The organism is Nocardia uniformis NBRC 13702, assembly GCF_001613345.1.
Classification (GTDB): domain Bacteria; phylum Actinomycetota; class Actinomycetes; order Mycobacteriales; family Mycobacteriaceae; genus Nocardia; species Nocardia uniformis.
Genome location: NZ_BDCE01000057.1, coordinates 171452 through 229122, shown reverse-complemented (window position 1 = coordinate 229122; position 57671 = coordinate 171452). Strand labels below are relative to the sequence as shown.

The 57671-nt window shown below is 64.8% G+C and carries 47 protein-coding genes and 2 pseudogenes (2 of these 49 running past the window's edge); 27 read left to right on the top strand and 22 right to left on the bottom strand.

Features of this window, described 5'->3' with window-relative positions; all coding sequences use genetic code 11:
* Nucleotides 1-43: the 3' end of a helix-turn-helix domain-containing protein gene (locus tag NU1_RS21170; RefSeq protein ID WP_157552694.1), read on the top strand. 887 nt of this gene lie to the left of the window's left edge; only the last 43 of its 930 coding nucleotides appear in the window; its start codon lies off the left edge, out of view; the stop codon is at nt 41-43.
* A gap of 352 nt (nt 44-395) precedes the next feature.
* Nucleotides 396-1970 carry a hypothetical protein gene (locus NU1_RS21165; protein WP_067523525.1) on the top strand — a complete coding sequence of 525 codons (1575 nt, stop codon included), beginning with the start codon at nt 396-398 and terminating at the stop codon, nt 1968-1970.
* Nucleotides 1971-2171: 201 nt separating this feature from the next.
* Here the strand turns inward: NU1_RS21165 and NU1_RS21160 are convergent, their stop codons facing one another.
* The 3 genes from NU1_RS21160 to mobF form a co-directional block, all read right to left on the bottom strand.
* The gene (locus tag NU1_RS21160; protein ID WP_067523524.1) at nt 2172-3308 is read right to left on the bottom strand and encodes an FAD-binding protein; all 1137 of its coding nucleotides are present in this window, start codon (nt 3306-3308) and stop codon (nt 2172-2174) included.
* A 36-nt stretch (nt 3309-3344) separates the two neighbouring features.
* Complete coding sequence (locus tag NU1_RS21155) at nt 3345-4040, bottom strand: class I SAM-dependent methyltransferase (RefSeq protein ID WP_067523570.1); 696 nt, start codon at nt 4038-4040, stop codon at nt 3345-3347.
* Nucleotides 4041-4876: 836 nt separating this feature from the next.
* The gene (gene mobF / locus NU1_RS21145) at nt 4877-10522 is read right to left on the bottom strand and encodes a MobF family relaxase (RefSeq protein WP_084521661.1); all 5646 of its coding nucleotides are present in this window, start codon (nt 10520-10522) and stop codon (nt 4877-4879) included.
* Nucleotides 10523-10963: 441 nt separating this feature from the next.
* On the opposite strand from mobF, the gene NU1_RS21140 reads away from it, so the two are divergent.
* Entirely contained in the window at nt 10964-11320 is a 357-nt protein-coding gene (locus NU1_RS21140) for a hypothetical protein (protein WP_067523521.1), read from the top strand.
* Between the two features lie 97 nt (nt 11321-11417).
* Here the strand turns inward: NU1_RS21140 and NU1_RS21135 are convergent, their stop codons facing one another.
* From NU1_RS21135 to NU1_RS21115, 5 genes are all read right to left on the bottom strand, one after another.
* A complete protein-coding gene (locus NU1_RS21135) occupies nt 11418-12410 on the bottom strand; it encodes an alpha/beta fold hydrolase (RefSeq protein WP_157552688.1) in 993 nt (330 codons plus the stop codon).
* Between the two features lie 132 nt (nt 12411-12542).
* The gene (locus NU1_RS21130; protein ID WP_157552685.1) at nt 12543-13190 is read right to left on the bottom strand and encodes a hypothetical protein; all 648 of its coding nucleotides are present in this window, start codon (nt 13188-13190) and stop codon (nt 12543-12545) included.
* Nucleotides 13191-13494: 304 nt separating this feature from the next.
* Complete coding sequence (locus NU1_RS21125) at nt 13495-14115, bottom strand: hypothetical protein (RefSeq protein WP_067523518.1); 621 nt, start codon at nt 14113-14115, stop codon at nt 13495-13497.
* 185 nt (nt 14116-14300) lie between these two features.
* Nucleotides 14301-16631 (bottom strand): TPR repeat domain-containing protein, encoded by a 2331-nt coding sequence (locus NU1_RS21120; RefSeq protein ID WP_157552682.1) that lies wholly within the window; start codon nt 16629-16631, stop codon nt 14301-14303.
* A gap of 197 nt (nt 16632-16828) precedes the next feature.
* Nucleotides 16829-17176, bottom strand: a complete 348-nt coding sequence (locus tag NU1_RS21115; protein ID WP_157552678.1) for a type VII secretion target — start codon at nt 17174-17176, stop codon at nt 16829-16831.
* 185 nt (nt 17177-17361) lie between these two features.
* Here NU1_RS21115 and NU1_RS21110 point away from each other — a divergent pair, with 185 nt between their 5' ends.
* Together NU1_RS21110 and NU1_RS21105 are read left to right on the top strand one after the other, a co-directional pair.
* Nucleotides 17362-19233: a hypothetical protein gene (locus tag NU1_RS21110; protein WP_157552675.1), complete on the top strand. Its 1872-nt coding sequence runs from the start codon at nt 17362-17364 to the stop codon at nt 19231-19233.
* Nucleotides 19230-20021, top strand: a complete 792-nt coding sequence (locus NU1_RS21105; RefSeq protein WP_067523514.1) for an ESX secretion-associated protein EspG — start codon at nt 19230-19232, stop codon at nt 20019-20021. Before NU1_RS21110 ends, NU1_RS21105 begins: the two co-directional genes overlap by 4 nt.
* Before the next feature lie 126 nt (nt 20022-20147).
* Here the strand turns inward: NU1_RS21105 and NU1_RS21100 are convergent, their stop codons facing one another.
* From NU1_RS21100 to NU1_RS21070, 9 genes and pseudogenes are all read right to left on the bottom strand, one after another.
* Nucleotides 20148-20492 carry an Imm8 family immunity protein gene (locus NU1_RS21100; protein ID WP_067523513.1) on the bottom strand — a complete coding sequence of 115 codons (345 nt, stop codon included), beginning with the start codon at nt 20490-20492 and terminating at the stop codon, nt 20148-20150.
* Between the two features lie 526 nt (nt 20493-21018).
* Nucleotides 21019-21357, bottom strand: coding sequence for a hypothetical protein (locus NU1_RS41600; RefSeq protein WP_157552672.1), 339 nt, complete (start codon nt 21355-21357; stop codon nt 21019-21021).
* Between the two features lies 1 nt (nt 21358).
* Nucleotides 21359-23602 (bottom strand): polymorphic toxin type 30 domain-containing protein, encoded by a 2244-nt coding sequence (locus NU1_RS42820; protein WP_067523512.1) that lies wholly within the window; start codon nt 23600-23602, stop codon nt 21359-21361.
* Nucleotides 23599-23898 carry a hypothetical protein gene (locus tag NU1_RS21090; RefSeq protein ID WP_067523511.1) on the bottom strand — a complete coding sequence of 100 codons (300 nt, stop codon included), beginning with the start codon at nt 23896-23898 and terminating at the stop codon, nt 23599-23601. Before NU1_RS21090 ends, NU1_RS42820 begins: the two co-directional genes overlap by 4 nt.
* A 71-nt stretch (nt 23899-23969) precedes the next feature.
* On the bottom strand, nt 23970-24569 hold the full coding sequence (locus tag NU1_RS21085; protein WP_245720225.1) for an MspA family porin: 600 nt from the start codon (nt 24567-24569) through the stop codon (nt 23970-23972).
* 360 nt (nt 24570-24929) lie between these two features.
* Nucleotides 24930-25123 (bottom strand): annotated as a pseudogene (locus NU1_RS44310) (hypothetical protein); the annotation flags it as partial.
* Between the two features lie 134 nt (nt 25124-25257).
* On the bottom strand, nt 25258-26277 hold the full coding sequence (locus NU1_RS21080) for an aminoglycoside phosphotransferase family protein (protein ID WP_084521657.1): 1020 nt from the start codon (nt 26275-26277) through the stop codon (nt 25258-25260).
* Entirely contained in the window at nt 26187-27317 is a 1131-nt protein-coding gene (locus NU1_RS21075; protein WP_067523508.1) for an aminotransferase class V-fold PLP-dependent enzyme, read from the bottom strand. Before NU1_RS21075 ends, NU1_RS21080 begins: the two co-directional genes overlap by 91 nt.
* Nucleotides 27314-29725: an ATP-binding protein gene (locus NU1_RS21070; protein ID WP_281221258.1), complete on the bottom strand. Its 2412-nt coding sequence runs from the start codon at nt 29723-29725 to the stop codon at nt 27314-27316. Before NU1_RS21070 ends, NU1_RS21075 begins: the two co-directional genes overlap by 4 nt.
* 485 nt (nt 29726-30210) lie before the next feature.
* Here NU1_RS21070 and NU1_RS21065 point away from each other — a divergent pair, with 485 nt between their 5' ends.
* Nucleotides 30211-31077 (top strand): alpha/beta fold hydrolase, encoded by an 867-nt coding sequence (locus NU1_RS21065; protein WP_067523506.1) that lies wholly within the window; start codon nt 30211-30213, stop codon nt 31075-31077.
* Nucleotides 31078-31203: 126 nt separating this feature from the next.
* Here the strand turns inward: NU1_RS21065 and NU1_RS21060 are convergent, their stop codons facing one another.
* The 5 genes from NU1_RS21060 to NU1_RS21030 form a co-directional block, all read right to left on the bottom strand.
* Nucleotides 31204-31716, bottom strand: coding sequence for an SHOCT domain-containing protein (locus NU1_RS21060; RefSeq protein ID WP_067523505.1), 513 nt, complete (start codon nt 31714-31716; stop codon nt 31204-31206).
* 237 nt (nt 31717-31953) lie between these two features.
* Nucleotides 31954-32361, bottom strand: a complete 408-nt coding sequence (locus NU1_RS21055; RefSeq protein ID WP_245720230.1) for an ATP-binding protein — start codon at nt 32359-32361, stop codon at nt 31954-31956.
* 353 nt (nt 32362-32714) lie between these two features.
* Complete coding sequence (locus NU1_RS21050; RefSeq protein ID WP_067523504.1) at nt 32715-33302, bottom strand: RNA polymerase sigma factor; 588 nt, start codon at nt 33300-33302, stop codon at nt 32715-32717.
* Nucleotides 33303-33986: 684 nt separating this feature from the next.
* Nucleotides 33987-34346 carry a DUF397 domain-containing protein gene (locus tag NU1_RS21035; protein WP_067523501.1) on the bottom strand — a complete coding sequence of 120 codons (360 nt, stop codon included), beginning with the start codon at nt 34344-34346 and terminating at the stop codon, nt 33987-33989.
* Nucleotides 34343-35212, bottom strand: coding sequence for a helix-turn-helix domain-containing protein (locus tag NU1_RS21030; RefSeq protein WP_067523500.1), 870 nt, complete (start codon nt 35210-35212; stop codon nt 34343-34345). The genes NU1_RS21035 and NU1_RS21030 overlap by 4 nt, the downstream gene beginning before the upstream one ends.
* A 174-nt stretch (nt 35213-35386) precedes the next feature.
* On the opposite strand from NU1_RS21030, the gene NU1_RS21025 reads away from it, so the two are divergent.
* From NU1_RS21025 to NU1_RS20930, 21 genes and pseudogenes are all read left to right on the top strand, one after another.
* On the top strand, nt 35387-35662 hold the full coding sequence (locus tag NU1_RS21025; RefSeq protein WP_067523499.1) for a hypothetical protein: 276 nt from the start codon (nt 35387-35389) through the stop codon (nt 35660-35662).
* A 50-nt stretch (nt 35663-35712) separates the two neighbouring features.
* A complete protein-coding gene (locus NU1_RS21020) occupies nt 35713-36147 on the top strand; it encodes a DUF4254 domain-containing protein (protein WP_067523498.1) in 435 nt (144 codons plus the stop codon).
* A 768-nt stretch (nt 36148-36915) separates the two neighbouring features.
* Nucleotides 36916-37665, top strand: a pseudogene (locus NU1_RS44305) (cutinase family protein); the annotation flags it as partial.
* Nucleotides 37666-37698: 33 nt separating this feature from the next.
* Entirely contained in the window at nt 37699-38340 is a 642-nt protein-coding gene (locus NU1_RS43370) for a hypothetical protein (protein ID WP_245720224.1), read from the top strand.
* Nucleotides 38341-38381: 41 nt separating this feature from the next.
* Complete coding sequence (locus NU1_RS21010; protein ID WP_157552669.1) at nt 38382-38957, top strand: DUF6668 family protein; 576 nt, start codon at nt 38382-38384, stop codon at nt 38955-38957.
* Entirely contained in the window at nt 38954-39241 is a 288-nt protein-coding gene (locus NU1_RS21005) for a hypothetical protein (protein WP_067523495.1), read from the top strand. Before NU1_RS21010 ends, NU1_RS21005 begins: the two co-directional genes overlap by 4 nt.
* Nucleotides 39242-39257: 16 nt before the next feature.
* Nucleotides 39258-39521, top strand: a complete 264-nt coding sequence (locus NU1_RS21000) for a hypothetical protein (RefSeq protein ID WP_157552666.1) — start codon at nt 39258-39260, stop codon at nt 39519-39521.
* Between the two features lie 2 nt (nt 39522-39523).
* Nucleotides 39524-40150, top strand: coding sequence for a DUF8175 domain-containg protein (locus tag NU1_RS20995; RefSeq protein WP_245720223.1), 627 nt, complete (start codon nt 39524-39526; stop codon nt 40148-40150).
* Entirely contained in the window at nt 40150-40974 is an 825-nt protein-coding gene (locus NU1_RS20990; RefSeq protein ID WP_067523493.1) for a DUF8175 domain-containg protein, read from the top strand. The genes NU1_RS20995 and NU1_RS20990 overlap by 1 nt, the downstream gene beginning before the upstream one ends.
* A complete protein-coding gene (locus tag NU1_RS20985; protein ID WP_157552663.1) occupies nt 40968-42464 on the top strand; it encodes a hypothetical protein in 1497 nt (498 codons plus the stop codon). The genes NU1_RS20990 and NU1_RS20985 overlap by 7 nt, the downstream gene beginning before the upstream one ends.
* A gap of 60 nt (nt 42465-42524) precedes the next feature.
* Nucleotides 42525-44021, top strand: coding sequence for an SCO6880 family protein (locus tag NU1_RS20980; protein ID WP_067523491.1), 1497 nt, complete (start codon nt 42525-42527; stop codon nt 44019-44021).
* A 198-nt stretch (nt 44022-44219) separates the two neighbouring features.
* A complete protein-coding gene (locus NU1_RS20975) occupies nt 44220-45695 on the top strand; it encodes a putative type IV secretion/conjugal transfer ATPase (RefSeq protein WP_157552660.1) in 1476 nt (491 codons plus the stop codon).
* Between the two features lie 20 nt (nt 45696-45715).
* Nucleotides 45716-46747 (top strand): C40 family peptidase, encoded by a 1032-nt coding sequence (locus NU1_RS20970; protein WP_245720222.1) that lies wholly within the window; start codon nt 45716-45718, stop codon nt 46745-46747.
* A 48-nt stretch (nt 46748-46795) separates the two neighbouring features.
* Complete coding sequence (locus NU1_RS20965) at nt 46796-47935, top strand: hypothetical protein (RefSeq protein WP_067523489.1); 1140 nt, start codon at nt 46796-46798, stop codon at nt 47933-47935.
* 108 nt (nt 47936-48043) lie between these two features.
* Entirely contained in the window at nt 48044-49042 is a 999-nt protein-coding gene (locus NU1_RS20960) for a hypothetical protein (protein WP_067523488.1), read from the top strand.
* A 117-nt stretch (nt 49043-49159) separates the two neighbouring features.
* Nucleotides 49160-49948, top strand: a complete 789-nt coding sequence (locus tag NU1_RS20955) for a hypothetical protein (RefSeq protein ID WP_067523487.1) — start codon at nt 49160-49162, stop codon at nt 49946-49948.
* Nucleotides 49945-50661, top strand: coding sequence for a hypothetical protein (locus tag NU1_RS20950; protein ID WP_067523486.1), 717 nt, complete (start codon nt 49945-49947; stop codon nt 50659-50661). Before NU1_RS20955 ends, NU1_RS20950 begins: the two co-directional genes overlap by 4 nt.
* Nucleotides 50658-52466, top strand: coding sequence for a type IV secretory system conjugative DNA transfer family protein (locus tag NU1_RS20945; RefSeq protein WP_067523485.1), 1809 nt, complete (start codon nt 50658-50660; stop codon nt 52464-52466). Before NU1_RS20950 ends, NU1_RS20945 begins: the two co-directional genes overlap by 4 nt.
* Complete coding sequence (locus NU1_RS20940; RefSeq protein ID WP_067523484.1) at nt 52463-52864, top strand: DUF4913 domain-containing protein; 402 nt, start codon at nt 52463-52465, stop codon at nt 52862-52864. The genes NU1_RS20945 and NU1_RS20940 overlap by 4 nt, the downstream gene beginning before the upstream one ends.
* Nucleotides 52865-53032: 168 nt before the next feature.
* A complete protein-coding gene (locus NU1_RS20935; RefSeq protein WP_067523483.1) occupies nt 53033-53644 on the top strand; it encodes a hypothetical protein in 612 nt (203 codons plus the stop codon).
* 140 nt (nt 53645-53784) lie between these two features.
* Nucleotides 53785-57671, top strand: the 5' portion of a protein-coding gene (locus NU1_RS20930; protein WP_067523482.1) for a helicase-like domain-containing protein. It continues 2230 nt past the right edge of the window; the window shows 3887 of its 6117 coding nt (coding positions 1-3887); the start codon lies at nt 53785-53787; its stop codon lies off the right edge, out of view.

Genomic DNA, 57671 nt, shown 5'->3' with positions numbered 1-57671 from the left:
CTTCTATATCGGCAAGCCGCTGAACGAGCCTCCCCCGGACTGAAGTCCGGCGAAGGCGGTGGCCGTCCGGTGGCATCGCGGGGACCGGTAAGGCCAGGCGTATCCTCAACTTTAAGACCCCCGTACACCAGCATCGCAACACCGAGCGCGCAAGCAACGCACCCGATTCCTGAACTGGGGCAACACAATCGAGTCGCGGTGCTCGACGACGACCGCTCCCGGCTCCACCCGCTATCGCCGGGCTCCTGATCGCTGTGAAACATGCTGACGCAAACGGGATTTCGTCGCCGGTCTGCCCAACGCACGGCGAGGCCCGCTCTCAGAGACCTCGCTGTTTGCGCATGTCGGGCACAATGGTCCCGCCCGCGAACCCACACCGTCCCGGAGTAGTCGTAATGTCCCGTGTAAGCCCCTGGTGGACCGGCCAGATCGGCCAGGCCAACGCCATCAACGACATCGACGGCCAGCTCGCCGCCGAGCGGGCCGCGCGCCACCGCGAAGCCAGCCGCCTCGCCTCCGAACAAGCCAAGGTCGCGCAGCACCTCGAACAGGTCGGCTCCCGGATCGACTCGGTCACCGACCAGATCAGCACCGTCCTCGAATGGACCGAACTACGCTTCCAACTGCTCGAATTCGACGAATACCAGGCGCGCAAGGAGATCCGCAAAGCATTCAGGACTCTCGCCCAGAACGGTCCGGCCGTCGTGGCCGAGGTCGACGACGTCCCCGGCTACTGGATGCCGCCGGCCGCACTGGCGGTCCTACCGCTGATCCTGCGCGAGCGCCACCCCGCCGCCGTCCCGGCTCGCCGCCGCGGCGCGAACCCTTTCGAGGACGTGCGGTTCGGGCTCGAGTCCGCCCGCCAGCGCGACGCGGTCCGCGCCGAGCTATTCAACCTCGCCGTGGGCGTGTGCTTCGACCAGCCCGCGTTCATCGATGCTGCCGTGCCGCGGCTGCTATCCGAACCGGTCGGCCTCGGCCAGACCGCAGCAGGCCACGTGGCCCACGGCTGGCGGACCCTGTGGAAGCACGCGGCCCTCGGCCGCTTCGGCCCGGCCGCCGCCGAGCAGCTGTCCGGCCGTCTCGCCGCTCTCTTCGACCCCGCCGCCGTCGGCGAGGAGGAACTCCAGGCCTGGGACCGGGCGATCGAGGTGTTCGGTTCCGACGGTAAAACCGCACCGACGAAGGCCGAGACCTTCACAGCGCTACGCGCCCACTTCGCGGTTGAACCCGATCACACCGAAGCCCTCGCGGCGTTGGACGACACGAGCTGGCGCACCTACCTCCAGGAGCTCATCGAAGAGCCCAGCCCCGCTGAACGGCCGCTGGTGCGGGCTATGGAGGACCTGCACTTGCCTGCCGAGCAGGCGCGGCTCTCCGCGCCGAGCTGGGGCCAGGCCGCCGGGACGCTCGTGACACTGGTCCGCAGTGACCTGTTCGACCCCGATACCCCGATCCCGCTGCGCCGCCTCGCTTTCCAACTAAGTGCTCCGCTGCTGCGCTCGCGTCTCGCCGGGGTGCTCGTCGCACCCGCACCAGTCGTCACCGCCATCACGTACCGCACCGCGACCGTCGAGGTCACGAGCGAAGGCCACGACACGGAACAGCTCGCCGCCGTCGAACGCGCCATCGCGGTGGGCTATGCCGACTCCCCTTCCAAGACCGTCGGCACCATCGTGTTCACGGGCCTCACGGCCCTCGCCCTCGTCATGGTCGTCTTCGGCCAGTGGTTCGTGGCGGTCCTGTTCGCACTCGGCGCGCTCATCCCCGTGGGGAAGTACCGCAGCGACCGCAATACCGCCCAGTATGAGGCGGCCCGCCGTGACCAGCAGCTGGCCGAGTTCCGTTCGGCACTCGCACAGGCCCGCGCGGCCAACGCCGCCCAGCAGCGCCGCCTGGCCGAGCAATACCAGGCCGACCGCGAGGCCCTCGCCCACTTGATCGCGTCGCTGCCCGCCGATCGGGGCTGACGCCGAAGCCGACATCCCCAGGGCCCGATACGGATTGATTGGACGATACGGCATCGGGTAGAGCATGAGGCTTCCTACGATCGGCCCCGTGGATGACATCAACGAACCGGGGTGCCCAGCACCCCCTCTCCGCGGACCCCCCGACAGCCGTGCTGGCCAAACGGTCGCCCACTCCGCACGCGGCGAACGCGGTGCTATGTGTCAGGTGGCTTGAGCGACATCCGAAACGGGCTTCGGCGGATACGGAACGCCGCCTATAGCCTGAGCTCGGTCGTATAGCTGCTCGTTGGCCGCAGACATATGGGCAACCGTGTGACAACCGGGGGATGCGGTACGCAGGACGGCGAAAAGCGCCGCGTCCGATGGCGCGCGCAGCATCGGTACATGGCCAGGTCGGAAGCGTTTGATGAGTATGACGCCGCTGAGGCCGATGTCGGCGGGTGTGGTGTGGGCCAGCGTGTGTTCGATGAACGTGGCGGCCTGGGCGGCGGGAAGGATGATCTGGCCCCATGGATGGGGTTGCTCCCACTCTCCGAGCTCGACAAGTTTCTCCACGTCCGGCCGCATACGGTCGGCAAACTCGACGAACGAAAGCTCTTCGACATCGGAGGGTGAGAGCCCACTGGGCGGGCTACTCGCGTCGTACATCACGGCCTTGAGCTCGAAGCCGGACGACTTGACCTGGCCGGAGACGTGGTCTGCGCTGATGAGGCCCTGCTCGGCGATGAGCTCGGCTACCGAGGCGCAATGCAGGCTGAACGAGAGCACCCGCTCCGGCGCTGTGATCAGGCGAAGGGTAGCCGTCGTGATGACGCCGTGACGGCCCATCCCGGCCCGCAGCGAATCGAAGAGGGGGCGACGGTGGGTGGGCGAGCAGGTGACGATCTCCGCCTCGGGCGTGACCGCCTCGAGCTCGATGACGTTTGCTGCCTGAGTGCCGTGAATGTGGGAGGCGCCGCCGATGCCAGCGGCCGAGAGCGTCCCACCCACGGTCAGGTCGAGGTAGTCGGTCAAGACCGGCGGTACGCGTGCGTACGGCAGCGTCGCGTCCAACACCTCACGCCAGGTTGCCCCCGCGTCCACGGTGACACTGTCCTCGCTCACCCGATGCACGGTGATCATGCCGCGCATGTCGAGGGCGATGCCGTCGGTCAAGGACTCGCCCCGTGAGGAATGGCCGCAGCCCCGCACAACCACGTCCGCGGCCTCTCCGGTTGCAGCGTCCCGGATGACGGCGGCGATCTCCGCGGCGGAATTCGGGCGGACCACCAACTGGGGGGTGCGGCAGGTCATTCCGCCGAAATCACGCATCGCACCACGAAGGTCCGCGTCCGCCATAGCCAGACTTTAGCGGGACCCTATGCGAAAAGGCCGCTACTGACTGTCCCCGTCGTAAGGGGAACATCGGGAATAGACGTACAGCTGAGTCTCGGGTTCGGCCTGGGCAATGGCAGGCGTGTTGTCGACAACCCTCATATCGAGAATGGCGAAGCCAGCTTGTTCCACTACTCGACAGAGTGCGTCGCGTTGGTAGCCACTGACCCGAACGTCGGTATCCAGGAATTTCACCGGTGTGTCGTCGAGGTCCGCCTCGACCATGCTGATCAACAGGTATCCGCCTGGCTGGATGGCCTTGTGCAGGACGGAAAGCGCTCGGAGTATGTCGGTTCTGGGCAGCATGAGCAGTGAGAAGAACGCGACGGCACCGTCGAAGCCGCTCTCGGTGAGGTCCAGGACGTCACAGTTGTGGATGATGGCCTCGGGAACCGCAGCGGAGGCGGCAGAGACCATCGCAGGTGAGATGTCGATGCCCACCACCTGAATTCCGGCGTCAACGAGCTGACGGGCGGTAGGAACGCCGGTTCCGCAACCGACGTCCAAGACTCGCGCGCCAGAGTCGAGGCGCTCAGCGAGCCACATGCCAGCGCGAACCTGTTCGGGCCTGTCCCGGTAGGCCGTCTCGTAGCGCTGCACGAGTTGATCGAAGACAGGCGCCTGCGACGCCCGCTGTCGCGCGGTGGTCGGTGCCCGTCCCGGATCCAGAGATGGATCTGGCTGGCGTTCTACCATGTGCACCACGCCCCCTCGTTTCGACCAGACCCCGAGGGTACCGCTCACTCCATCCAACTCGGCGGGCTATGGACTGACGGCCTTGCTGTCTCGAAACCTGAACTGGGGCTTGGAAGATAGACTTGGACGAGACTCCTGCGCAGTCGCACAGGATCGGTCCAGGACGGTTGGGGTGATGTGACCGCAGCGCTATTGGCCGCTGCCGCAGGCATTCTCGGGATCGTGGTCGGCAGACTGTGGGACAGCCGATCAGAGGCTGCTCGGTGGCGACGAGATCAGAAGACCGCGAGCTACCAACGGTTCGCCGAGCAGTTCGAAGCGATGTACGAAGCGATTCGGACTATTGCGCTCACCGACGTGAGCGCTGAGGCACTCCCATCGGTGATTCAAAACGCTCGCACCAGCAACTTCGTACCCTGGGACAGCGCGCTCGCGGCGGTTTGGCTGCATGGGTCGGGGGATGTCGTCACCACGGCGACGCTGGTGGACCGCGCGATCCTCGAACTATTCCACGATGCACCAGAGCGGTTGTTCACCGTTGACGAGTGGAACCATGCGCGACGACCGGCTCGAGAGTCGTTCGAACGGTTCATCGGAGCCGCGCGCGCAGAACTCGACCTACCGTCGGTGCCGATCACGCTGTTTCCAGAGACGCCCGCACCGCTACCAGCGCGGCCACGATGGAGATTGGGTTGGCTCCGCGGATCGTGACCAGTTGCGTTGCGGCCGGATAACACCGCGCCAATTGCGCCCCCATCCGGCAAGCTCTCTTCCCCGACGTGAGCAGTTTTTTTACCGGGACTCAGCAAATGGGCGGGTCACCACCTGAATGCACGTCAGAGTTCTATTCCCTCTGATACAGCTGCGCCAGTAGCGCTTTCAGGCCCTACGGCATTGTCCGGCCGGATTGCGCGGTCTTCCCGGATTTCCCGTACGTCGTCCTCCGCTGCCCGCTGGTCGGCAGGAAGATCGCAGCGGCGTTGGAGTTCTGCGTGGCCGGCTGCGAGGACGTGACGCCGCCGCTCGATATCGGCTGCGAGGCGGTGTCTGTGTAGCTGTTGATCGAAATCCGGGGTGCTGGTGCGGGTCCAACGGAACAGCGCCGCGTCCGTCGCGGTAGCCAGAGCGAGCTGGGTGGTGAGGTCGCGGATTCGCTGGTCGAGCTCGCTGTCGGTGAAGTGCCGAAGCTCTTGATCCGGGTTCGGCTCGACGTGTCCAGGTGTCGGCGCCGTGTCGTGGATGGCGGGGCTGGTGGTGCCGACAGTGTGGAATTCGCTTCGAGCCGGAAGGTCCAACGGGGTGGTGGGTTCGACGCCGAATCGCTGGAGCTGGGCAAGTTTCCATTGGTAGCGGAAGCGGGCTTGGTTGAGTTCTGCCAGGTCGAGATCATCTGCGGTGAGGCGCGCGGTTTCGACGGTCTCGGCGGTGACGACTCCGGTGAGTCCGGCGGCTTCGAGTAGGTCGTGGAAGGCGTTGTCGGAGAGAGTTTTCGCTCGGTTGGCGGCCTCGGCCGCGGAGTCGGCGCATATCGTTGCCATGTACAGATCGAGAACATCACTGTCGGTCGGTGGGGGCGCACGGAGGTCGGCAATCTGCTCAGCGAACCTTGTCCGTGCGGCGGGGTCGGGGATAGCCGCGAGCAGCGCGTCGAGATCAACCAGGTCAGTGTCGCGGTCTTTGTCCTGGATGCGGGTGGTGAGTTCGTCGATGCGGGTGCGGTAGGCGGCAGCTTCCCGGTCGGCGGCGATCCAGTCGGCATGTGCCTCGCGGGCAGCGAGCAGGTAGGGGCGTTGTTCGTCGCGGCGGGCGCGCAGCTGGTCGAGATAGGCTTGCATGGCTTGGAGGTGGCGACCTGCGCCGCAGTGGTAGGCAATAAACAGATCGCGGTAAGTGCGGGCGTAATCGTCGTGCTCGGCACGCAACACCGTGGCGCGTTCGTCGGAGGGGAGCTCACGGTGGTCAAGGATGGTGGCTGGGTCCACCGGCAATTCCCAACTCGTGTCGTCCTCGTCGGAGAACTCGCTGTCGAGCGATCGCTCTGCGTCGACGGCGGGTGAATCACCCGGTGGAGCAAGTGCTTCCAGCGAGGCGAGATAGTCCGCATCGGTGTCGATCGGAAGGTGCGGGGCGCGTGGATCGGGGGCGTCGAGAGGGTGGGCGCCGCGATATTCGATATCGGGTGGGCAGCCCTGGCGCGCAGCGTATTCCTCGTCCTCGTCGGGGTGTGTTGGTTCCTCTTCCGGCAGTTCCGCAGCGGCGCGGTGGAGGTTGAGGTGGTGGCGGGTGATGGCGGTGATTCGCCATGCCAGCGCGGTGACGTAGTGGTCGGGGCGAGGCCGGTCGGCGGGATCGCTGGCATCCAGGAGAAGCTCACTGGCGGTGGACAATAGGCTGCGGGGCGTCCAGCGGGTCGGGTCGGCGGATTCGACCGCGGCAACCAGGCGGGGCCATGTGGGATCGGCCTGTGCCAACGCGGTGAGATCTGGGCCGAGGATGTCTTCGACGTCGGTGATCCACGACGGGCGCAGCGGATCGGTGTGGCGGTAGTCGGTGTCGAGAACGCCGAGATCGAGATCTCCCGCCAGCCGCCACCACAGTGCGGCGGTGGGTTGTTCGTCGGGTAGCGGTCCACGTTCGGCGGCACTGTGTAGGAGTGCGGGAACGTCGATTCCGGAGCGGTGAGCGAGGTCGAGCCGGTTGGCCAGTACGGGCCAGAAGGGGTCCTCGGCAACGCGGGGATCGATGTCGTCGACGGCGGGAAGCCATTTGCCGAGAGTGTCGGTGAGCTCGCCTGCCAGTGCGGTGACGCGTTCGTCGAGGACGCGTTGGTGGCGGCCGGTGATGCCGAAGTCTGGCAGTCTCGGCCCGGTCGGTCGGTGGTCCGCGTCGTCGATGCGGCGGGCGGCCCGCCACACCGCCAGATCCCCTACCACGCTGGGATTGCCCGTAAAAGATTGTGTCTGGAGAGGCCGGGACCAGGCGGGTGCGGTGGCCGCCGTCCATGCCTCAGATTGGTGCCCGACGTGCGTGGCGAGATCGGAAACCAACCGGGCGCGCGCGGTCAGGTAGGGACCGAATTCGGGGTCGTCGCGTAAGGCATCGGGGATGCCGGTCAGCCACGGCAGCGGCCCTGATCCGCTGGAGTGGGTGCCTGTGCGGTCCAGCCGCCAGTCCAGCACCGCAGCAGGGTCGCGGACCCCGTCGAAGTCACGTTCGGCGACCGCCGCGGCCAATCGTTCGAGCGGGTCACAGGGATGCCCGTCCTCGCCGGCAGAGATGGCGATGATGGCCAGATGTTGCCGTAACGCGGGCCACCCGCCGTAGTCGGTGAGGCCGGGAAACAGCTGCGATGCTTCGCTGTCGATGCGGCACATCACCTCAGGGCCGGCGAGGTGTTCGGCCGCCGCCCCGAGGGCGTGTGTGTAGGCGTCGGCGGCGTGTGCGAGCCGTGTTGCAGGAGCGAACGTTTCGCGGTGACTGGTCGTCGCTGACCTTTGTGTGGTGTCGCGGGACAGGACCTCGGTGAGGATGTCGACCACTGTCGGCGGATGCAAGGCACGTTCGCTGAGCAGGTTGTGTGCGAGATCGACGGCGGTCTGCGCGTAGATGTCGTTGCGGCGGCGACCACGTGAGATCGCCACGTACAGCTGGGCGCGGGTTTCCGATCCGGTGAGCACGCTGTGCCCGACGTCGGCGGTGATGCCTTGGGCGGAGTCGATGGTGGTAGCCCACCCCAACGTCACCTCCTTGAGCACGTAATCACGTGGCAGCAGAACGTGACGGCCGCAGTCGAGGTGCGCCGCGACTATGCTGCCGTCCGAGCGCGCCTCGATCACCTGCCACCGGTATCCATTTCGGACATAGTCGGTACCGCTGATCCGCAACAACGGATTGTTGCGGCGGGTACAAATCACGTCCCCCGCAGACGCTTTCAACCCGTCCGACAGCTCAACTTCCGGCTCGATCTCCGTCGTCATGGCGGCGAGCCGATCGGCCCGTGCCCGCTGGTTCAAAACCGCCACGATCTCGCGCGTAGGGGCCAGCATCACCGCGTCCAATCCGGCGGCACGATCGGCGGCCCACGCCGTGTAGGCGGCGTCGATCACCGTGTCCAAGGTGCCAATGTGGAGGCGATTGCGGTCGGCGTAGAACGCGATCACCGACGGATCACCCTCGCGTACAGCCAGTGTCGCAGCGGCCTCCGCGGGGTCGGTGAATCGCATTACCCGGCTGAGAGTGACCGCACCCGCGATGTCCGCGATATCGCGCAGCACCCCACCCGCAGTGATCGACGCCAACTGACGATCGTCACCGATCGCACGCACCACCGCGCCGCGCCGCAGCAGAAAATCCACGACCAGATCCAGCTGTCGTGTCGAGGCTTTCGCGGCCTCGTCGATGATCACCAGAGTGCCCGCGCCGATCGCGTGCACCCACGCAGGAACATGCACGCGCCCAGAGGTTTCGGGAGTGAGATGGGTCAGGATGTAGGCGAGTTTGTCGATGGTGACCACGGGAACACCGGCGGCGATCTCGCCTTCCAACACCGCGGCCGACGCGGCGGTCGGCGCGAGCCCGAGAACGGTGCCGCCCTCCCCCATCCACGCCCGCACCAGCACCCGCATCGCCACCGTCTTGCCAGTACCGGCCGGAGCGATCGCCACCTGCAAACGCCGCCCGGACGTAGCGAACTCACGCACCAACGCCACCTGCCCGGCATTGAGTTCACGACCATCGTTGTTGGCCGCGAACTCCAGCAACGCGACATCCACCGCGACATCGGCAACCGTGCGACCTCCGGTCGTCTGCGCGGCGGCGACCAGCCGATGTTCGGCGGCCAGCACCACCGCCGAGGTGTACTGCTGCGACTCCGCGACCGTGTACACGCTGGTTCCGTCCGCGCGCCGCAACAGCCGCGGCTCGTCGAATCGGTCGGGTTGGGTACGGGCGATCGACCGTGACGGCGAGAGCGCCGCCTCCATAACGGCCGCTGCCGCCTGCTCCCATTCGTCGGCGGTGACCTGGCCGCGGATCTGCCGTTCGACTTCTGATCGCACGTGTGTGACCTGCCATACCGAACGCTTACGTGACACCACATCTATGACCCGATCCGCCGCACCCGCAACCCATTCCGGGCTCACCCGGACCCGCTGCACCGGGCGGGGATGGCAGGCGTTCCAAATCATCTCCGCCACTGCGGCCTCACCGCCGAGTAGCTCCACCGCCTCCTGCCACCAGATGGCGCGTTGGTCCGCCAGGGAGCGGAGTTGGTGCTTGGCGGGGCGTGTGTCGAGGGTGGCACGTTCGGACAGCTTCAGCATCTCTACCGTGGTCGGCTCACGCCCCCACTCGGTGTGGAAGTGGCGAGCGAGTTCAGCGAGGCGCGCCTCGATCGCGGCGTCACGGCGAGACCACAACTCCCGCAGCGCCTCCGCGACACCTACGATCTCGCGGATCGGCCGCTTGTCCGGATCGCCGTCACCGCGATCAGCGAATTCCGGCCCGGCAAAGGCGTTCACGTAATGCTCGGAGCGGGTGTTGTAAATCTCCGAAGCGGTGACCAGCACCCGGTACAGCATCCGAGCATCCAGCGCCCGCCACAGCCCGCCCTCGCGCGTGCGGACCTTGGTCGAGATCACCACGTGCGTGTGCAGATCCGGGTCACCGGCGCGGCTGTCGCGATGCTCGAACGCGGTCGCGACCAACCCGCGCGTATCCACCTGCGCGACCCCGTTCGCCCCCAACCGGGTGTAGGCGGCATGCGCTTCCAGGAACGCCAGCGCATCCGAAACCGCCATGCGGTGCGCCCGCTCGATCTTCTCCGCGATCGCTCGTGGCGCGATCGCCCACAGCACCGAAATCGACTTCACGGGAGAGAAACAGACATCGAAACCCGCGACGGCGGTCGTCGCGTTGCGTGAGTTACGGGCGACCCAGCCCGACAGCTCGCGATCGTTCAGCGGCGGACGATCGAACTCCGCGCAGAACAGTTCGCGCGCGACCCGTGTCCGGATCTCCGCTCGAACCTCATCAGGAATCGGAGCGTTCCAACGCTCCCCCTGGTCCAGGTTGTAGTCGGTGAACTCTTCGGCGCACCGACGCCGAAACTCACTGGCCTCGGTGAAGATTCGGAACGGCTGCCCCAGCTGCGACTCCGCCAACGCCGCACGTCGCGCGTCCTTCGGTTTCGCGCCAGCGTCCAGCTGCTCGGCATACACGCGGTCCTCGATCGCCTCCGCGTCCGGGTGCCGCCCCAGCCCGAACAACGCCCGCATCTGTGGCTCGGTGACCGCATCCCCCGCAGCGATCGAGTCGAACTCCGACAGACCCGAACCCATCCAGACACCAGGCGACTCACCCTTGACTGAGTAATAATCGGCCAAGGAATTACGCCCACGCTCGCTGACGTCGTGAGCCGCTGTCTGCCGTAGGTAGTATTCGAACCCGTCACCGGCAGACAGTTTGTGAACTGTCGCCGTCATTTCCCCACATTAGACGCGTGGAGGCATTGTCGGCCAAAAACGGAGAGCCACTCTCAGGCCGCTATTCTATTGCTCTCATTCCATTCTAAGATTTCCTATCGAGCTCGTGCACACCGGGACAATTTCAGCGGCAGACTCCCCGCTCAGAACAGGCTTGTCGCCGTTCGGGCGATAGCACCCAATTCGTTACCCTGAATGCAAGAGGTCTGAGATGACGAAATCGAAGCACAGGGGTGGACGAGGGCGGACTGGACACGAACGGGCAGAAATCAAGATGGCATGTACTCGAATGGGCGATCATGGCGAGATAAGCAGAACAGTAATAGCCTGGTAGCTCATTCCACCGCCGGACGGTCGAAAAATCTCGGCCGCATACTCGATCCGCGGTTTCACCAGACCGAAAGGACGAAATCAATACCTTCGAGGAAGGGAGACGACACCATGGCATCAAAGAAGTCCGTCGTATCGGCCCGGCAGCGAGCCCACCAAGCGCTCGCCGCGCACCGTCAGGAACGCATTGCGCGGGAGAAGGCCAATGAGGCCGATCTTGTCGCCTTCCTGCTGCTCGAACAGCAGATCGGCGAGGCCGGCCAGACCTATCGTCACACGATCTCCGCACTACGACACCAGCAGGGAGTCCACCTGCGGCAGTGGCGCGACCGCGGGGAGCGGCTCTCGGCCATCGCCGATCTCACCGGCAGGTCCGTCGCCGAACTCGGCCGCGTCATCAAGTCGGCCACAGCGCCGAACCGAACCCAACAGCCGAACAGTGCCGCGCCTCTGGATCTCTCACGATGAACGTCGACGGTGGCCGCTGCTGCCGCAGCATCGCAGTGGGACCCGTCCCGCCGTGAAGTGGGCGACGATGCCCGGTGCAAGCGCTTCGCTCGGTGATCTAGTCCGCCTTCCGAACCGTGGAGCTGTCTTCGCGGATCGATCGCAGAATGGTGGCCGCGTGATCGACGAACAGCAAATGACCGGCGCCCGCCACTTCCTCGAACGTGGCATCGGGGATCGACCTGGCCAGCCGTCGACCGTCTTCCACCGGTACGTTTCCGTCGGCGTCACCGTGCCACACATCCACGGGCACAGTGATGTTGGCGGGGTCGAACCCCCACGGCCGCGCGAACAACAGTTGGAAATCCAGCGCCACCCCCCGACTGCCCGTGGCGAACGCGGTATTGATGTTCTCGCCGAGCTGATCGCGCAGCCGATCATCCCCGGCGATCCGCGCACGATCGGTCGCAGACATCCGCGCGATCATGGCGTCCAATCCGCGCGGCTTGCGCACGATCTGCGCCATCCGTGCCGCCGCCGGACGCGCCAGCCATGGAAACCGCCGCAAGATGAGTAGCCCGCCAGCGGGTTTCACTCCACCAGCACCTTTCATCGCTGCTGGATCGTCGAACGGGGCCACCGAGCTCACCACCACCGCTTTGCTGACACGGTCCGGTAACCGGTACGCGCTCGCCAGCGCGAACGGACCACCCGCGGACGCGCCGAGCACCGCGAACCGGTCCACTTGGAACCGGTCGGCTACCGCCGCCGCGGTGTCGGCGAAGTCGACAATCCGCTCGCGCGCAGACAGTGTCGACATTCCCATCCCGGGGCGATCGATCGCGATCAGCCGTACACCCACCTCCGCCGCCGGCGCGTCGGCGAAAGCAACACCCTCCACGTGCGAGCCTGGCGCGCCGTGAAATGCCAGCACCGGATAACCGTCCCGGTCACCGCACTCCATCCCGCCCACCGTCGCACCCTGCCACGTCATCGTCCATGGTGTCGGAGTCATCACGCCTCGAAGATTAGAAGCCAGCGAACCTCGAGCACTCCGAAATGACTGACGCTGTCCTGTTTTAGGCACTTCCCGCACACCAATTGCGGCCAACCGGCCTACCTGCACGAACGACCAGAACCTACTCCAGGCTGACGGATCGCGCGGCGCTGAGATTCCACGAGTGCGATGCAGTTCCCGGTGGAAACATCTACCCGGCCGTGTGATTCCACCGAGCTGCACGGCTCACTGAGCGGGCAATCTGGTGACGATCTGTCGGGCCGCGGTGGCCCAATGATCATCTGTCGGTCTAGTGACCGACGCAGACGTGTGTTGGTCGATGCGGGCAGCGGCGAATTCGTCGACCGTGACATCGACCTTGTAGGCGTCGGTGAATATCTGTATCCCCCAGCCACTGTCGTCAGCGAACACTTCCGGGGCTATGCCCGGGATCGAATGCTTGCCGGGAGCCGAATGCAGGGCAATGACGATATCGAGGGGAAGCTCTTGGTGTGGGCGAGGGCGGACATCGATCTGCACCAGGTCCGAGAGCCTGGCGTCGAGCGTGCTGCGATATTCGCAGCTGCGAGTATCGGTGCCATCGGGCAGCGTGGCCGTGACGTTGTGTCCGTCCTCGACATTCACCCCGACCAACGACTCAACCTCCGACACAGTGAGAAGACACTCGTCGTTCGCCACATCCACCACCGTCGGCGACGGATCGGTACCCGATGGCGTCTCGGCGACTGCCGAGGTCGGATTCGGCTCGCCCGGTGCGGCATCGCTGTCGGCCGAACTGCCGCAGGCACTGCTGCCCAGCAGCATCGCAGCCACCGATGCGGCCACGACCATCCGACGGATACCTGCGCGGACCGCGCCCCTGCGCACCGTCATTGGCTGCCCTCCACCACTCCGCTCATCGTCACCAGGGTGGTTCTGCGGCAATGCGGGAGTTCTCCGCCCGGAACGTCCGCTCCTCGTAACTCATTTCGCCCGCCCAACTGGGGTCGACACCTTGCCCGCTGCCTGTGCCGGGCGATGAAGTCTCTGGCTCCGGCGTGGTCGTGGGTTCGTCCAGTGGCGTATTCAACATCGCCCGGAGCTCGGGTGGGAGATTCAGCGAACTCATCGTCTTTCCCGCTCATCTTGAAACTGTGGGCTGGACATGATTATTCGAGGGGATATGGTGCTCATGGGATCAGACCGCTGGGGCTGGCCAGCCCGGGTATGCGGGCTGGGGCGCCGGCGGGGCTTGGAGAAGTATCGGATCTCCCCGCTCGGGTGCGTTGGGGTACAGGCTCAGCGCCCACGCGTCGCACCGTGCTCGTGCCGCGGGGTCCTCACCGGTCCCGAATGTGACGGTCCAGCCGTCGAACACGTTGTAAGTCGGTGCCTGCCAATGTAAGCGATCCGGGGCTGGGGCATACGGAGTCGCCGTATCGGGTGCTTCGGATGTGGTACTGGTGCGGGTGAACTCGGCAGCTATGGAGTCCCCGCGGTTCATGGCCCCGATCCACCGGTTGTCCCCGGGGCTGGTGCTGGCGGATTCGTTGATCAGGGTGCAGTACTCGGCACGGAAACCGTCTGAGGTGGGGTCAATCTGCTGAACGTGGGTGAGCAAGGTGCCGACGACCGTCCGGCGGACCTCACCCGCTTCGTAGCGTTTGGCTCTGTTCGGGTCCGCCAGAGCGGCTGCGTATCCGGGATAGCTGTGGTCGAGCCCGACGTAGAGGGCGATGAGGTCGGCTTCGTCGGTGGCGCGGACCAGCGTCGCTTCGCTGGAGTAAAGGTCGATGCCGGGTTCGGCTGACCACACCATGGTGGCGTCGCAGACCTGCAGTGGTGGGCGGTATGTTCCCGAACCATCCGGTGCGCACGGGCTTACCGGGGCGGGTGAGGGATTCGAGCGGTTGGTACTGCCGTCGCCGCATCCGGTCACTGATACTGCGACCGTTAGGATCGCGGCCGCCACTGTGGTTGCGGTTCGCAGGCCCATGTTTATTTTCATTTCCGCGTGGGGAGAACCCATGTGTTGCCGTCCCTCTTCGGTGCGTCGGTGCCCTCGATCCCTTCGGCGATCACGTCGCTGTACTTCTCCCTTTGGAATTGATTGGTAGCAGCGGCCAAGTAGGACTCGGCGTTCGCATCGTTCAACCCCGCTGCCGTGAGCGCATCGGTCAGCAACGTCGTCGACGACGTTAGTTGCTGGCCAGGCATGACCTTAAGTCGGTCTTGGTAGTCGGTATAGGACACTAGGACCTTCTCGCCCTGCAGTTCCTGGGTGAGTGTCGGGTCCAGGGTGTTGACGTCGATCGTGCCTTGCTGAACGAGCGATTGCAGGAACGCGTAATTGCGGTGTGAATCGGTGCCGTCGGTGGTTGGGTTGTACACGGTGTTGACGTTGCCGATGCCCTCGAAGTATTTCGCTTCGTGAGGTTGCTGCTCTCCTCCCGCCAGCGTGTCGACGATTTCGGCTTGCGGAAATGCCGTCAGCGCCATGGCGGCGGCTGCTCCGGGGCTGATTCCACCAAGACCGATCTGTGCAGCGGTATAGGCGGCGTTCAGCTTGGTTGCCCGGTCGCCCTTGTCGGTCTCACGCTCAGCCAGCTCGGTATCGATACCTTGTTCGACAGCCCACGTGAGTCGGCTGGCGTACTCGCCCATCAATTTCGGGCTCACCTCCTGCCCTGACGTATCCATCGAGGCATACATCTCGTTGATGCGCATGGACTCCGACAGCAATGCCCCGTTGATGATGGTGCTGGCCGTGTCGTCGCCGTCGAGCACCGACAGCAACCGCACCGCTTCGACGGGCCCACCAAGATCGCCGAACCCGGCGTTGTTCGCGTAGTCGTCGGGCAGGCCGACCAGATTGCCGGCGTAGGGGGCTAACGCTTCCGCCATCTCCTGTGTGAGCTTCGGATTGATCTGCCCCAGGGATTGGTCCTCACCGCTGCGGACACCGGTGTCGAGCCACTTCTTGTACTCGTCGCCGGAAAGTATCTGCGAGAGCGCGTAGGCCGATTCCCCGGCGCGCAGATTCGCCACCGAAGGGTCTTGACCGTCCAGGACTTTCGCGTCTTCGGGGATCCACCCGAACATGCCCTCCCCGAACCGGGTGCCGTCATCCTGCCATTCGTGCGTCATCAGCGGCGTCATCACGTTCTCACGCTGATAGCCAACGCCGAGGAGTTCCTCAGCGGAGATCCCTAGATCGCCATTGCCGGGGATCTCGTCGGTGCCCTTTCCTGTGAGCAGTGCGTAATTGGAGTCCTCGTTGCGGGATCCGACATCGAGGTACTGAGTGATGGTGTCGTCTCCGAGGGAGGTGATTTCGCCGTGGTCGGCGAGGCCTGCCAGATTCGCGCCTTGGCGGGTCAGCTCAACTCCCAATTTGGTACCCGGGTCGTAACCGATGCTGGAGTTGGAGAGCAGATTGCCGAACTGCTTCACGTCGGTGACCCACTCGGCCTTACCGCCTTCTTGGTAGTCCGCACCAAGCCCAGGGGTTGTTGCATCGGGGAGGTTGTCGCCGCGGAAGGACGGCCGCGTCTGGATGAGTTCCTGAATTTCGGGATCGAGCTTGTCCATCCCGCCGCGGTCGAGAATATTGCCATCCTTGTCCCGGGTGACGATCTTCTCCTGGGACAGGGTCAGGATCCCATTGGCGAGATAGTTTTGCAGGGCGTGCGCCTCGGGGGAACCGTCCGCTTCCAGTTGCTCGGACAGTCCGAGGAGCCCGTCCTTGCCCGCGTAGCCGTAGAACGCTTGCAGGTAGGCCAGCTCGCCGGGCGGCAGGTCCACGGTCTTGCCGTCTTCGAGATCCTGCAGCTGGTCCGGGGTGAGTCCAGTCTTGGCCAGCCGCTCGGTGATCCGCGCGATCTCTTCGTTGGTGGCGGTCCCGTCGGCGATGGCCTTGCCATCCTGTTCGGCCGCGCCGGGGGTGAGTTCGGTCGTCGAGGCCGGAGACAGTTGTTCGATGGCGTTGAGGGTGTTACGGATATCGGTGGAGGTCGCCGCGTCCTCGATACCGAGGTCGCGGGCCAGCCGTTGCAGCAGCACCGTATTGTTCTTCGCGTCCTCGCCTCGGCTGGTCTGCAACTGAGTGAGTTGGTCCCGGTAGGACTGGCTGAGCTCCGAATCGTCGGTGATCGCCGCGAACGCCTTGGGATAGTTGTAGCGATCGGTGACCGACCAGTCCTCGGCGACATCGAATCCGTCACCGCGCACGGCCGTCACATTGGTTATCGCGTTCGACACCATTCCGCCGAGCGAGTTCTGGCGGGCGCGGCTGACAGTGGCGAGGTTGGTCCACTGGTCGGCGAGCAGACCCATCTGCGCGCGTTCGCGATCGGAGCGGTAGTCCGCGCCCTGGCGGCCTTCGCCGGACCAGTTCATGCCATCGATGGTGCGGTCCATGGCGGCGGCCGAATCCGACAAGCCCTGGGCGATCTGGTCTGCTTTCGTGGCGATCGAGGCAAGGTCGACATTCCAACTCATGACCTGGCTCACCGATGGCACCGAGGGCTCACTCATGCGGGCTTCTCCCCGCTGTTGAAGTCACCGAGCGCGTAGAACCACGCCGCCGCGTCGGTATCGGTCGTGGTGTAGGTGTCCGCCGATACCCGCAGCAGGCTCGCGAACTGTGTATACCGGTCGGCGACGGTCTTCATCGCGGCGGTCCGGACCGACTCGATGCGGTCGAGTTCCGGCGCGGTCTGCGAGCCCTGCATCAATGCAGACCGGGTCAACCCGCCCAGTGGGCCATCAGTCGATTCGATCGTCGGTAACGTATTGATCGTCTCGACCAGACCATCGAAGGTTGTCGCTGCTTGACGCAGTTCCTCTGCCGATACCTTCATCATCGCCCCCTTGCTCATACGTCGCGGCGACAATATCAGAAACACGTGTCCACCTCGCTCGCCGACTCATCGGACCCAGCGATGGATCCGCTGGTGGCACACTGTTTTTGCGCGGAACCGGCGACGAGGTCGTGCACTCGACAGCATCATTCTGGTCGCAGAACCGGGCGTGGATCTCCCTGCCAGCGGTCGACTCTCGGGCCATGCTGGCCGACGCCACGGATCGTCCGGTGTCGGCGGCGGTGATACCGTCGGACCGCATCGCGACGGTGGCGCGCAGTGGGGATCGGGGTAGGGCGGAGACAGTGGTGGCCGGCGAAGAAACTCCCTCGTTCGGCGATGTCCAGGGCGAGATCGCCCAAGGCACTGTGCAATTCGATCCGGCTGCGGCGGCCATCGGGCTCAAGGCATGCGACACCCTCGTCAGTCGCCTGCTCGCCGTAAAGCAGAGCACCAGCGATGTCGCGAGCCTGCCACCGTTCGCGGGTCCACAGGCCGACTTCCCCTCCGGGACGGAACTCGCCGACGAATACTCCACCCTGGCAGGTGAATTGGCCACTATCCTCACCACCCACATCGCATTGCTGGGGAACATGGCCGACACGTTCAAGGCCGCCGCCCGCGTCTTCGGCGACGCCGAATCGGACTCCGCGCAAGCCTTCGAAGGGCTCACCATTTCCGGTGCGATCGGCGATTCCTACCGAACCCGCCCGAGCCTGGATGTTCCCGCATCCGGGCAAAACATCAACCCTCTGGTCATCGACCCCACGGCAGCGGCACTGCTCGGCATGAGCCCGGGAACCGTCATCGGCAACTACACGAAGCCCGACGACGGGCGCGCAGTGGACCCGGAGAATCCGTACGCCAAGAAGTGGAAGCCGCTCTACGACCTGGGTGTCAGCATCAACCACGCGTCGGTGACCGCGGTGGCGACGTTCTGGCAATGGATGGCCACCGAGATTCAGACCGGAGTCGATGAGTTCACCCGCACCGCACTCGGTGAGGGTGGTCAGGGGACGGAGTATTCGATCCAGTCCGGATGGGTCGGGCAGTCCGCGGAGATGGCGCGCCGCGCGGTCCGAGCCCGCACCGACGACGGCACCGCCCTGGCCACCACGGTCACCGCCGTCGGCGCCCGGCTAGCGACCATCGCGAACTGGTTGGAGAAAACCAAATCCGCCATGCCACCGCTACCAGACGACCCCGCGCTGCCCAGCAATCCACAGGCCTACATGCTCGACGGCAAGGCGACCGCGTTAGCTCCGCTGAGCACCTACCAGCAGGCCTGCGAGATCCACTACTGCACAGGCCTGATCGGCTACAACACGACCCTGGTCACCCTCGCCACACCCAGTGCGCAACCGACGACCACGCCGGTCATTCGGGACACCCCCCAACCCTCGGGCACCACCCCTACCGAGACACCTTCCCCGACAACACAACCCGAGACACCCGCAACAACCGAAACACCGAAAACCACGCAGCAGCCACAGAATACACAGCAGCAGACGTCGGAACAGCAGGCGCTCACAGCCGCGCAGCAGATCGCTCAGACGCTCATCCAGCAGGGCACTCAGGTTGCGCAGCAAGGTATCGCGGCCGCACAGCAGATCGCGCAACAGGTCGTGCAGACGGTGCAGCAGGGCATCGAGACGGCGACACAGCAGACCACCGAACAGGTCACCAACGAGGCCCCGGTCACCACCCCGCCGACAACGACGCTGGATGCGAAGCCTCGGGCAGGCATCCCCACCGGGACCGGCGGAACCCCGACCTCACCGACATCGACGACCCCGGAGTTGCGGACGACCGCCGTCTCGCCGCAATCGTTTCCCAGAGCGACAGCCCCCGAGGGGGATTCGCCCACGACCTCGACACGGGCGGGTCTGGCCACCGGCTCCACCTCCACCGCGCCGGGGTCGATGGGGCCGATGTCACCCGGTGCCGGAGCGGCAGCGGCGGGACAAAACCAAGCCAAACAGCATGAACGCGCGAAGTATCTGGACTCCACCGAGCACATCCTCGAGGCCTACGGCACCGCTCCGAAGGTCGTGAGGCCGGTCGCCGACTCATGACCCGCACCTGGACGTTCACCGATCTCGAATTCGTCGTATTGTGGGAGAACCTAACCGGCGAACTGCTCCCGCCACCGTTCACCGTCACCAGCGCGATCCCCTTGTACTACGACTACCTGCGCGAGAAACGCGAAACCAGCGAGCGACTGGACGCCACCTTGGGCGGTGCGTTCGACCATGTACTGACCTCAATCGCGCGACCCGACCTGCGGATCACCGTGAACGGCTGGGACACACAGGATTCCGGTGGCGAGCAAGGAAGCCTTCGCCTGCTCGCCACCCGCGCCGGCAGCCACGGATACCTGGTGCGGCAGCTACCCGGCGAAACCCCGCACGACAGTGGCAGTTTCACCATCTCCGCCTGCGACCCGATCGGACTGGCCGCTGCCGTCGTCGCCGCCCTTCCGGATACACCGCCGGCCACTCAGGACGAAATCCCGCTCGCGGCACCGGGTTCCGGTAGCGACGACGTCGATCATTTCATCGAGCAGTCACCCACCGCCGCCGAGTTCAGCAACTTGGTCAGCGTGCGATCGAAACGGTTCTTCCGGGTACTGCCCACGAGGATGGGCACCATCGATGTCGTACAAGGTAACTCGGTCTTCGGTCCACGCGGTATCGCCCGCCACCGCCTGGAATGGCGGGACCTGCCCGACCACGGCCGGTACGCGATTCGGCACGCGGCACCGTGGAAAGCAGTCGGCGCTGACACCCAAAAATTCGCGTCGATGATCAACATGTGTGTCGCCGATGTCATCCGCGCGATCAAGGATGAACGACGAGCATGAACGACGGCCCATTCGAGGTACCGCTCGAGCATGTGCCCGACTAGCCGATCCCGAAGGCCGCTAGCGCGGTCGCCATCTTCACGACCGGGCGGTTCAGGTTCTGCCGAAGCAGCGCGACCTCGACTTCTATTCGCGATAGTCTTCGAACTCCCACTTGCCCAGCCTTCCGATCTTGTCGGTGAGTTCGATCCAAGTCGGTTCGTCGAGCTGCGCAACATACTCACGGATGTGTCGCTGGACGGCATCCAAATCGATGCGCTCGACGAAGAGGCGATGACGGCCATCTACGACCTGTCCCTGTACCAGCTCACTGGTTACCCAACGAGGGGTGCAGACCAACACGGAGAATGATTCTGCGCCTGGCGAATCAGCCGGTCCCGCAAAGAAATCGATCAGAACGGCATCGTCATCCACAATGCCGGTCGGAGGATCGACGTCGGGACTGTGAAAGTGCTTTACCAACGCCTTCATTCCCAACCCTCCATAATCACAAGCTGGCCGTTTCTTGCCATTCCCTACTCGGGCAGTTGCGCCACCGGAAGTTCGACTGATCGATACCAAGTTTCGGTTTGAAGCTTGGTGGTCGATGTTGCCGAAGTCCGCCCTGAGTGAGCAGTGTTCGGTCATCGTCGGCCAGAATAGGATTGTCGCTCACCTGCTCGTCTAACGATTTCCGACCGCGTCGTGAAGCGGTAACGCTTCAGGGACTTCGGCGGCTGTCAGATGCTACCGCGACGCGGGAGACGACACGGTGGTATCGGTGGGGTTGGGTCTGGCGGTGTGCGCCCGCTAGCTCGGCACAGGCCCAACTCCCGCTGTTCTCCATCATCAGATATTACGGAGATGGCGTCGCCGCCGAACCCGCCAGCTGTGCCCCGTGGTACATCTTCACCACTCTTTAGATGATGGATCCGGTCTCACCACAGTTTGAGGGAGAAGGGACGACTGCGAGTGGCGATACCAGTGACAGTAGGTAGTCACTGTCTACGCGTGGGCCTCATTGGCTGGGTACCTCTGACAGCAGGAAGTCGCGATACTCATGTAGCGGAGCGGGTAGGGTCTCGGGGTTCAACAAATGGACATCGTTGATAACAGTCGGATCTATGGAACAGTTCTCGACAAGTTCGGCAGCGGCGTGCAATTCCGCTTCGAGCGCCGTCGGGTCGGATTCCACGCTCGCGAGCCACAGTAGAAGGCTCGTCAAGACGTTTGCTTGTTGCGGGGTAAACGACCCGGTCCAATCGGTCACTTCATCGCTCGCCGTTGCACGAGCAGTGGCTGATCCGCCTGCCAAGTTGCTGACCAGGGTCAGGATTGCTCTTGCCTCGATACTCATCTCATTCCTTCCATGGGAGTGGAATGTCGCTGGGCCACGGTATGTGCGTGGAATTCGCGGCCGCAGGATCATAGTTTGGACTGTTGGGATTGTGAACGCCTCGAGGGTAGAGGGCTCCTTCTGCGTCCAAGTATCGGCCGCCAATCTGGATGCGGTACGTCGGTCCAGAGGCTGCGTTGGAGCCCGGCGGCGCGGTTCCATCAGGGCCGTGAGCGCGTAGTCGCACGGTTTGGCCGTTCTCGTTGAGCCACTTGAATTCCACGCCGACCTGAGCTCCACCGTTCGGGTCGGGTCTTAGCGTACGCACGGAAGCGCCCTCAGGAACGGCAGCCAGGGGGTCAGTCGATCTTTGAGTAGCTCCAGTGGCTCCGCTGCGCGTCGCGTTTGATGTTCCTCCTGAGGCGCTGGCGGCCCCTCCTCGGCCCGATATCGAGAGTTCACCGGCCATCATGTCGGTGCCGAGTGCTGCGCCCCCGCGTTCGGCGAGTCCGCGAGTGAACAGTTGGCCGCCGACTACGCGTCCTGCGGTGTACCCGAGTTCGGGGAGGCCGGTGACGCCGAGTGCGATGTCGAAGACAAGACGAGCGTCGTCGATGGCTCGACCTTCGTCGGCGGTGAGAGATTCTGTCACGTTGTAGACGCCGTCCAGATCACCGTATTGCGTGCTGGTGTAGGTGGCTTCGTCGATCACCCATTCGGGGCGGCCCTGGTCGTCGAACCGGATGGTGAGGAACTGCTCACGGCCGGATTCGTCGGTGTAGGTGAACTCGCCGGGCCGAAGTGTCCCGTCCGGGTTGCGGGCGGGGGTGAAGTATCGGTTGGCACTGTCGGAACCGGCCAGGATGACCGAGGTCAGGTTGCCGTCGGAGTCGTAGTTGAACTGCTGAGCGGCGCCGTTGCCGAGTGCGAAGCTCTCGCTCGTCCCGGTGAAGGTCTGCCCGCTCGGCGCGGTCACCTCGGTATCGGTGACGGTGACATTGCCGACGGTGACCGAGTCCTGGTCGATCTGAGTTTGAGTGAGCGCGCCGAGCACGGCGGCGTTGTCATCGATGGTCGGTGCAGACGACACGTTCGGCGACTGCCCGGTCGTGTTCGGTGTTTGGGGGCCGCCGGGCTGGAGTTGTGGTGGGGTGGGACCGGTTTGGGTCATGGCACCAAGCAACGCGGCTTGGGAGTCTGTGCCGCTGGGGGTGTTGCTGGCGGGGTAGGTGCTGGGAGCGCCGTTGCCGGTGTCGATGGTGGCGGTGCCGGTGTCGTCGATGGCGCAGTTGGGCACGGTGTCGGGGTCGGCCAGGATGGGGAAGACGTTGTCGGCGTCGGGTTCGATGTGTTGGACGATGGTGTCGCCTTCGACCTCGTACCAGGTGCGTACCGGGCGGCCGAGGGCGTCATAGGCCCACGGCGGCTTCGTATGCGAGACCACGCTTCCGGTGGCGTCGAGGACATCCACCGAGCCGTCGGGGTTCTCGCGGAGCTGCCCGTCGGGCGGAACCTCTTGTGGGAAGCGGTATTCGCGCGGTGCGGACGGGTCGGTCATGAGAATGAAGGTCTGCTCGCCACCGTCCCATGGCTTGGTGATGGTCACCTGCTGCGACGACGGCGTGCCGCCGCGCGAGCGAAAAGCGGGTGCGAGAAACGCCGCGGCACCAGCCACCAGCAGCAACGGGATCCGGCCATCGGTACCGCCGCTGGGGACCGACGTCGAGTTGTCGCCCTCCCTCGCGGCCAGGGCCGAGCTGGTCGGCGCGGCGGGAGGTGGCATCGTCGCAGCCGGCGCCGGGATGTCTGTTGCGGCGGCGGGCGGTGGCGGGACATCGGCTGTTTGTGGAGGTTCTGCCGGGACCGTCTGTGGCGCAATGGTTCCCGGTACCGGCGCGGCCGGAGCCTGGTTCCCCGGCAGGGCCGGGGTCTCGGCGCCGGGGACCGGAACGATCGGGGTGCCGTTGCCGGGCGCGATGGGCGGCGGAGTGAGTGCGCCCGCGCCGATCCCGCAACCGCCGCCGGGCTGGCTGGGCAGACCCGGGGTCTGCGATGGCAGCGGCGGCGGGGTGGAGACCGTCGGCGGGCCGCCCGGTGGCGGTTGCGGGGTGTCGATGCACGGCCAACCCGGGTGCATGGCCTGCCACTCCGCGCACGGCACGTAGCCCTGCGCGGTGGCGGTCGGTGCGCCTGCGAACGCGACACCCAGGCCGGTGGCGGCGGTGGCCAGGGCCAGCGCGGCGGCGCGGGCGAGTCGGGGGCTCATCGGCGGCTGCTACGGTCGGCGGCCTGCTCGCGCACGGTGTCGATGCCCCACCAGGTGAGCCGTCCGGCGATCGACATGTAGAGGAAGAACGCCAGATACACCAGAATCGCGCCGTAATCGTCGGCCCAGCCCGGCATCCGGTTCAGGTTCGCGAACGCCACGATCAGCAATAGCAGCCCCAGTGCCAGCGCACCGCCGGCGACGGCGGTGGGGTTGAGCGGTTGCGGTCCCGCCGCGGCGCGGGACGGGGCGCGGGACGGGGCGCGGTCGGTGATCTCGGGGGTGGTGTCGGTCATCGAGGGTTCTCTCTTCCTGAGCGTCTGCGGCGCATCGGCCGTCTGGCGGGCTCGCACGCGGCGGAACGGGGTCAGAGCCAGATGGGATCGCCGTAGACGGAGATGGTGTTGTCCGCGGTCGGGGTCGAGATCGCGGCGGTCGCGAACGACCGGATTGTCACAGGGCCGGCACACGCGTCGACCTTGATCTCGACCTGCTCGGCGGTGATCGAACCCCGCGACGCGGCAAGGGGTTTCGATCCGAACGCGATGGTGGCGATGGCGCCGGGCTTGAGGGTGGTGGAGATGTTCGGATTCACCGACGCCTGCCCACCGATCGTCACGCCGGGGAACTGGGAGATGGTGACGCTGGCGTTGGGGCCGATCGAGAACCCCAACCCAAGGGTGACTCCGTTGGATACGTCCACGGCGCAACCGATCTGATAGCCCAGCGTCACCGTGCCCGCGGTGATCGGCTGGCCACCGGTGCCGGTAACCTCCGCGACTGCCTTGAGGCTGACGAAGCCCTCACGACTGACCGGTGAACTCGACAGCGCGGGCCATCGATCCAGAGCCTCGCCCGTCTTGGTCACCGCCAGGGTCCAGCCGTCGTCGGTGACGGTCTGACGGTACTTGTCGGCTATCGCGTCGGCACCCGCCGATCCGGCCACCCACACACCAGCAAGCAACATCGTGGCCAGCGCACAAGCAGCACCCCCGAACGTTGATCGAATCGTTCCCACCAGATCCCCTCCACACTCAGTAAACATTCAGCAAACTGACGCAAGGGTGGCATGTGCGCGATATCCAGGACCAGGCGATGAGGTGCCGATCACTCACCTGCCTGCAATGAGGTGGCGGTCACCTTCCATCGTTTCGGCACGTGAAAGGCATTCGGAGGCTGAGTGATTCGCCGCGACTGGATCGAATGCGCGGCACAGCACGATTGGTCGCGTGTCCAGATTGTTATAGGTGCCGAGCGGCCAGCCGCAAGGCGCGGGCCGGTACCCGTGTGCAGACACCCTGCCGGTGGGCAAGCCGTTAGAAGAGTGTCACAGGCGCGGCGGCCGGAAGCCGGTAATGCTGAGCGCAGCGAGTTTCGCGTCGATGTCGACTTCGTTGGCACCGAAGAAGTTGATGCTCTCACTATGACTGGGGAGATACGCGCAAGGTCTCGGCGACGACGCGACACATCTGTCCCCGGCGAGCTCAAATACTCGGCGGTCCAGGCGATCACGGCGTTGGTCAAGCCATTGCCGAGTCATCGCGACGTCTGGTGCTCTTGGGGCGGTTACGGCATTCGCCGGATAACGCTGACAACGACTGCATGCCCGCCCGGTAATCAGGCCCACTTCGCGCACCTCCACCCGATCTGCGCAATCAAGATTTGTGCAGCCGCGTTATCGTCTGATTGGGGTCAGTGGTGGCGACGAAGGCGGCCATCTGTTTCGCGGAAGGCACCAGGTAGGGCCGGTACTCAGCGACCGAGAAGACAAATGACCACGCACGCAGTCGTATTGGATCAAGTAGCGAGTGGTGCGCGAGTTGTTCGATTCGGTCTTCGGTGGACACCGGACCGTCCTGAATAGCGATCCACAACGCGGCTTCGGCATTGATGTCACCAACCGCGCCGAGCGGGTCGATGGTGAACCAGTGGTCAGGACCTTGCAAAATGTTCTTAGCCTGGAGGTCCGCGTGGAGTACATACTGCTGCGCAGATGTGTCCAGCAATGCAGCGAGGACCCGTTTAGCCTGTTCGAGGTGCTCCGCCGCGGAGAAGTACTCCATATCCTCGGCGTATTGAGGGTCGGCGAACCGGTCTCGCGCCCAATCCATGCGCATCTCGGCGATGTCAGCGAGATCCTTCAGCGCGGGTCGAGTCGATGATCCCGAGCGGTTGAGGCGGGTGAGTAGTTCGCCGAACCGGTCGGCGTCCGCGCGGCCGTCGACGGGCCAGGCTATCGTTCCAGGGAGGATCCTGGTCATGAGGAAAACTCCGGATCCGTCGTCCCGATCAAGGATTCGCGGTGCCGCATCCGCTTCCGACCATCGTTGCAGCAGCTGTACTTCCGTGTTGCCGGATTCGGAGTCGACGGGAATTTTCAATACGGCGGCGGTGCCGTCCGATGTTGTGCAGTAGACGCAGCACGACATGGCTCCACTGTCGGCGATGGCATCCGTGGTCAGGTGCCACTGTCGGCTATAGGAATCGATGCGCGCCGGAAGAGCGTCGAGCCACGCGCGACCGTCTTCGTCGCCGCGGAGAAAGAGAATTGCTCGCTCGAGCCGTTCGGGTATGGGAGGCACGTTCATCGGGGCAGTACCTCCTGAAGCTTCTCGGCGAGAAGGTCGATGTCGGCGTTCTCGTTGTAAATATGTGTCGAGATCCGGAGCAGGCATTCCTCGTTCGATCCCGGACCGACCCACGCGCGGATACCGGACTCGAGTAGAGCGGCTTTCACCTCGGCTACGGTCACGCCATCCAGGATGAAGGACCGCATCCGCGGTGGAAGGTATCTCTGCCCTGCGGTGGGTCGGGCTCTCGGCCCTGTCAGAACTTCGCTTGCGTAATCAGCGAGCTTCTCGCAACCTGCGAGACGACCTGTGGTGTGCCACCGCTGCCACTGGCGCAATGCGACGCCCAGACACAGGCGCGGAACAGGATCGAACGTGCCGGGCCAGGAGAAGCGTTCGATCAAGTCCGAGGAATCCCACGTCAGCGACACCTCAGCTGGACGAACGATGTCTATGAGTTGCGGTGCCAGCCAAAGGAACCCGACCGACCGCGCTGCGGGGAGCCACTTGTGAAGAGTGCCGAAGGCTGCCGCGACGATGCCATCCGTGGGCTCGAGTTCGACATGGCCGGGGCCGTGGGCGGCATCCAGGATCAACCGTCCACCGCGCAGCCGTGCCCAGGCTGAGAGATCGGCGATTGGAAGTCGGATCGCCGTCGATGAGGAGATGAGGCTGGCCTGCAGGTAGGTCACCGAATCCGGAACACTGCCGTCGAGTGTGACACTGAGAGATTCGAAATCGATGAAAGGGAGCGGCACCGGCACCGTGAGACAACGTGCACCCGAACGAGCGCAGGCGATTTCCCAGGCGCGGTGAATGGAGGAGTACTCGGTGTCGAGAACGACCACGGTGTCACCGGGGCCGAGAGGAAGCGAAGCAATGATCGCAGCCGCTCCGGAAGTGGCGTTGCTACACAACGTGGTTCGGTCTCCGTCGAGATCCAATGCAGTCGCGGCGAGACCTGCCTGGGTGCGCAGGTTTTCGGTAAGTTCCGCACCGAGGTACCGGGTGGGATCGGATTCGATATGGACGCGCAAGCGTTCAGCGGCTTCGAGTACCTCATGCGAGGCGAGTCCATAGGAGGCGTGGTTGAGCTGGATGATGTCTGGACTGAGCGGAAAATCGTGACAGCGCACGGTTTTCACGCCCCTCCCCCAGTACCGCGCAAAGCGGCTCGCAGGTGAGCGAGACTGGGTACATCGAAGCGGAAGATCGCATCCGCGGCCTCCGCATCCGCTGCAGCGACACCGAGGTGCGCAACGGCGAAGGAAACAGCGTCCCAGCCGGGCGGCCGGTGCGAGAGTGCCCACAGATGATCGGCCAGGCGGGCACAACGATCCGCGGCGAGCAGTTCCTCACGACACACGCCACGCAGTTCCGCGAGGAAACGTTCGCCAGCCGCGCGACCATGTATGTCTTCGAGTTCGCGGATCTGACAGGCGAGCGTAGTCGCGACGCGCCCGAAGGCTGTAGGCAAACTGATGTCGAGATATCGCGCGAACGCCTCCGCCGCCTCGGGATACCGTCGCTGGAGGCCGAGCACGCGGCTCGAATCGCGTAGATGGGGCGGGTTTTCGCTGGCGACACCTGAGTTCTGCGACATCCGTGCCAGCTCTTCGAGCAGCTCCCAGGATCGCTCGAGCTCGAGGCAGGCCATGGTCTTCTTACTCAACCAGTGCAGTGCCTCGTACTCGGCGTAGGGGTGCCCGGTCGAACGCGCGGTGTCGATGGCTCGTGTCAGTAGTCGCTCGGCGTCGGCGGGCTGGTTTGCGGCCAGATGCGCGAGGCCGCGGTGTCCGAGGGCGCGGGAGCGGACCTCGGCGTCGGTGGTCATCGCGGCGACCCTGTCGCACAGGGCGATGCATCCGACGGCGTCCTGGATCGGCCCGCACAACGCGACTTCGGCCTGGAGCATCAGCGTTTCGGCGAGCAGCTGCCCGGAATCGGAGTGGGCGGCGACGATGTCGTTCAGGACGCGGCTGGTGTCCTCCCATTGGCAGGTCATACGCAGGTTGCGAGCCCACAGCAGTCGCACATGCGCTTCCAGCGCCGGCGCGACCGGCTCCTCCCCTGCGCAGGCCAGCGCGGCAGCACAGGCGTTGGTGCCGCCGACGTGATCGCCTTCGGCCGAAAGGCATTCGGCCAGCAGGGCATACGCAGGAAAGGACGGTGTTTGTTCGACGGCGATCCGTGCCAGATCCCGCGCCTTCGACACCGCTCCCAACGTGAATTGCCGCCGTGCGGCGGCCAGCGCCAACTCCCCTGCCCGAGTCCGATTTCGGGCTGCGACCGCTGCGGCGGCCGCCCGGACGGCCATCTCGTCATCCCAGTCCGACTCGGCCTCGAGAATCTCCAGGAACCGGACATGCTGGCGCCGCCATCGCGGCGGGTTGGCCGTCCCGCGTTCGCGCAGGATCTGCGCGAACAACGGATGGTGGATGACATAGCGGTCGTAGTCGCCGCGCGGCTCGGCCGGACGCACCAGCCCGTGTTGGCTGTAGAGCACGTCCAATCGCTCGTAGACGTCGTCGATATCCTGGCGCACAAGACGCGACAAGTACTCGACCTCGAAGCTGTATCCGATCAAGGCCGCTGTCTCCAACAGCCGCTGATCCTCCCCCGACAGATACGACAGCCGCTCCTCGAGCACCGCGATGATCTGCACAGGAGCCGACCCATCCCCGTGATCACCGACGCGCACCAGCGATTCGGCGAACAACGGATTGCCGGCACTGAGCCGAACAATCCGCGACACCACGTGCGGAGCCATCGACCTTCCGTCCGCGGCCTGACGCACCAACACCTCGGTGTCACCACGGGTCAACCGAGGAAGATCGATCACCGTGCTCTCCGGACGATAGCGACACAGCCGAAACACCGCCCGCTGCAACGGATGCGTCTGTTCCACCGACTGCAACTGGTCCGGCCGGTACGCGAGGACCAACACCAAGGGGCCATCGACCCGAAGCGCGATCGTCGTCAGCAGATCTATAGTGGCGGTGTCGGCCCAGTGCAGATCGTCGAGCACCATCAACAAGGGATGCTCGCTCACCAGATCCTCGATCAACCGCACCAACTGATCCAACCGACTGTCGACCTCGACTGTGCCCCGACCGGATTCGACGAACGTCTGCCCCGTACGCACCCCTGCCGCGAGTAGCTGCCCCACCACCGGCACCGACTCGATCCAATCCGGGGCGTGCGTGCCGAAGGACGACACCACTCGCTCCAGCGCTGATCGCGAACCCGACCGCTGCGCCGACGCCGTCAACGACCGCAGGCACTCGCGCACCGGCTGAAACGAATCCGAGGCAAGCGAATTCAGCATCGCCTGGCCATACCCGGCCAACAGACTTGTTCCCGCATGATGCTCTATCGCGCGCTCACCGAACGTCGCCAGCAGGGTGCTCTTACCAACGCCGGCCTCACCCCGCAGAACGATGACTGTGCCCTCTCCGGTCTGCACCGCACGACCGGCCCGCTCCAATAACAGAGCCATCTCATCAACACGATCAACTAGAGCCGGTGGTGCATCGATGCGCGACAACCGCATCCCCTCCCCGTCAGCAGCATGCACGGCAGGACACGAATTATAGTTCGGCACAGTCAAATTCGCTGCAAAGTATGGCGACTCGTTGAGGAGCTTCCCGTGCCGGTCGACGATTGGTCTATCTACGAGGCCCCCGCATGACCGGCGGCGATGCAGCCCTGGCTGGCCCATGGGAGCCCCGCCGGATCCAACCTGTCGACCGCTTTCACTCGATCAGTGCATCGAACGCTTGCGCTAAGACTGCAGCGGTGGCAGTAGGTTGCCCGTGGCACGCGAGACTGGGCCGACGGCGAGCCAGATCCCGCGACGGGCAGGCAGTGCATATCGGGATTCGTGGCCTCGAAATAGCCCTGCCCCTTCCGGTCGATCGACCTATTTATGCACGTCAGGGCAGATAAATACCAAAATCCGGACAGCATTCTCGATTTCGGTGTGCTGTCATTGGCTGAACTTATTCTGCGGGTGTGACGACTCCAGCACCATGGACTATGACGCTGCAGGGTGCAAGGTTGGGCGGGATGGAGTGCGGCGACCGGGACGGGTACCCGGTGCTGGCGTTCCACGGCGCGCCCGGCTCGCACGTGGAGGCCGTTGCTTTCGCTGACGCTGCGGCGGCGGAGGTGGGCGTGCGGCTGATCGCGATCGATCGGCCAGGCATGGGTATGTCGGCGATGTCGCCGCGCCAGCAGATCGCGGACTTCGCCGACACCGTGGCCGCGGTGGCCGACCGGTTCCACATGAAGCGTTTCGCCGTACTCGGCGCATCGGCAGGTGGGCCGTACGCGCTCGCGGCGGCAGCCCGGCTGCCCGACCGGGTCAGCAAGGCGATCGCGGTGAGTTCTCCAGCCCCGTTCGACGATCAGTCCGCCAGCAAGGGCTCCGCCGGGGTCAAACCTGCAGGGGGCCTGCTGATCTTGAGGAGGTTTCCATTTCTGGCACGCCCAGCGGCGGCACGGATGGCGCAGGTGGTGCGTAAGCCGCGAGGGTTGGACGCGATGATCGCGCGGATGTCCCCGGCTGATCGCGCCCGGATCGCCGGGGACAACTGGTTGCGGGACAGGCTCGCGGAGAACATTTACACAGCGTTCGAGTCGGGCAGCCGGGGTGTGGCGGTCGATTTCCAGGTGCTGTTCGCGCGGCCGTGGGGGTTCGATCCAGCCAATATCACTGTGCCTGTGGAGATTTGGCACGGGAACGGCGATGGCAACGTGCCGATTGAAGACGCAATGAGGCTCGCGAAAGCCATCCCGAACAGCACGATCGAGATCATCGGGGGCGCCGGTCACCTGTTGTTCGTCGATCACGCCGCAGAAATACTGCAATCGATCCGAAGCACCAGCCCCGCAGCCGATTGACAGTGAGTCGCGCCAGAGGAAACAATGTTGCGTCCAATAGCAATTCGCTCGCGGTGGCCATCCCGTGGCCGGGTTTCGGCGCTCACTACTCGTCAGCGAGCTCCTGGGCGACTCTGATCGCTCGCCTCAGCCGAGCAGCTTCGACTTCTGTGCTGCGAACTCGTCAGGTGTGATGACTCCAGCGTCTCTGAGCTGAGCGAGCTTCATGAGTTCGTCGGCGACTGAGGTCGGTGCCACAGCTTGTGGGCTCTGGTGCTCGGCGGGCGCTGACGACTGTGTGTCAATGCCGAAGTCTCGATGCGCGCGGAAGAAGTCTTCGATCTTCTGAGCGGTGCCGTGGTTGATCGCGACTTCGGCAAGCGTGGTGCCCGAGCCCTGCACGGTCAGCACCTGTTGCATGCTCGTCGCCTTCAGTCGCTTCTTGTCGTCACGCGTTACCTTTCGGACAGAGAAGCCCGTCACGTCTCGCACCCGAACCCTGAACGCGGGCAGGATCTTCCCTGTCTGTCGGTACTCGACAGTCCCGTCAGGGTGCTCGATCAAGCCCCCATGAGGGAAGCCTAGGCCGTGCGAGATCGGGTGGTCTGGCATGCACTGCGCCCCTTCATGCTTGTCGGTGGTCCTTGCGCCGGTCAACATTAGCCCGGATCCTTCGTGCGGCTGACCCCTTCGCGCCGGACAGCAGGGCCAGCGGACCAGAATTTCGATGGCTTCAAGCCCTGGTCGGGAGTTCTACTCAGTCCGGCCACCAGAATGGTGCACGCCAATGGGGTTCGTCGCGGACAATCCCTCGCGAGCTCCGATCCACCTGAGAACACCGCCGACTGGCGTGCGCAGCGCACTTCCCACCCCAACCTCCCGCAGGAATGGCCGAGGCTAGTCGCTGCCTTCGTAAGGTATCCACTTCCACATTTCCACGAATGTCCCTGCACCCGGGTTCGATTCGATGACCAGTCTGTCCATCAGTCGGCGTGCCCCTGGCAGCCCGAGACCAAGTCCGCGCCCGGTGGAATAGCCATCCTCGAGAGCTCTCTGAATATCCGGGATACCGGGTCCGTCATCGACGGCCTGAATCACCAGTGCCGGACGGCCCTCCCGATCCTCGACTGCTACGTGAATTTCGCCATGACCTGCGAAGTTGTCAATGTTGCGAGCAACCTCCGACACTGCGGTGGCAATCATGGTTCTGTCAGTTAGGGGAAACCCCAACGTGGTTGCGAGTTCCAGTACCGCCAGACGGGCGATCGTGATGTCGACCGATTGTTTCACCGCTACGAAGAATATGCCCTTCGAGACGATAGCCCCCGACCATGGTGAGGACTTCTCTTGATCACTGTCGGCTCCGGCAACTGTGCGGCGGGAGGGTGGGCGCCGCCGTGGGCCGACGGCGCGGGTCGACGCTATCGAACGCATGGTGCCCGTGCCCAACCTGCCCGTCTCCGCAACCCGGTTGAGTGCGCCGCCCTCGACTGCGGTCTTGAGCTGATCCAGACCAGCGTCCACATCGAACTCATGGGCGGCCTTGAGCCGATCCAATCCCGCGTCCACGTCGAATTCGAAGGCAGAGTCAGTGTCGGCGAGATACCCATCCAACTCCCGAAACAGGCTCCGCGGTCGAGCATCGGGGTCTTTCGCCATCATGCGCCGGCACCTCCTTCGTCCCATTCACTACGTCGGGACAGCACCTTCCCTATCTTCCTCCTGGCCCGCGATCGATGGGTAACCACGGCATGGGAAGTCGTGTTCAGAACCCGGGCGATGTCTTCGGTGGACATCTCCATGTCCCACGACATCAACGCCACCCGGTACTCCGACTCGGTGAGGTCACGAGTAAGCACTTCCCAGAACCGTCGCAGTTCAGCGTCCTCCATGATCCGGTCCGACCGAGTGATGCGGTGAGACATTTCGAGTAGTTCCGGCTGCGGCCGGTCGAGTGCCCCGAGGTCGCCGTACAGTGTTTCCTTCGCACGACTTGCCTGGCGCCAACAGTCGATTACGCGGCGCCGCGCCATCGTCATGATCAATGCCGCCTGATGATCGTCGGATTCAGCAAGAAAATGCCGTTCATACTGGTTGCACACAGCGAGAAACACCTGCTGCACAACGTCTTTGGCCTGCTCGACATCTCCGAGACCGCGCAGCGCGAACCGGTAGACCCCTGGAGCATGCCAGCGGAACAGTTCCTCGATCTGCTTCGCCCATGGCAGCGAGTCCCAGGTAGTCATCGGGAAGTCCCCTTTCGCCGGGACCGCCCGGACCTCGATCCCAGAACTGGCGTGGGCTGGTCGGGGGCAATCTCAACGGTATAGCTCGACACGCGACCCCACCGCCCCTTGTCGGTGATCCGGACGACCGTCGTCGTGCCACACCTGGACTCCCGCAGGATCATTCGAGTTACGAAGTGCCGCTGGCAGTCTCGCACTCGGGAGAAGATCAGATACACGATCTCGGGAAGAAGCACGACCGCCACGGCCAACAAAGCCGGCGACCCAGCATGAGACTGCAGAGTCTCAATGATCCGTATCGACGTCACACCATGTACTCGAACGCTCCGTCCAAACCTCGAGATGCCCTGTTCAGAGGGATGTCACGAAGGGGAAAGTCCTCCCTGGAGAGCCCGTTCCACGACAGCGCGCAGAGCGGACGACACTTCCCTATTCAGCGGTCCGGCAGGCGAATACTGCACACCTCAAATAACTACGTTCCACCGGTTGCCGACGCTCGGTGCCTGCAAGCCGCCCTTCCCAACAGTGAGCTCGTCATCGTTGAGGACGCCGGTCACCTGCTGTTCGTCGACCACGCCGCCACCATCCTGCGATCGCTTCGCGACGACAGCCAGACGTCTTGGACCGCCGATTGCTCTGCAATCCTAACCTTGCTGTGCAACAAGCACATATGAACGCACGACATCACCGATCGAATTGGCCGTCAGCGACTCCCTTGGCAAAAGCGTCCCACTCGTCTGCGGTGAAGGCCATACGCACACCGCGCCCATCGCTGACCACCACGCTGCCGTCGTCGTTCACATCGATCGCCAAGCCGTCATAGGACTTGCTAGACGATCTACTCAGGGCCACTTCCAGAATCCTCGGCCAGAGCACGATCGGAATCATGATGGTCGGCTGATCCTGAGCAGCGCCAATGTACTTGCTGTCGCGCATGAGCACCGCGTCACCGGTGAAACGAACCTCGACACATGTACCCGCTTCTTTCGAGAAGCTCGATTTGAACCAGGTGTCTCTGCAGGTATCAGAACCGGTAGTGCTCATAACCTCGATGCTAGCTCGCGCGCGGTCTTGTCGATCCGGGCGAATGATTCCCCGCGGCTCGGCATGGCCGCGAAAACCTGCTCGTAGACATAGTTGAGGTTGCGGACCTGAACTGCATCTTCGACTACCTGCCCGAACAGCGCGTTCTCATACCAAGCAACTGTGGGAAGTCGAGAGCTGGCGAAGTCGATCAGATAGACCGTCCCACTCAGCGCCGCGTATTCGGGAGCATCGAAAGGGATCACGCGAACGTCGACGGTCTCCGGGTACTTCTCCATCAACGCCTGTATATGACGCAGCTGGTCGACCTGGATCTTCCCGCCCCATGGACGGTGCAGCAAAACCGATTCTGTGAGCATCGCCGTAAAGCGCAACGGCTCTGGCCCGGTCAGCCTCTCCTGTCGCATCAGCCTCGCCTCGACATACTGGTCGGCTTCGACTGCCGACCGCACACCATAGGGCGAATTCATAAGGGCCCGAATGTAATCGGGCGTCTGGAGCATGGCCGGTACAAGCACACCCTCGTACTCGCGAATGCTGTGAGAGCCGTGCTCGAGCCCGTACAGCCGCATGAGCTCATCGCCGAACAATGCCGAGAAGCGAGCCCAACGCCCCGACTCCTTGGCGGCAGCTCGCAACTCGAGCACTTCTGGCCGTTCCTCGGCCGGAAACTCCAGCACGCCCAACACCTGGTTCAGCTTCTCTTCCGTGGGAACGCTGCGGCCAGTCATGACATGCGACCAGTAGGCGGGAGTGATCCCGACCTCCTTGCAGAGCGCCGGAGCCTTGATGCCCAGAAGATCGAGCCGCTGCCGCAAGCGAATAGCCAGCTCCCATCGAGCGACGGTCGGCGAGCTCAAAGCCACTGCGAAACCTCCTTCACCCGAAGGGTTGACCGGTTCAGGGTACCAAGAACCCACTAACCCATTGCGCTATACATTTCTACTTGCGATTTGCAGTATACGATACTAACCTTTAGCGTGTCAGCCGTCACACCCGATACCTCCAGCCGAGATCGCATCCGGCGGGATCGAGGAACGATGTCCGTGCACGTAGTCGACCGCACGCGGATCGTCAGCGACCGCAGCGGCCACGAAGCGACGTCGGTTGGCCAGGACGCCTGGGTCGTGTCGTTCCTACCGGGCCGCACGCTCACCGCAGCGCAGGCGCTAGCCGCGATTCAGATCGCCGACATCGTCGCGGACGTCGAGACGCTCACACGCCCGATAGGGCTGACGGCGCTCGAAGCCGTGGGTCTGGTGGTCGTCGCGCCGTCCTGGAATCGTCCATCGCCGCGCCGCAATCGGGCCTCCTGAACCGAGCAGAAGAAGTTTCGGGTCCACCACCTGATGAGGGGTTGAATCGAATGGATCTGTTACCCAGCAAGAATCGGCTTCTTGCCGCGTGTCGTGGTGACGTACAAGATCACCACCCTTTACTCCAGTGGGCGAGCCAGCTGTCCGAGATTCACCAGCGGCTACTAGGAACGGACGAGTCCTCCCGGACCGAGATCGAGCAGCGGCGCATCGGTCTGGTCCGTGACATCAACCAGTGGGTTGCTCAGCAGCTACCGCCATCGCTGGGTTGCGCTCGCCTGCACACCGAGAGCCTTGGCACGGTCATCGATCGGCTCGCAAAGTTCACGGCGTACGCGCATGCGGCGTTGACGAGCACCGCCGAATGGGAACTGTGGGACGCCTGGGAACGGCTGGCCGAACTGGCCGTCGGCTACGAGGACCTCAAGGACGAGGTGTCTACCGGACGACGGCGATTGCCCTATACGAAACCAGAAATCACGTAGCGCCGACCGCGAAGAGCGGATTCCGCCGGGCACGAAGTCGAGGTCGATCGCCAACACGTTTCATATTCCGAGGTAGCTTCCCGAAACCAGGAGGTCGTGGTGCTCACACTGATATGGCCGTTCTTTATCGGTATTTGCGTTGGCGGAGTGACGGTATGGACCCGCATGTGGCTCACCGCGACAGTAAATCCCGTCCACGCTCCCCCACGACCAAACGAGTGTTGGACGGTGCAGAGCATTGCCGCTCGGATCGAGCGCGAACGGCGCGAAGCCAGGCGCAACGTCCACGGCGCAGGTCAACTCCACTGCCGATGACCGCGTTCTAGCGGTCAGCTCGACCGCGTGTCCCCCACCTTCCACCTCTACCGAGGCCGAATACACCCCGTCATACCAACCACCCCACCGGCAATTGTTCCGGCATTCTTCCGGCCGGTGAGCGGCATGCCCAAAGAAATTGTTGCGTACGTCACTCCGGAGGTCTTACTCTGGAGCCACTCAGTACGGAAGCGACATTGCAGCAAACGCCAAAGCGTGGCTCAAATAACCGCCCCGTGACTGACCGTTCCAGGGATCTGCGGTGGCAGTACCTGAAGGCGTGATCTCCATTCCTGCGTAACCGGGTGGACCTTTCTCACGCATGTCTTTCACCTAATCAATCGCACAAACCCTCTGCCCCTGCGGCAGGGCGTGGTCGACCGCACGCATCATGTGTCGCGAGTCCCAAACCGCCTGCCTGCATGGAGATCCGGAGGTGGGAGGAGGGCTGCAATGAAGCGTCCATTCAGGCCGGTTCGAACCAGCACCACGTTCCGAACGGCAGCTGCGACGGTCGCCGGAATCATCGTCGCAGCCGGTGTCACAGCGGGTACCGCAATAGCCGAACTTCCGAATGACTCTGGGTGTCCGGGCCTAATCGCGTTGGGGGTGCAGGGAACTGGCGAGTCCGCGCCGGATGCGGATGTCCGCACCGACTCTGGATTCCTCGGTGACAACGTGATGAGACCGCTGATGGTTCGCGCGGGCGGCAAAGCAGATCGACTCTATGTCGCCTACCCAGCCGGGTTCGGCGGCGCAACAGCAGGTAGTGCCGAGCCGTACTCGGCATCGGTCTCCACTGGGCTGCAAAACCTTCGGGATATGGCGTCCGAGCAACTGAGGCGGTGCCCGGGTTCCTACCTCGCGATCGTGGGGTTCTCGCAGGGATCTCACATCGCCTCGATGTTCGCTCAGGAGATCGGCCGCGGAGGGAGTGCCGTGTCCGCAGATCGGATTGCGGCAGTCGCGCTCTTCGCCGATCCGACACGCAATCCTGATTCCTCGCTCTTTCCTGGTGCACCGGGCAAGTCAGCGCCGGACCCCGCTCCGGGTACGTCCGGGAATGCCGTGCAAGCCCTGGCTCCGCTGTCTCAACCAGAGGCGTCCGGAGGTGGAATCGGACCGCAACGTGATATCGCATCCAACTTCGGTTCACTAACTGGTCGGGTTGCCTCTTGGTGTGCGACAGGCGATCTGGCATGTGACGCACCAAGCGGCGCACCGATTCTGCGGGTGGTGACGAACCTTGTCGGCCAGTCCGACTTGAGCGATCCACTCAAGGCGTTGCAGTCGGTGTCGGAAGCGTTGGCGTTCACCGCCTTCAAGACCTCTGTCACTGTCGTGAACGAGGACGTATCCGGCACATCGTTGGCGAGTCTGTCGCTGAATCCGCAGAAGTCGTTGTCGGAGAGGGTCGCCGAAGCCTCCGATCCGCGGACGACCGTGGATGCCGATGCTGGCGTACAGGCGCTGTTCAAGGTCGCCACAATCGGGCTCAACGCGGTGACGACACTCGCCCAAACCTTGCTGACACCATCCAATATCGCGGAGTTGGTGTCGGTGGGTCTGGCCAATCCCGGGGCGGCAATCGCCCTGTTCGGGCAGAAACTCGCGGCGGCGATCCCGGAAGTGATTCCGCCTGCGACCACGAGTCGGCTTGTGCAGCAGGCGTTCGACGCGATCGAGCAGAACGTAACCGATAACCAGGAGCTGCTGGACCTGGCAACGTGGACGAAGTTCAGCGACACCATCGCCCGCCACGTCTCCTACCAGACCGCACCCACGTCCTCGGGTACGACTGCGACCGCAGCGACAGTGGATTGGTTGACCGCAGTGGCCGACGACATCGCCGCCGCCAATGGCGGGGGTGCGCGGTGAGATCCGCCGGGTTGCTGCACCGTCGGCTCCAGCCTCGTGCGGTGGTCGCACCGCCAGTCTCGCAGCGGGCTCGAGTGCTGACCGAGCCCTGTTCCGCACAAACCGCGGACGGCAAGGTCCCGCTGTTCTGGTTGCTCGGCGCGCATGGCGGAGCCGGGGTGAGCACCCTGGCGTGGATGTGGTCCGATGCCGCCGACTGCGCCAGGATGTGGCCGGCTCCGACCGCCAACGAATCGAAACTCGTTGTGCTGGTGGCGCGTGAGACGGTGACCGGTCTCGCGGCGGCGGATGCGCTGCTGCGCCAACACCATGCCGCCCTCGCGGGCGGATCCCAAGTTCTGGGGCTGGTGACCGTCGCGGCGCGGCCTGGCCGCAGGTCGACGGTGATTCGCCGCGACCTGACCCTGTACGGCGCGCTGACCGACAACATCTGGCGGGTTCGCTGGCACGAGGAATTCATCCAACAGCCGCTGCGGGTGTTCGGCCGCAGCAGCGAAGACCTCGGCTGGCGCGACACCTCGGTTCCTGCCGATATCGCCGCCGTCGAACACGAAATCCTCACCCTCGTCGAGCAATTCGGATCTGACCCTGCTGAGGAAGAAGGGCGGTCGTCATGAATACCATCTATGCACTACTCACGATCGATGTGTCCGCCATCGAGCCGATCACCTCCGAGGCTCCGCCCGGATCGAATGCGGTCATCCGCCTCGTCCGATGGCTGCTATGGGGTGTGATGCTGTCCGGAGTCGCCGGAATCACCTACGCGGGAGGCAAATTCGCGTGGGAACGCTGGACCGGCGGGGTCCTGGAATCACCGAAAATGGTCGTCGCCGCGCTGATCGGCGGCATCGTCGCCACGTCGGCGTCGACGATCCTCAACACCGTCGTACTCACCACGTAACGGGTTGGTGATCGTCATGATGAGCACGCTGATGTGGGCCGCGACCGAGCTGGACCCGGATGTGAGTAGACCGCTGCGGCAGCTGCTTTCGTGGCTGCTGTGGGGCTGCGAGGTGGTGCTACTGGCCAAGCTCATCGCGGCTGGAGCGCAGCTGTGGATGGAGCGGCGTCAGTCCGAAATGCACGGTCGCCACGCCGGTACCGCCATCGCGGTCACGCTCGTGGCGACCGCCGTAGCGGCCGTCGCTGTCCCGATCGCGGCAACGGCGCTGGGGAGCTGACGATGAAGCTGCTGCTGGCGATCACCGCACTTCTCACCGCCACCGTGCTGCTGACTAGCGCATGCTCGCGTTCCGAGCACAGAACCAGCGACGCTGACGCCGACGCCGTCGACGTGTCGGTCGCACCGACGGGAATTCGGTGGACCGACTACCAGGGCGTAGCGATCCCGCTGTCCGAGCAAGGACCGCGCACCTATACCCCGGCTGTCGCGGTGGGTTTCGACCGTGCGCCGTCCGGAGCGGCGATCGCGGCGATCGTGCACACCACGCGAATGTCGCTCGCACCCGATTCCACGTGGGCACAGATCGCAGCGGCGGAGCTGGCTCCTGGTCCAGGCAAGGACGCCTGGGCGACGGCGCGGGTGCTGATCTCGATCACCGGGCCCGCCGAATCCGAGACCGCTCCGCGGATCGTCGGTTACCGAATCTCTGAATACGTCCTGGACATGCGGGCACAGGTGACCGTGTTCACCGCTTACCCGGACGCCTCGCTCGCGGCTACCCACACGGTCGTGGTGTGGCTGGGCGAGGACTGGCGTTTACAGCTTCCCGACCCTGGCTCGACCGATCGCCTGGTCGAGCCGGTCCACCGAATCCCTGATGACGCAGTGAGATTGGAGAGATCGTGATGAACGCATCCAACGGTGGTGCTGGTGTTCGTTCGAAAAGCTGGCTGCTGGCCGCACTGTTCGTGGCCCTGATCGTGATCGCGGCGGCGATCGTGTTCACGATCCGTGGCGGTGACTCCGACGAGCAGCACGAGCCCGAGCCGACTGTGCCCGCGACTGTGCCCGGCGGCAGCAATGACGGATTCGGTGTGCCGGTGACCGATGTCTACGGGCGGCGGGTGGATGTCCCGGCCGCCGAGGCGGGTCAGCCACTGCCGCAGACGGGTTCACCGGTGACGGAGTCTGATCCGTCGTGGCTGACCGCGTCTCCTGCGGGTACTACCGGACGGGGTGGGTGGCAGCGGGTCTTCGGGGTGTCGGTGCCGTTCTCGACCTCCGATGGGCCCGCCCGCATCAGTGACGGGATGGCCGCCGGATATGCGCACTCACCGCGTGGGGCAGCGCTGGCCGGGGTGTACATCACTCATCAGCTGGCGGCGCGTCCCGCTGACCCGGCAGTGGTCGCCCGAGTCAACTACAGCCGCCAAGACATGGACACCTACCGGAGCAAGGTCGCGGCCGGGACGCTGCCAACACACCAGCCCGAGGAAGTAACGCGCTGGGTCATCGCTCCCGACGCCTACCAGGTCGTGTCGTGGTCGCCGGATCTGTGCGTACTGAAGATCGCCGTGCGGGCCAAGCCCGGCACGCCCCAGCAGGCACCGACGTGGACCGCTGTTCCCGTGTCGGTGGTCTGGACCGGTGGTGACTGGAATCTGTTGCCCAGCAGCGAGGTCAACGGAGGTCAGCAGATCTCCTCGATCCTCGGGTGGACGCCATGGTGACCCGGTCACCCACCCATCTACGTGCGCGACGCATCGTGGCGGCGGTCGTGGTCGCGGTGGTCGCTGTACTGGGTGTCGGGGCGGGCAGCAGCATGGCCGATCCGGGTTCCTACGGATTCGATCAAGCGTGCAACCAGCTGCACGACGCCGTTGACAGTGTCCCCGGCCTGGGCTTTCTCGGGGACGCGGCGTCTGCGGCATGTAAGGCGGGCAATGTGGCCCTGCATCCGACCGATGCGGTCGACGCGGTGAAGGACAAGGCGTGGGACACGACCTTCGGATCGGTCGTCGACTCCTTACTTCACGGGCTCGGGCAGGCATTGATCATGTCGCTGGTGTGGTGGACCCACCTTCCCAACGACAAGCTGCTGGCTGAACAGGACTTGTGGGCGCGAATCAGCAAGTACACCACCGATATTCAGGTCTACTGTCTGGCCGCGTCGGTGATGGTGGGCGCGGTACGTATCGCGATCGCCCGCCATAACGCCCACGGCGAGCAAGCCGGTGAGGTGATGCGGGTGCTGGCCCGCTCGGTGGTCGCGGTCTGGATCGCCGGAGCGGTCATCTTGAGTGCGTCGCGGGCTTCGGATGCATTCGCGGCCTGGATCATCGACGATGTCACCGACGGAAATGCCGCTGGCACCGCGGCATTCATGGTCGAAACCACTGCCTACACGGGATTCTCCCCGGGGTTGATCCTGATCGTGGCGTGTGTCGGCATGCTCGGGGCGTTGGCGATGGCGGTGATGGCCATCCTGCGGCAGGCGTTCCTCGTCGTCGCGATGGGGTTGTTGCCGATCGCGGCGGCAGGGTCCGGGCTCGGCTCCGGCAAGCACGCACACGACCGGTTGTGGTCTTGGGTCGTGGCGTTTTTGCTGTGGAAACCCGTGGCGGCCTTGGTGTACCTGATTGCCTTCTCCACGGTCGACACCACCTCGGCGATGAACCCGACCGCTCCGTTGGATGCCGACGCCGGGCAGCGCCGCTTGGTGGGCCTGATGCTCTTGATCTGTGCGGTGTTCGTTCTGCCCGCTCTGATGCGCCTGGTGTCTCCCGTCGTCTCTGCGGCGGGGTCCGGTGGCTCGGGCGCGGCGGCCGTCGGCATGGTGCTGACCGCTGGTGCCGCTGTCGCCACTGGCGGAAAGGCTTTGATCGCGCGCGGAGGTTCCGCAGCCTCGCGGGGCGCGGCCACGTCTGCCTCCAGTACTGGAGGCGGGAGTGCTAGCGGCGGATCGGCAACTGGTCACGTCACCCGGTCATCAGCCAGGACGCCGGGAAGCAAAGCAGCATCCGCCAAGCCGAGTAATACGTCGTCGACAGCGGCAACCAGCAGTTCCGGCACTCCGGCCGGCGCAGCACCCGGCCACACCCGCACACCGAGTAGCAGCACCGGAGCGGCTGCGCCCGCGGCACCACCACAGAACAAACGCGGCGCACCCCCGCCGACTCCTCCACGTCGACAACGAGGTGGTGACGATATTCCAATCTGACTGTCCCCCAGCGTAATTCGCTGGCCGACGCCCACCGACGAGACAAAGGAGGGGTTGACTATGGCGATACATGTCGAAACCGACATTGAACGCACCTACAACGCGGGCACCGTTCCGCGCGCGGAGGGCCTGCTCGGGCTGTCGTGGCCCGCGATGGTGACCGCGGGCACCGTGGTGATCACAGCGATGATCACTCATCTGATCGCCGGATTCCCGGCCTCGGCAATCGTTCTCGCCGCCGGTGCCGCCGTGACCGGACCGCTGATGATCCGCATCGGTGGCCGTTCCGGCTACGAGCGGACCATCCTCTTGACCCGGTGGGTACATGCCCGGCGTCGCCGCGAAACCCTGTACCACGGTGGTGCATTCTCCACACTGCCCGGACGGTCGCGTCAGTTGCCGGGTCTACTGGTCAGTACGCGTCTGTATTCCGGGCGCGATATCGCCGGGTGGCCCTTCGGCATGATCCACGCCCCGAAACTGCATGAGTACACGATCGTGCTGGCCTGCTGGCCGCAGGGAGCAGAGGCGGTGGATCAGCCGGTGGTGGACCGCTGGGTCGCGTCCTGGGGCGGATTCCTCGCCGATATCGGCGGCCAACCCGATATCGCCGCGATCGTCCCGGTGCTCGACACCGTGCCCGAGACCGGCAACCGCCTGCTGAAAGAAGTCGAAACGCTCACCGATCCCGACGCCCCCGAGGTCGCGCGAGAAGTGATGTGGGCATTGGGAACCGGGCTGCCCGCGCAACACGTCCGGCTGGAAGCCAGGTTGGCGATCACACTGCGCGCCACCACGCCGGAACGACGCAAAGACCCCGCCGAACAGGCCCTGGAAATCGCACGCCGACTACCGGGTATCACCGCCGCACTCGAGGACGCCGGCGTTCGGTCGCGTCCGATGACCGCCGACGAGATCATCACCTTCGTCCGCCGCAGCTTCGACCCGTCGTCGCAACCCGACCTGGAAACCGCCGTCACCGAACCCGACGGACACGGCCTCACCTGGGATCAGGCTGGACCCAGCGAGCACGACGAGCGCCGCGACCACTACCGCCACATGGGCGCGGTATCGGTGACCTGGGAGATGGACGCCGCGTCCCAAGGCGTGGTGACCGAGCGGGTACTGACCCGGCTACTCGAACCCAACCCGGAGCTACCCCGTAAGCGGGTTGCCGTGGTGTATCGGCCGCATTCGGCGGCGGAGGCGACCACGATCGTCGACAACGACTACAAGGATGCCCTCGTCGGCTCCCAGAATCAGCGCGGCGGGCTTACTTCAGCGGCGTCGGTGATCCGGGTCCAGGCGACCGAGCAGGCCCGCACCGAGCAGGCGCGAGGGCACGGCGTGACCCGCTACGGGTTGTTGATCACTGTCACCAGCCCCGCTGGCACCGATCTGCCCCGCATCGAAGCCTTGACCAAGGACCTCTCGACTCAGTGCCGGCTCCACATCGAGCGCTCTTACCGCTACCAAGCCGCGGCGTTCGCGGCGTCTCTCGGCGTCGGGGTCATCCTCCCTGAGCATGCCAGCGTCCCGAAGTTCCTGGAGGGCTGAGCGATGCGCCGATCATCTCGCCGCGCACCAGATTCCGACACATCCGACCCCGCCCTACGCCGTCGCCGACTAATCGGCCGCCATGGTGGCGAACCCGCTCGCGAGCAGACCGAGGATCGGAAAGGACGAGGCGACCGTCCCAACGCGCGAGCCACTGCCACCGGCTACCGAGGTGTGGAAGGAGGCCGGTGCGCGGGCGTGGGCAGGCCATTGGAAGTCCGAGGCACCACCGCGCAAATCGTCGGCCTCTGGCCGTGGGCCGTCGGGGCCGGTGCACCGGTCATCGGTACCCCGCTCGGCCCGCATCTGCGCACGGGCGCGCCCGTGTGTTTCGACCCGCTCAACTGGTTCGCCCGCGCCGGACTGCTGTCCGCGCCGAGCCTGTTCGTCCTGGGCCTCAACGGTTTCGGGAAGTCGTCGCTGGTGCGGCGGATCGTGATCGGCGGTATCGCCCAGGGTGTCACCCCGCTCATCCTCGCCGACGTCAAACCCGACTACCGGCAGCTGGTGGAGGCGGTCGGCGGGCAGGTCATCGATCTGGGTCACGGATACGGACGTCTCAATCCTCTCGACGGCGGAGCGCTCGCCGATGCCGTCCTCGCCCTGGAGAAGGCCGGACAGGGTGAGCGCGCGGCGGTGATGCGCCACGAATGGCACGCGCGGCAGGCATCCCTCCTGTCGGCGCTGATCGAACTGGTTCGCGGTGCCCGGGTGGCCGATTACGAGCAGACTGTGATCACCACCGCGCTGCGAATCCTGCACACCCCCAGAGAATCCGGCGGACGTGGCTTCACCCCGGACCAGCCGCCCGTCATCGACGATTTGGTGAAGGTCATCGTCGCCGGAGGCGAAGACCTCTGCCTGGATGCCGCCGCCGACACCGACACTGCCTACCGAGAAGCCATCATCGGCATCCGCCGCTCACTACGGGCGCTCACCCAAGGTCCGTTCGGGCGAATCTTCAATGGGCACACCACTACCCGCATCGACCTCGATGCCGCCGCGATCTGCGTCGATGTGTCCCACATCCCGTCCGGGGACAAGAAACTCAAAGCCGCGGTCATGATCGCGTGCTGGGCCACGGGCTTTGCCGCCATCGAAGCCCACAACGCCCTTGCCGACGCCGGACTGATCCGGCAACGCTACTTCCAAGCGGTCATGGACGAACTGTGGCAAGTCCTGGGCATGGGTGAGTTCATGGTCGACCGCGTCGACGAGCTCACCCGCCTACAACGCGGCATCGCCTGCGCGCTGATCATGATCTCGCACACCATCAAAGACCTCGACAGCCTCGGAGCCAGTGCCAGCAAGGCCCTCGGATTCCTCGAACGCGCCCGCGCCAAGATTTTCGGAGCCCTGCCCGCAGAGGAGATCTCACGGCTGGACTCGCGTGTGCCGTTCACCGCGACCGAACGCGAGATGGTCACCGCCTGGTCCTCCCCCGCCGCGCTGAGCGGAGACATCACCGGCCTCGGCGACAATCGGCCGCTGCCACCGGGAACCGGCAAGTTCCTGCTCAAGATCGGTGAAGACCGCCGACCCGGCATCCCCTTCCAACTCGCCTTGACCGACATCGAACGAGAACACCTGGGCGACACCAACTCCCGCTTCCTCACCTTCGCCACCCAGCGAGCGGGCGCCGAACCCAACACCGAACGGCAGGCTCGGTCATGACTCGGGGACACGGTTGGGGCGTGATCGGCGCAGTCATCGCCGCCGTAGTGGCGGTGCCGCTGCTGGTGATCCTGATCATCCTGCCCGCCGACAACAGCTGCCCGACATATTCGAGCGACACAAGCACCCCGGCACTCGATGGCTACTCCGACAAGCAGCTGGCCCTGGCACGGATGACCATCGAGATCGGACGCCAACGCGGCATCAGCGAACACGGCATCACCGCCGCGCTGCTGGCCGCGACCACCGAAAGCGACCTACGCAACTTCGCCAACACCAACGTGCCGGAATCATTGCGGTACGACCACGATGCCGTGGGCAGCGACCACGACTCGCTCGGGCCCTGGCAGATACGAGCCTCCCTGCACGGGGCGGTCGGCATCGCGCAATTGATGAACCCCACACACCAGGCGAACTGGTTCTACGACCAGCTCGAGAAGATCCCCGACTGGCCGACCATGCCCCCGACCGCGCTCGCCCAAGCCGTCGAACGCTCCGCGAAGCCGGAAGCCTATTCCCACGACATCGACCGCGTCGCCCAGCTCCTCTCGCACCTCGCGCCGTTGATCGGCATCCCCTCCCCCGCATGCGCGCAGTCCGCACCGGCCGGTGACGGGTTCGGGCACCGAGTGCTGGCCGCAGCCCAACCATGGGTCGGCACCCCATACGTGTGGGGTGGCGGAGACGAAAACGGCCCCACCAATGGCGGATTCGACTGTTCCGGGCTGGTCCTGTACGCCGTGCACGCCGCCTCCGGCGGGCAGATTACCCTGCCGCACTACACCCAAGCCCAACAAGACGACCCCCGCGCCAGCATTATCGGCGCTGACCAGCGCCGCCCCGGTGACCTCATCTACTTCACGATCCCGGGCCAGCAGGACTCACATCACGTCGTCATCTACGCCGGAGATATCGACGGCACCGAAATGGTCCTGCACGCTGCCACATTCGGTGTCCCGCTCGGCTACAGCCCGCTTTCACAGTGGGCTGGCGAACGGTGGGATATTCGCCGCTTCGGTCCCGCACCCGATGGAGGTAGCGGCCATGACTGACCGGAAACAGCTCGCGAAGACACATATCGAGAGAAGGAGGTGCCAGCAATGACCACACCTCATCAACCAGCACACGACATCTTAAATGCGCTGAAGAACAGTCTCTTTCGTCTCTATGACCACGCCAACCAGCCCGACATCGTCTGGACCGAGGACGGCCCAGCGTGGGGCGACACCTATCATGACGCCGACTCACTCGAGCTCGCGGCGGACATCATCGCCGCCGAAGACAAGTTGACCGCCGCACTCCGCGAACATCGCGATGAACTCGGCGCAGACCCTCGATGGCAGCCCTTTTACGCCGAGCTGGACGAATCAGAAGCCACCCACACCGGCTCAGACGGCCAATCCCTCGACGACCAATTTCGATACCGCGTAGAAGTCAGCCATCCAGCGACCATCTTCTACAGCGACACGCTCGCCGATGCGTATCAGTGGGCTCGCGACCATCTCGCTTCCGACCGTATCGAGGTTCCACCGACCGGTCGGGTCATGCTCGAAATCTATGCTCGCGAATCGGATTCGCCAATGATGGGCGGGTACGAAACCCCGGAGCAACTGGACGAGAAGCTTCGTCGGGAAGCATTCGAGGACGCAACCGCGCAGACGCTGCTACTGGCGCAGGCCGAGGTGCAGAGGCGGCGAACCGCCGCCCGTGGTGATGCCGTCGATACGTGGTCACGCCCCACTGACATCACACAAACCACCGCCAACCAGATGGATCGCATCCAAGCATTGCTGCAGGACAGACCGATCGAGGCGCTGATCTGCCAGTGGGCAGTCACGGAAGCTCCGCCCACCAAGGATCTGTCGGCCAATGAATGGTCGTCACAGATGCAGGCGGCCGGCTTGCGTCCGCAGGTGATTTCGTTCCTGGCTGAGTGCATGGATCGCGGTGAGGTCATGAGCTCACCGCAGCACCCTGCTGTCCAACAGCGTGATTCAGCGATGCGCGATCTCGTTGTCTATTACACCGACCAGAGGCTGGCCGGAGATTATCGGAACGCGAGTGCACCCGGGCCACCCGATATGTCCGCCACGCGCTCCACCGAGGCACCGACGATCCAACGCCTCGTCGACGCAGCGCACCCGCCCGTCACGGCTGGGCAAGAACAGCTTGGCAGCGCTGAGCCACCACCTGTAGTTGAAAGCCCCAGCGCGACAGCTGAAACGGAGATCGAGCCGTGATGCCGCGGTGTGACTCCATGAGTGGCCGCTACGAGATGGCCTACCAGCAAATCCATCTGGACGCGGGTTTCGTATCTGCGCCCGACAAATAGGAGGGAGGTGTGACCCATGACCACACCGGAATCCGCGGCCGATCAGGCAGCCGCACTGGAGGAAGCCGTTTTCCGTCTCTACGACCAGGCAAATACGGTCGGAGATGACGCGAACACTCTCGCGGACGTCGCCGATCTCATGCTCGAGACCTTCGAGGCGGAGCAGCGGTTGCAGACCTTTCTGAGCGAGAAGACCGACGATCTTGCCGAGCACCCCGTATGGCAGGGCTACTACAACAAATTCGCGGTACAAGTCAGCCACCCGATGACGGCAATCGCCTGCTTCAGCATCGACGATGCCTTCGCGCGCGCAGCGGAACACATCGCTGCCCACCACAAGGCAGTCCCCGCTGATCACCTGATGCTGGTCGAGATCCATCGAGCAGGATCGGACACATCAATCTTCCGATTCCTCGACAAACCGGATCATGCGGCCGACCACGTACGCACGGGCGCTGACGAGCATCTGGCCGCGACCGCACTCACCATGGTGCGCAGCAGGGTTGAACAGGGTGTAACTGCGGGTTCCACAGTCGGTTCCGGTGCCACGGTCGGTGACCTCAGTCGTGTTCGCGAGATTGTCGGGCACAAACCGTCGGAAACGTTGATCGCGCGGTGGGCTGTCGCAGAAGGCGCTCGACCGGACACACCCAATCCGTGGGAAGCGCACCTGGAGAAGGCGGGCCTGTGCCTGCAAGCCGTACGGCAGCTCGCCGATTGCGAGGACCTCATCGGTATCGACCGAGTGCCAAGGCATCCTGTGGCGCAGGAGCGCTTCCGTGCGGTGGATCAGCTCATCACGCACTACCTCGCACACTCTGCCGAGGCCGAGGCGACCACGACGTCGGTTGATCACGAGATCGCCGCACGCACCGACCAGGCGACAGACATCCAACACCTGATCAACACCGCCCACAGCTATGGGCCCAGATCAACGACGGAATGCTCAGTTGCCCAGGAACTTCCGGATATCGAGCGGAGCTCGGCGGCCACCGAACCGGAGGTGGAGATGTAGCCCGAACCTCTAATCCATTACGGCGCACCTGACGCAGTCACCGCGACCACGTCGAGCACTACCCGGGGAGGAACGAAAGACACCAACGGACAACAGATTTGAAGGAGGCTGAGGACGATGAACGATACCGGCAACGAGGCTGACCCCCTGTGGGACCAGGCCAAATCAGCGGTCACCGAGTACTCGGACAACCTTCGCCGGTTCACCGAGCACGGACAGCTCTACGGATGGGCGGTCATGCACAGGCTCGACGGCCCTGAACTGTGGCCGAAGGTCAAATACGAAATGCGCCGTCAGCTCGGTATCGACTTCGACCAGCTCCGCGCCGCCACCCACGCCGCCCGCCACGCGGCCATCGCCCGCGCCGCCACCGGGCCGCAACTGCGCTTGTGGGCCGCCGCGGACCACGCCCAACAAAGTTTCGCCATCTGCGGGCCACAGGGGGTGGTCTGGTACGACAATCTCACCCTCGACGACTGGTGGTACCACGGCGACCAACCCACCGCCGAACTGTCCGTCGCGCACCGCGCCATCTGGTTGGCCGGACGCGCCCGCACCCTAGCCCGTATCGGTGCCGCCCGCCTGATCCTGCACCTGACCTCGCCCGGCATCTCCACGCAAACCCTGTCGGGCAGCATCGAACGCGCGCGCCTCGGCGTGGTCATCGAACCGGTCGAGCCCGCCGCCAATCGCGCCGTCGAATGGTGTCGCAAACCTGGTCGTCACGTCAGCACCGAACTCACCGGCTTCCTCGACGACACCGGATCGGATGCCCCACCACCGATACCGACACCGCCTACGAAACGGAAGGCCGGACCCGGACCGCACACAGCGACGTCACACGCTCAGCGCGACCACAGCGACATCGCGGCTTCCGCTACCGACGACGGCGAGGTGAGGTCATGAACGAACACGATGAGATCGACCAGGCGCGCCGTGAGTTCGGCATGCTCGCAGGCAAGGTCAAGGACGCGACCGTGACGGCAGGGCGATGGAACCAGGCCCGCTTGCAGAACGCCGAGCGTGTCCACGACCGCGCCGAACGTGCGCATGATCGCGCCGAGCAACGCTCCGAACGCGCAATACGGATGGCTGAACGCGCACAGCGGTTGCTGCGCACGCACTGGAAGCAGGTAGACCGCGACGCCACCGCCGACCTCGCCGTCGAACTGGAGACAGCACGCGCTACCCGCGCCGAGCAAGAACACCTCGTCGCCCAATGGGCGTGGGCACAAGCCCACGCGGATGAAAACCCGGAAGTGGCAGCGGGATTGGATGCGCGGGTACGCGACGAGATCGGAATCGACCCGGAGATCCTGCGCAACCCGATCGCCAACGACCCCACTCAACCCTTCATACCGGTTCACGCCACACCGCCCGTCACCGAAGCCGACCCCGCCGCCGCGACCGACACTGGCCCCGGCACGGGCGACCTGACCTCCCTCGATCAGGCGGCGGTTATCCAGGGCCTGATCGACGCCGCACACCCCGACCAATCCTCAGTCGAGACCGACGCGCCGCTGTCATCGCAGGTGATCGAGACACCGTCTGCCGGTGTAGACCAGCAACTGATCTCGCCGGACCTTGAGACGGATGTGAGTGGGGGTGATGTGGTGTGACGAACCGTTCCTCCGCCCGGGGCGCGATCGACGAATCAGTACTGACGCTGTTGGTACTGCTCGTGGTGATCGCGGCGACCGCAATCGCACACGGTTGCTGGGCGCTCGGTAGCCGGTGGGCGGGGATCGACCAGCGCATTCCGGCCAATCCCATCGCGGCGGCCGGTGAACTGGTCGCCGACCAGCTCCATTGGCCGGTCCACGCCTCGGTGCTGGTCATTCCCGCACAGATGCTGCTCGTCGCCGCGATCGTGGCGCTGGTGCGGTGGCGCATCCCACGAAGGCGAACCCCGCGGGCGCGTCTCGATACTCAGGCCCGGCTGATGACCGCGCCGCGTCACCTCGGTGAAGTCACCGGCAGCGCCGCCCGCCGCCGAGCCCAGCGCCTGCGTCCAGGCACGCCGATCGTTGGTGAAGCCGACATCGGAATCGAATTGGGGCGCACAGTCATCGGAGACACCCCGATCTTCATGGGCTGGGAGGACGTCGGTGTGTGCTTCGCCGGGCCCCGCACCGGCAAGACCGCCGCGCTCGCGATTCCAGCCCTGTGCGCGGCACCGGCTGCGGCGATCGCCACCTCGAACAAGAGAGATTTGCGCGACCACACCCGCGGCGTGCGTGAAAAGTGCGGCCAAGTATGGGAGTCCGATCTGCAGGGCATCACCGGCCATATCCACCAGGACTGGTGGTGGAACCCGCTGACCTACGTCGCTGGCCTTGGTGACGCACGCACGCTCGCCGGGCGTTTCGCCTCGGCTGCCAGTGAGGACAACGCCCGCGTCGACGCCTACTTCTCTGGAGGCTCGGAAGAGCTTCTCGCGCTGTATCAGTGGGCCGCCGCAGCTGGTGGCGGCGACCTCGTCCACACCCTTGCCTGGCTGGCTGACCCCGACGACAGCACAGCGCACCAGCAACTCGTCACCGCTGGAGACCTCTTCGCCGCTACGAAACTAGCCACCGCACAGGCACTGAATCCCCGTCAGCGCGACGGCCTCTACGACATGGCACGCCGCAATCTCAACGTGCTCAACGATCCGGCAGCCGCCGCGACGGTGGTGCCACCCGATCGGAAGATATTCGACAGTGACACAACTGATCTCGCAGACTGGTCCGCGCCGGGAAACCAACGCCTCCCCCAGTTCGATCCGGTGTCCTTCGTGCGGTCCACCGACACGCTCTACGCGCTGTCGATGGAGGGACCCGCCTCGGCAACCGGCCTGACGACCGCGCTTGTCGGCTGCATCATCGACCAGGCGCTCACCGTCGCCCGCGCCAGCACCGGCGGAAGACTGCCACACCCGCTGGTGGCAATCCTGGACGAAGCCGCCAACGTGTGTCGACTCAAGGAGCTCCCGAAGCTCTACTCCCACTTGGGCTCTCAGGGCGTCGTCGCCCTAACCTTCCTGCAATCACCTGCCCAAGGCGCGGAGGTGTGGAGTCCAGAGTCTCTGAAGCAACTCGCCGAACAATCCAACGTCCACTACTACGGCGGCGGCATCCGCGACCGCACCTACCTCGCCGATCTGTCCGCACTCGCCGACGACTACGACGTATCCCGCTGGTCCCGCTCACGCGGGCGCGGAGGCGCGTCGACATCGCAGTCCTGGTCGCGCGAACCCATCCTGTCGATCGCCACCCTCGCCGCACTGCCCAAGGATCGCGCTGTGGTGTGGACGGCAGGCAATCCCCCTGTGCTGTTGAAGAAGACCTACTGGGACACAACCGAATACGCCGATGCTATTCGTGATTCGCTGCGCCGCTACGGCCCTGACGCCGCAACCTTCGACAAAGCCGGTCCGCGATGAGCGGCCTATCCAAACCCGGATCCGACGGCGACCGCCCGGCACCGTTGTTCCGCAACGTCGGCCAGTTCGTCGAATGCTGGCTCGCGCCCACCCTGGCCGGGAAGCTCACCAACTCCGGCGGCAGCGGCGGGCGCGTGTGGTGTCCGCAATGGTGGCGACATCCCGAAGTCGCCGTCCGACTCACCGCGCTGTGGCAGGCATGGGAAGCCGCCCGCGCCACCGGCTCCGCCGACGCGATGAGCAGCTGGTGGATTCACCACGGCGACCCCCACCTGCGCGTGCTCTGCGACGGCGACGCCGGACCCATGTACCGCTGCGGCAGCGCCCGCCACCACGACCTCGCACCGTTTCCGACTACCCCGGTCCCGCCGGGATGGTTCGACGATCTCGCCGCATAACCGAATAACCGCCCGCCCGCCAGAAAGGCCACCCATGACCTGACGTCGCCCGCACAGAAATGGAGGAGTCGAAAATGAAATTCAATAGCAAAAAGATCGGCGAGGGACAGCCCGCGCTCTTCGACTCCGTGCCACCATCGCAGCAAACGATCGATGAGGAGGAAACCCATGTCCCAGCAGATACACGCGATCGTCGAGACCACCTGGCGACAGCACATCGGCCTGCCACCGGAGTGGACGACCGAACAGATCAACAGCTTCCTGACGACGGAAACCGCGACGATCTGCACCGAGATCGAACGGCGAACGGTGGCCGGGCAACAGCAGGCGCTCGCGCAGTGGGCAAAGGCAACCGGTCGGGAGCCGGACTATCTGACAACGGTGGGGCTGATCAACAACCTGCGCAATCAGGTGACCGAGGCGGTCCTGACCGAAGCGCTATACGAAAAGATTCCGGTAGCGCCCGAAACTCCGGCAGACAGCGAGCCGAAGACCGCGGTGGCGGTCAGCGCGTCGCCGGATCGGTGGCGCGACCCGGCGACGAGGACTCCGGAACCCGATCCGGATCTCGACGCACTCGCCGATCAGCTCCTGCCACACCGGTCGACGCTGGTGCGGGTGATGGCCGCGCATCTGCTGCAAACGATGCGCGAGGACGGCGAACCGCTGCCCGGCGAAGTGAACGATCCACGGTCAGCGTCGTTTATCAACCGGCTGGAGCAAGGAATGCGGGCGGACCGCCTGCCGCTCGACGGCCCCGGCGCACTCGCCGCCAACTAGACCCGAACCAACTCTCCCTCTTCGATAGCGGCGGCGTCGACCCGGCGACCGCCAATCCCGGCGGCACACCGCTACCGGCCACGATCGCCGACCTCACCAGTGTCACGCCGACCACCCGTCCAGGCACGGCCACTCCAGACGTGCCTGAGGCGCAATACTTCCCACCCACCGAGGCGCCCAGCGGTCCAACGTCTGACCCCGTCACCTCCGGCGCACTGATCGACGACGCCGGCCTCAGCGCTGTCGCCGCCGTGCTGGCGGGATCGGAGCCCGACGCCTTCGCAGTTCTCGGCCGCGACGCCTACCGAGCCGGACGCACGAACACTGCCGAACCCATCGACCCCGCAGTGGCGGCGGAATTGGTGCGCCTACACGTCGGTCCTGATCGGATCATCCAGCTACTCAACGACTATCTGCGCGGATGGCAGGAAGCAGCCGCAGATAGCCAGCAACAACGGTCCTCGATCTCCAGGGGAACCCAACTGCCGGGAGTCGAACAATCCGGCGCCCAGATCACGGGTTCTACGAACGAGGCTTCTCGACCAACAGTCGAAATAGCCATTCCGGTAGAGCGATCCATCACCACGCGCCCCGAGTCGGGTCGTGTGTCCCAAGAGCCGGAGGCAGCCTCCGTGCCCGAGCCGGCTGCGGACGCCACCCAGGATGCTGCTCTCCCCGCCCCCGTGGATTTCGTGCCGGGAACCCAGCTCTGGGTGCCCTCGCAGGAACTCGAACGCGCACACGCCAATCTGCGGACGATCGAGGTCTTGCGTGTTCTCGACGCCGAGGACAGGTATGCGACTCCCGAGGAACAGCAGGTGATCGCGGCGTGGTCCGGATGGGGTGCGCTGCCGGGGATTTTCACCGACGCCCCCGAATGGGCCACCGAACACTCCAGGCTGTCCAAACTCCTCGACACCAGCGAATGGGCGCACGCCCGAGCGAGCACACTCAACGCCCACTACACCGATCCCGCTGTTTCCCAGGCGATCTGGGATGCCATGCAACGCGCGGGTTTCGCCGGTGGCCGCGTCCTCGAACCAGGCTGCGGCTCAGGCGTTTTCATTGGTCAAGCCCCACCCGAAGCGGTCATGGTCGGGGTGGAGTGCGATCCGACCACTGCCCGCGCGGCGGCGGCGCTGTATCCCTCGGCGCAGATCCGCTGCGAAGGCTTCGAAGACACCCGCGTGGAAGCGGGCGCGTTCACCGCCGCGATCGGCAACGTGCCCTTCGGTAAAACCCGCCTCTACGACCCCATCCACAACGCCGCCAACTTCTCCATCCACAACCACTTCCTCGTCAAATCCCTCGACCTGGTCGGTGTCGGCGGCTACGTCGCTGTCCTGACCTCGCACTTCACCAGCGAAACCCGAGACACCACCGCGCGCGAGCAAATGGCTTCCCGCGCGGATCTAGTCGGCGCGATCCGACTGCCAGCCAAGGCATTCCAGCGCGTCGCGGGAACCGGGGTGGTGCAGGATCTACTGATCTGGCGAGTCCGTGAGCCCGGCCGCGAACCCACCACCGATACCCGCCTGTATCTGCAATCGGGCATGACCACTGTCCGCGACGAGCACGGGTATCGACGCGAGACCGAACTCAACAAGTACTTCCTCGCCCACCCGGATCACATACTCGGCGAATTGTGCTGGCGTCAGCGGCAATACAACCGCGACGCCCTCGACGTGGAAGGCCCCGTCGGAGAAGAGCTGGCGCGGCTGGTAACCGGGCGATTGACCCGCATCGTGGACAACGCCCTGGACGCGGACCTGGGGTTGACCGCGACACCGGAGTCCACCGTCATCGCCAGCCCCGATGCCTTCGGTGCGGGTTTGGTGACCCCGGTCGGTGAAAGCGTCGAAGTCGCCGTCGACACGCTGCGGTGGAACAAGAACCTCGGGCGGATCGAGGTGTACACCGGCACCAACTGGACCGAGGCTCCAGTCCGCGCCAAACGACGCATCGCCGAATGGCGTGAACTGCTCGGACTGCGCGATGTCGCCGCCACACTCGTGCAAGCCCAACTGGAAGGCCGCGACCACACCGAACGCTCCGCACTGCGAGGCGAGCTAAACCGTCACTACGACCGCTACCTGACCACCTACGGCTTCATCAACCGGTTCACCTGGATCGAACCGCCACCAGTCACCGAACAGCGGCACAGGGAACGCGTCGATACCGCAGTCGCGGCATGGCGCGCCGAACAAGGCGAACGCGGGCACCCCTACTCCGGTCCAGTTCCCGATGACGTTCTCGAACGCATCACCGAACAGGCGTGGGAGCCCGAGCGCGAACCGTTCAAAAAGCAAACGCACCTGGAAGGGGTTCTGCGCAACGATCCCACGATCGCGTTGGTCTTCGCTCTGGAGGTCTTCGACGAGGAATCCGGGCGCGCGATCAAGGGGCCGCTGTTCACCAGCGATGTCATCGCCACTGCGGCACAACCGATCACGCGGGCCACCACCATCGAGGACGCAGTCGCGGTAAGCCTGGACGAGACCGGCGTCATCGATGTCCCACGCATCGCCCGGCTGCTCGCGGTCTCAACCGACGACACCGAGCAGCAGCTGGTCGCCGCGACGCTGGCATTCCGATCCATCGGCGACCCCGACACCTGGATCAGCGCCGCGTCCTACCTCTCCGGCAACGTCCACACGAAGCTACGAGCCGCCACCACACGCGCCGAGACCGACCCGCGGTATCGCGCCAATATCGAAGCGCTCACCGCCGTACTGCCGCAACGGCGCACCGATGTCGACATCCGACTCGGCGCGGTGTGGGTGCCACCGCAGGAATACGCGGCGTTCATCCGCGAGACCTTCAGCATCCCCGCCGGACACCAGGTGCTCGTCGAACGTGTCGCCGGGGAATGGGTGATCGACGTCCCCGAGTACGACGACTGGCAATCGGACCTGGAGAAATGGGGCCTGGCACCAAAGATCTACCCGAACCAGGACGGCGGCTACAACTTCGACGACCCCCACGCCGACGAACTCGGCGTCGCCCACTCCGGTGTCGCAGGCCGCAACTGCGACCACATCGAGATCCTGACCTCGCTGTGCAACTCCAAACCCATCCAGATCAACAAGTCCAAGGACTTCCACGCCGCCACCGGAGGCGACAAACTCCACAGCCGCGCGACCCGCGCCGCACAAGCCAAAGCGCGACGGTTGGCGACCGAATTCGAAATGTGGGCGCTGCAAAGCGATCCCGCCCGCCGCGAACGACTAATCGACCGCTATAACGAACTGTTCAACACCATCGTCGCCCCCGAATTCGACGGCTCCCACCTGCGACTACCCGGCCTCGGTGTGCACTACGCGCCGTACCCGTATCAGCGGAACGCGGTGGCGCGCATCATCTCCGAACCCACCGTCCTGCTCGATCATGTGGTTGGGGCGGGCAAGACCGGCACGATGATCATGGCCGCGATGGAGCTGCGACGCCTCGGCCTCGCGCGTCAGCCGTGGATCGTTGTCCCGAATCACCTCATCGCGCAGATGGCGCGCGAAGCCGCCCAGTGGTATCCGGGCGCGAAGATCCTCGCCGGGACCGCGGGCACCGATCGAGAATCCCGCCAGCGCCTCATCGCCCAATCCACAGCCCAGGACTGGGATGTGGTGATCGTGCCCATGAGTTCGTTCAAGCTCATGCCGGTCTCGGCGCAGACCCGCACCGCCTACTACCAGGAACAGATCGACGAACTTACCGACGCGCTCGGAGTCTTGTCCGGCAAGAAGGCCGTCAAGATCCTCGAACTCCGGTTGAAGACCGCCACCAACCAGCTGAAAAAGCTACTGGCCGAGATCAAGTCGGACTCCGGACTCGGATTCGAAGCCTCCGGCTGCGACTACCTGTTCGTCGACGAAGCCCATGCTTTCAAGAACCTGCTGCGCGTGTCCAACATCGACGAACTCGCCTGCGCCCCAGGCAGTCAGCAAGCCCAAGACCTACTCCTCAAGCTGGAATACCTGCGCGGAAAACGCCGCCGCGAAGCCACCGCCGCAGATATCCCCGAGGACGCCTA

Excerpts from the sequence above, each read along its gene's own strand:
- NU1_RS21165 (WP_067523525.1), top strand. The coding sequence starts at position 396 with ATGTCCCGTGTAAGCCCCTGGTGGACCGGCCAGATCGGCCAGGCCAAC.
- NU1_RS21160 (WP_067523524.1), bottom strand. The coding sequence starts at position 3,308 with ATGGCGGACGCGGACCTTCGTGGTGCGATGCGTGATTTCGGCGGAATG.
- NU1_RS21155 (WP_067523570.1), bottom strand. The coding sequence starts at position 4,040 with ATGGTAGAACGCCAGCCAGATCCATCTCTGGATCCGGGACGGGCACCG.
- mobF (WP_084521661.1), bottom strand. The coding sequence starts at position 10,522 with ATGACGGCGACAGTTCACAAACTGTCTGCCGGTGACGGGTTCGAATAC.
- NU1_RS21140 (WP_067523521.1), top strand. The coding sequence starts at position 10,964 with ATGGCATCAAAGAAGTCCGTCGTATCGGCCCGGCAGCGAGCCCACCAA.
- NU1_RS21130 (WP_157552685.1), bottom strand. The coding sequence starts at position 13,190 with ATGACGGTGCGCAGGGGCGCGGTCCGCGCAGGTATCCGTCGGATGGTC.
- NU1_RS21125 (WP_067523518.1), bottom strand. The coding sequence starts at position 14,115 with ATGGTGTGGTCAGCCGAACCCGGCATCGACCTTTACTCCAGCGAAGCG.
- NU1_RS21120 (WP_157552682.1), bottom strand. The coding sequence starts at position 16,631 with ATGGGTCTGCTCGCCGACCAGTGGACCAACCTCGCCACTGTCAGCCGC.
- NU1_RS21115 (WP_157552678.1), bottom strand. The coding sequence starts at position 17,176 with ATGAGCAAGGGGGCGATGATGAAGGTATCGGCAGAGGAACTGCGTCAA.
- NU1_RS21110 (WP_157552675.1), top strand. The coding sequence starts at position 17,362 with ATGCTGGCCGACGCCACGGATCGTCCGGTGTCGGCGGCGGTGATACCG.
- NU1_RS21105 (WP_067523514.1), top strand. The coding sequence starts at position 19,230 with ATGACCCGCACCTGGACGTTCACCGATCTCGAATTCGTCGTATTGTGG.
- NU1_RS21100 (WP_067523513.1), bottom strand. The coding sequence starts at position 20,492 with ATGAAGGCGTTGGTAAAGCACTTTCACAGTCCCGACGTCGATCCTCCG.
- NU1_RS41600 (WP_157552672.1), bottom strand. The coding sequence starts at position 21,357 with ATGAGTATCGAGGCAAGAGCAATCCTGACCCTGGTCAGCAACTTGGCA.
- NU1_RS42820 (WP_067523512.1), bottom strand. The coding sequence starts at position 23,602 with ATGAGCCCCCGACTCGCCCGCGCCGCCGCGCTGGCCCTGGCCACCGCC.
- NU1_RS21090 (WP_067523511.1), bottom strand. The coding sequence starts at position 23,898 with ATGACCGACACCACCCCCGAGATCACCGACCGCGCCCCGTCCCGCGCC.
- NU1_RS21085 (WP_245720225.1), bottom strand. The coding sequence starts at position 24,569 with ATGTTGCTTGCTGGTGTGTGGGTGGCCGGATCGGCGGGTGCCGACGCG.
- NU1_RS21080 (WP_084521657.1), bottom strand. The coding sequence starts at position 26,277 with ATGCCTGCTCCGGATCTCGACACATATTTACAACGAGAACGCCGACAT.
- NU1_RS21070 (WP_281221258.1), bottom strand. The coding sequence starts at position 29,725 with ATGCGGTTGTCGCGCATCGATGCACCACCGGCTCTAGTTGATCGTGTT.
- NU1_RS21065 (WP_067523506.1), top strand. The coding sequence starts at position 30,211 with ATGACGCTGCAGGGTGCAAGGTTGGGCGGGATGGAGTGCGGCGACCGG.
- NU1_RS21060 (WP_067523505.1), bottom strand. The coding sequence starts at position 31,716 with ATGTTGACCGGCGCAAGGACCACCGACAAGCATGAAGGGGCGCAGTGC.
- NU1_RS21050 (WP_067523504.1), bottom strand. The coding sequence starts at position 33,302 with ATGACTACCTGGGACTCGCTGCCATGGGCGAAGCAGATCGAGGAACTG.
- NU1_RS21035 (WP_067523501.1), bottom strand. The coding sequence starts at position 34,346 with ATGAGCACTACCGGTTCTGATACCTGCAGAGACACCTGGTTCAAATCG.
- NU1_RS21025 (WP_067523499.1), top strand. The coding sequence starts at position 35,387 with ATGTCCGTGCACGTAGTCGACCGCACGCGGATCGTCAGCGACCGCAGC.
- NU1_RS21020 (WP_067523498.1), top strand. The coding sequence starts at position 35,713 with ATGGATCTGTTACCCAGCAAGAATCGGCTTCTTGCCGCGTGTCGTGGT.
- NU1_RS21005 (WP_067523495.1), top strand. The coding sequence starts at position 38,954 with ATGAATACCATCTATGCACTACTCACGATCGATGTGTCCGCCATCGAG.
- NU1_RS21000 (WP_157552666.1), top strand. The coding sequence starts at position 39,258 with ATGATGAGCACGCTGATGTGGGCCGCGACCGAGCTGGACCCGGATGTG.
- NU1_RS20995 (WP_245720223.1), top strand. The coding sequence starts at position 39,524 with ATGAAGCTGCTGCTGGCGATCACCGCACTTCTCACCGCCACCGTGCTG.
- NU1_RS20990 (WP_067523493.1), top strand. The coding sequence starts at position 40,150 with ATGAACGCATCCAACGGTGGTGCTGGTGTTCGTTCGAAAAGCTGGCTG.
- NU1_RS20985 (WP_157552663.1), top strand. The coding sequence starts at position 40,968 with ATGGTGACCCGGTCACCCACCCATCTACGTGCGCGACGCATCGTGGCG.
- NU1_RS20980 (WP_067523491.1), top strand. The coding sequence starts at position 42,525 with ATGGCGATACATGTCGAAACCGACATTGAACGCACCTACAACGCGGGC.
- NU1_RS20965 (WP_067523489.1), top strand. The coding sequence starts at position 46,796 with ATGACCACACCTCATCAACCAGCACACGACATCTTAAATGCGCTGAAG.
- NU1_RS20960 (WP_067523488.1), top strand. The coding sequence starts at position 48,044 with ATGACCACACCGGAATCCGCGGCCGATCAGGCAGCCGCACTGGAGGAA.
- NU1_RS20955 (WP_067523487.1), top strand. The coding sequence starts at position 49,160 with ATGAACGATACCGGCAACGAGGCTGACCCCCTGTGGGACCAGGCCAAA.
- NU1_RS20950 (WP_067523486.1), top strand. The coding sequence starts at position 49,945 with ATGAACGAACACGATGAGATCGACCAGGCGCGCCGTGAGTTCGGCATG.
- NU1_RS20940 (WP_067523484.1), top strand. The coding sequence starts at position 52,463 with ATGAGCGGCCTATCCAAACCCGGATCCGACGGCGACCGCCCGGCACCG.
- NU1_RS20935 (WP_067523483.1), top strand. The coding sequence starts at position 53,033 with ATGTCCCAGCAGATACACGCGATCGTCGAGACCACCTGGCGACAGCAC.